This window comes from Streptomyces roseirectus (assembly GCF_014489635.1).
Lineage (GTDB): Bacteria > Actinomycetota > Actinomycetes > Streptomycetales > Streptomycetaceae > Streptomyces > Streptomyces roseirectus.
Map to the genome: position 1 here is coordinate 9,800,886 of NZ_CP060828.1, position 56,052 is coordinate 9,856,937.

A 56,052-nucleotide genomic window follows, 5' to 3' on the forward strand; every position below is an offset into this window, starting at 1 on the left:
CGGCGCCGTCCTGCTCCTGCTGTCGCTCGGCACCCTCGGCTACAAGGCGACCTTCGACCTGGCGTCCGGCTCCATGCCGAAGACGAAGGAGTCGATGGTCGTCCAGGACGAGCTGGGCAAGGCGTACTCGGCGGGCGCCGCCGCCCCCACCGACGTCTACCTCTCCAGCACCACCGGCCGCCCGCTCGACACCTCGGCCTTCGCGTCGTACGCGCGGAAACTGGGGGCCGTCGACGGGGTCGCCAGCGCCAAGATGACACAGACGAACGCGGACGGCACCACCGCCGACTTCACCGTCACCCTCAAGTACGAGGCGTCCACCGAGCAGGCGATCAAGGCCGTCGGCACGGTCAGGTCCGTCGCCCACGACGAGGCGCCGGACGGCACCGAGGCCCTGGTCGGCGGGATGTCGTCGATCTACAAGGACATCCAGGCGGCCGTCAACCACGACTACCGGACGGTGTTCCCGGTGGCCGCCGCGCTGATCATGGTCATCCTCGGGCTCCTGCTGCGCAGCGTGGTCGCCCCCTGGTACCTGATCGCCTCGGTGGGCCTCGGCTTCGGCGCGACCCTCGGCGCCACGGTCTGGATCTTCCAGGACATGCAGGGCCACCCCGGGCTGATGTTCATGCTCCCGGTGATCATGTACCTGTTCGTCGTCGCCATCGGCACCGACTACAACATCCTCATGATCGCCCGGCTCCGCGAGGAGGCCCGCGAAGGCCGCGAACCCCGTGAGGCCGCCGGGATGGCCCTGCGCCACGCCGGGCCGACCGTCGCCGCCGCCGGGTTCATCCTCGCCGCGACCTTCGCGACGATGATGCTCGCGGGCAACTCCCTGCTCACCGAGATGGGCTTCGCGGTCTCCTTCGGCATCGCGATCGCCGCGTTCGTCATGGCGATGTTCTTCACCCCCAGCCTCACCGCCCTCATCGGACACGCGGCCTGGTGGCCGGGCCACGCCGACCGCGCCACCGCACCGCCGCCCGGCGCCGGACACACCGGCGGCACCCCGGTCCGCGATCCGGCGGGACGCAGGAAGTAGCCGCACGCATCGGGCCCCGGGCACTGGGTACCCGGGGCCGATGAACCAGTCACTCGATGCGACGACCGTGCTCGGCACGGCGGCCGTCGTCCTGTGCGGCCTGCTGCTGACGGCCGCCCTGGTGTGGGCCGTCCGCTTCGGCACCCGCGTCAGGCGACGCGAACAGGCCCCGGGCCGCCTCCCGCCCCAGGCACCGGCCCGGGAACCCGCCGACGACACCGGACACCGGCAGCGGCGCGAACCGAACGAGGTACCGCGCACCGAGGGGCGCCGGCCGAACCCGCACGAACTCGGCGACGCCCCGGACCGGCCGAGCGGCGACCAGGGCCGGCCCCGCTGGTGAGCGCGCTGGGGGCAGTGCGGGTCAGTCGCCGTCGAGGTCCGTGCGCTGGCGCAGGACGCGCAGCTCGTGCCCGTCGAGCGCCATCTCGTACAGCTTCCCGCGCGCGTTCTCGAACGGGCGGTGCAGGATCATCATCAGCTCGCCGCCGAACGCCCGGAACAGCATGCCGTGACCGCTGTCCCCGCGGACCAGGGGCTGCCGCTGGGTCCACGGCCCGGTGAGACGGCCGGACTCGGAGACCGCGTACGTCTGCACGTAGTCCCCGGTGAGGGAACCGTCCTCGCCGGGGACGTTCTTCTCGTACGTCGACCACAGCATCAGCAGCGCGCCGTCCGGGGCGCGCAGCAGCTGGGGGCCGTCGGTGACGTACGGCGGGAGACGGTGGGGGAGACCGGGCGGGATCTGCTCGTTCAGCCAGAAGGCGTCCGAACCCCGGAAGAGGTGGACCGGGTCGCCGACCGCGCCCGACAGGTCCCCGGTGAGCCGCACCGCCTCCATGGTGCCGTCGACGGTCTGGAGCCATTCGTGCGCGTACACCATCCACGGCTGCCCGTCCCGGTCGACGTACAGCGTGCCGTCCAGCGTCATCAGATGCGCGGGCGGCACCGGCCGGGACGGGTCGAGGAGGGTGAACGGGCCGAGCGGCGAGTCGGACACGGCGGTGACCGTGCCCCGCATGTACGTGCCCTCCCCGAGCCGCCGCTCCTCGTTGTGCAACGTCGTGAACAGGTAGTACCGTCCCGCCCGTTCGTGCACCTCGGGCGCCCACGCCCCCTCGGTCGCCCAGCCGCCCTCCTGCTCCGAGGCGAGGAACACGACGACCGGCGCCTCCCACTCCCTCAGATCGGCGCTGCGGTACACCATCGTCCCCGCGCCCTCGACCCCCGTCAGCGACGGCACGTTGGACGTGTAGAGGTAGTAGGTACGGGACGCGGCGTCGGCGACGACATACGGATCGTGCAGCGGCATGCCGGGCAGCCGCATCAAGTCGGTGGCAGTCACGGGCCGGAGGATACGTTCACCGACTCCCGCTCAGCGCGCCAGGTCCAGGATCCGGCCCGTCAGGTCGAGCGCCTGCTCCGTGCTCTGGTCGACCAGGTACAGCAGGTCCACGAAGGCGTGCTCGACGTCCGTGGCGTCCCGGGTGCGGAGGATGACGTCGGCGATCTCCTGCGGTGTCGCCCCCTGCGCCGGGTTGACGCGCAGGATGGCGCGGACGGCGGACGGGTCGCGGCCCTCGGTCTCCGCGAGGCGGCGGACCTGGTCGAGGGGCGCTGCGACGACCTCCGCCGGGTCGTATGCGCCGCCCGGCGTCACGACCGCGACCGGCAGGATGCCGTCCGCCCGGCGGGCCGCCCTGCGCCGCGAGGCGGGGGCGAACGCCGAGAGGTACACCGGCGGGCGGGGGCGCTGGGCGGGCTTCGGGCCGATGCGGGCCTCGGGGAAGGAGGTGTGCGGGCCGTCGTGCCGGGCGACCGGGTCGGAGGTCCACACCGACTCCAGCACGTCGAGGCATTCGTCGAGCCGCGCGCCCCGCTCCTTCCAGGGGACGCCGACGCCCTCGTACTCGTCCGGCGACCAGCCCGTCCCGAACCCCGCCACCAGGCGGCCCCGGCTCACCACGTCGATGCCGGTGAGGGAGCGGGCCAGCAGCAGGGGCGGGTACCAGGGGACGATCAGCGTGTTCGTGCCCAGCAGGGCCCGTTCGGTGACGGCGGCGGCCACGGAGAGGGCGACGAACGGGTCCAGCGCGGCGTTCATCTGCCAGGGGATGGTGTCGCCGCTGCCGCCGTAGCCGACGGCGGGTTGCACCGCGGCGAGGACGCGGTCGCCGACCCACAGGCTCGCGGCGCCCAGCTTCTCGGCCTCGCGCGCGTAGTGGGCCACCTGGTCCAACTGCTGCTCCATCGAACCGAATTGGGGGAGTGAGAAACCTAAACGCACGTGATCCTCCAGAGCGGGGTCGGCGGTTGAGGCCCACCCTACGCCGGTGCGGACGGGAAGTGGAGGACGTATCAAGTAATAAATGGGGGACGTATCAAGTAATGCCCGCCGGGCTGGCCGTGAGGTGCCTTGCCGACTCCGTCAGTCCAGTGCGAGGAGCCCCGCCGCCGTCTCCCGGAACCCGCACGCGTCCAGGTAGAACCGGCGCAGAGGTTCCTCGAAGTCGACGTGCAGCCAGGCGCACCCGGCGTCCCGCGCCCCCTCGGCGGCGCGGGCGACGAGGCCCGCCCCGACACCCCGCCCCTGCCGGCCGGGCGCCACGGCCGTGTCGAGCAGAAAGGCGTGACTCCCGCCGTCCCAGGCCACGTTGACGAACCCGACCAGCACGCCCGCCTCCCGTGCGCACACCCACCCGAGGCTGTGCCGCCTGAGCCTCCCCGCCCAGTCGGTGTCCCCGACGGGGTACCCGAAGGCGTCGGCGTGCAGCGAGTTGAGGGCGGCGTTGTCGACCTCGCCTCGCCAGGCGTATGTGATCGTCATGCCGGCGAGCCTAGCCGGGGACCAGGTGGCCCTGGAGGTCACCTGGTCCGCGACGCTCGCGGTGCCCTTCCCTGAAGGGTTCTTGGCGGGCTAGTTCTGTTCGGCCATGTCCACGTCGGCCGTGCGGAGCTTCACGGTGGCCGGCTTCTTGCCGCAGAACGCCGCCTCCAGCGTCCCGCCGAGCGCCGTGTTGGCCGACCCCTTGTTGGAGGTGTTGGCCATCGCGGACAGCGCCCGCTTCCCGTCACGGGTGGCGAACGTGTACGTGTAGAAGCCCTGGACCGTGCCGGTGTGGCCGAAGACCTGGGTCCCGCAGGACAGGTTGTAGCGGCGCAGGCCGAGCCCGTAGAAGCGGGTGTTGGTGGTGTCGGTCGGCGTGACCGTCGTCATCGCGTCGAGCAGTTCGGGCGAGAGCAGCTTGCCCCGCATCAGCGCGCTGGTGAACGTGTTGAGGTCGGCCGGCGAGGAGATGACCGCGCCCGCCGACTGCGCCCAGGACACCGTCTGCTCCGTCGAGTCGACCAGCGGCGCGCCCGCCTCGTCGGGGTGGAGGTAACCGCGCACGTGGAAGCCGGGGATCTTGGTGTCGGGGTGCACGTAGAAGGTGTCCTTCAGGTGCAGCGGCCCGAAGATCCGGCGCTGGTACTGCTCGGCGACCGGCGTCCCGGTCAGCTTCTCGATCAGCATGCCCACGACGACGAAGTTGGTGTTGGAGTAGCTGTACGCCGCGCCCGGCTGCGTCGTGCGGGGCTCGGCCAGCGACAGGTCGACCAGCTCCTGGTAGCCGAACACCCGGTTGCGGACGGCCTCGAAGCCCGGCACGGTGTGCTCGAACATCGCGTTGGTGTAGTCCGCGAGCCCGCTGCGGTGCGTCAGCAGGTGCCGCACGGTGATCCGGTCGTCCGGCAGCAGCCCCGGCAGGTACTGGTTCACCGGCGCGTCCAGCGTCAGCTTCCCCTCCTGGACGAGCTGGAGCAGGACCACGCTGGAGAACGTCTTGCTGACGCTGCCGACCCGGAACCGCGCCCGGACGTCCATGGCCGCGCCCGACTCCCGGTCCAGGACACCGGCGGTGCGCACCTGGGCGCCGTAGGGGCCGACGAAACGGGCCATCGCGCCGGGCGCGCCCTGGGTCATGGCGGCCTTGAGGGCGTTCTCGACACCGTCCATGTCGGCGGCCGGCACGGTCGGCGCCGGGGCGGCGTACGCGGTGGTGGCGGGCAGGACGGCGGCGGCGAGCGCGGCGATCAGGGTGGCGCCTGTGACCAGGCGTCGAGTGTGCGACAACGTGAGTTCCTTGTCTCATCGGTGGGGAAGACACCCCACAAGAGGCACAAGATCCACGCATCGGTTCCCTCGACACACAGCTTTCTCACAGCGTCACCCTGACGCCCCCTCAACTCAGCCCGTCGCGCACGCGGTCCCGTTCAGGCTGAACCCCGAGGGTGCCGCGAAGGAGCCGCTGTAGGTCCCCTGGAACCCGAACGACTGGCTGCCGCCGGGCGCGATGCTCGCGTTGTGTGTGACCGGTGTCGCCGTCACGGACCCCGAGGACGGCGACACGGACGCGTTCCAGGCGCTGGTGATCCGCTGCCCCGACGGCAGCGCGAACGCCAGCCGCCAGTCGCTCACCGGCGCCGAACCGGTGTTGGCGACGGTCACGTTCGCGGTGAACCCGCCCTGCCACACGTTCGTCGCGTACGACACCCGGCAGGCCGTGCCGCCCCCGGGCGTACTGGGGCCCGTGTTCACGGTCGACGAGAAGGAGTTGACGGCGAGCCCGGTGCCGTTCTGCCACGGCTCGAACCCGGCCTGGACGCTCGTCAGGTACCAGCTGTCCTGCGCGAGACCGCGCGCGATCGCCTGCCGCACGAAGTCCATGACGTCGAAGCTCCAGCTGTCGATGGCCGACGGCGCGACGAACGACAGCACGTCGTTGGTCCCGTTGCCGCCCTGCCACACCTGCCAGCTCCGCCCGCCGACCGTCGCGGTGGCGACCGGCGAGCCGATCGGCTGGATGGATCCGACCCGGTTGAACCAGATCATGATCTCGGTCCGGTTCACCCCGTCCGTGCGGGGCGTCGGGTCCAGCCAGATATCGTACGACGCGTTGTAGACCGCGTCCGAGACGTACCCGTACGCGATGCTGCTCGGCGCGCTGGAGATCCCGGACACCCGCGCGGGCAGGCTGGTCCCGGGCGAACAGTTCGTGTAGTGGCAGCCGTTGAAGACGGACGGGTACGACTTCGGCGCCCCGTTCGTCGGCACGGAACCGTCGGCCCGGGTCACCCGGAACCCGGTGTCGGTGGCGGTGACGCACTGCGTCTGGGACGTGCCCCACCGGTTGTTCTGGACGACGTAGCGCCCCTGGATCGTGGTGCTCGCGTACTGGTCGCACAGCACGGTGTCGGCCTGGGCCGGGGAGACACCGGTGAACAGCGCCGCGACGGTGGCGAACACCGTCAGCAGCGCGCCGAACAGGGAGTGGGGGAGGTGCGGTGACGATCGCATGCGGAGCCCCTTTCGAAGGTGTGGGAGCGCTCCCATAGCGGGGTGTGCACGGGACTATAGGGGCCCCCGGGGGTCCCGACAACACTTCTGTCACCACGTCGAACGAACTTCGACACCGGCCCCGCGCGGCCCCCGTGGCGGCGCGGAGAAATGCGGGCGGCCATTAACCGGGACCCCGCGACGGAAAAGCACCACCCTTGACACGGCTATTTCCCCCCGGTTGTACTGAATGACGGATCCATTACCCAGAGCGACAGGAGGCTGTTCATGCAAGCTGTCGAAGAAAAGAGCCGGATCGGGTCGGAAGAGCGGGCGGACGACGTATTCGACCTGGTGATCGGCGATCTGGAGCAGGATATTCCGCCGCTCGCCTCACCGATGAACTCGGGCAGCGGCACCGCGTGCGGCACGTGTTCGAGGATCTACTGCTGTTGACGCGCGCCGGGTGGTGCCGCCCCGCGCGGTGCCACCCGGCAGGCCCGAGCCGGGAGGACAGCTTTGCCGGATGCGCGAGCGAACACCGCGCCGCTGTGGACGATGGACACCCCGCCCGACGGCGCCGGGCACGAGCCGGAACTGCCGCCCGCGGCACGGTGCGTGATCGCCGCCGTCCGGGACGGCACGGCCGGGGCGATGTTCCCGCCCGTCATCACCGACGGCCCCGACGGCACCGTCACCACCGACCGCCACCTCGCAGGCGAGCGGGACGCGCGCATGCTCGCGCAGGCCCTGACCGACCCCCGCTTCACCCCGTTCCTCGCCCTCCTGGACCGGCTGGACACCTGGTGCGCCGACGCCGCACGGCGTTATTCGGACGTCATTTCCGAGGGCGTTCTGAAAATCACCGACGGCGATATCTTCGGCCCCGTCGCCTGTGAGGCATTCGTCGCCTGCGCCACCGGCGGACCGCACTACACCCGGGAACGGGTCGCGGAGTGGGCGGCGCGCTGCGAGGCGTTTCTCACGCTGTTCCTGGATCGATTGCAGCGGGACGTCAAATCGAACTGGCCGAGGAATCCGGCATTCCGCGGGCCCGTCGTCGGCCTGTGGACCCACGGCGAGGAGACCCACAACGGACGCCAGCGCGTCCTGCGCCTCGACTGCGCCGGCGGCGGCCGGATCGCCTACAAACCCCGCCCCGCCGACGGCGAACTCCTCTTCACCGCACAGCCCGAGACCGGCCCGCCCACCTCCGTGTTCGGCCTCCTGAACCAGGCACCGCCGGCCTCCGGCGAGATCCGCCTGCCCACCCTCGCCTGCTGGCCCGGCAGCGCGCCCGGCTACCTCTGGCAGGAGTGGATCGAACCCCCCGCCCAGTGGGCCCCGATCCGCGCCGACGGCCCCTGGCGGCTCACCGGCACCCGCCTCACCCCGGCCGAGGCCGCCCGCTTCTGGCACCGCGCCGGCTCCCTCACCGCCGCCGCCTTCGCCTTCGGCATCACCGACCTGATCGGCGGCAACGTCGTCACCGGCACCCGTCCCGGCGACCCCGAACCCCTCCTGCACCCCATCGACCTGGAGATCTACCTCTGCCAGGTCAACCGCCTCCACGACACCGGCCTCCTGTACGACCCCGGCGCCGACACCCCCCAGCACCACGTCGGCCTGGAGACCACCGCCCGCTGGTGCAGCGCCGAAGGCCCCCCGGTCTGCTGGCGCGCCGAACCCGGCGGCGCCCTCGCCCTGCACCGCCGCCACGCCGCGCACGCCAGGACCGAGACCAGGACCGTCGTCGCCGACACCGAGGGCCGCGCCGGCTACGGCCCCTACCTCCCCGCGATGCTGCGCGGCATGTTCGACGCCTGGACCCTGATGTGCCGCCGGCGCCCCGAGATCCGTGACTTCCTCACGGCCCACGCCCCCGGCCGTCACGTCCGCGTCCTGCGCCGGCCCACGTTCCAGTACTACGACGCCCTCGTGCCCCGCTGGCTCTCCGGCGGCGGCGCCGCCCCCCACCCCGCCACCCCCGACGTCCGCTTCGACCGCGCCGAACTCGCCCAGTTGCGCCGCATGGACGTCCCCTACTTCGTCCGCTCCCTCGGCGGCGGCCCCGTCCTCGCCGTCGCCCCGCCCCCGCAGCCCTTCACCACGATCCCCGTCGCCGCCCGCCCCGCGCCCGAGGCAGGCTGGCCCCCGCTCCCCGGCCTCCTCGACGGCGCGAACCTCACCCTCGCCGGCCTCGGCGTGGCCCTGCGCGACGCCGCCGAGCACGTCTTCGACGACGTCCCCGACCTCGACGTCACCGACGAGGCGCACGGCGTACGCCTGCGCCTGCACAGCCCCGGTGAGGGACACGTCAGCTTCGACTGGCCGCAGACCGGACGACGTGTCACCTACCTGTGGAACCGGCACACCATCCGCCTGCGCATCGACACCGCCGACGCCCCCGAGGTCCCGCCCGACCCCGCGCCCGCCGGCGAGATCCGTAGCAGGCTCCTGCGCCTCGACCGGCTCGACGGCGCCCTGCGCGTCCCGTGGGCGGACGGCGGCATGACCGACACCGCCCTCGAGGACCGCCTGCGCACCCTCACCGACGCCGGCCTCGACTGGCTCGCGAGCGTCGTCGCCGCGCACGGCTGGCCCGGCCGGGCCCTCGTCGGCGCCGCCGCGTCCGGCGCCGCGAGCCGCCTCGTCCAGCACGCCGAGGGCCACCGGGACCTGCGCCACCACTGCCTCGACCTGATGCGGCAGGCCGCCGAGAAAGGCGACGTCCCCCTGCGTGACGTCGCCTACCTCACCGACGCCCTGCGCATCGACGACGGCCGGCCCCAGGTCTACGGCACCAAGTTCGAACCCGTCGCGGGCCGGCTCGAACCGTGCCCCGTCGAGGACCCCGACCACGTCGACCACCGCCGCGCCGCGATGGGCCTCGACACCCTGGCCGACCACACGGCCCGCATCCGGCAGCGGTTCCCCCACCCGGGCAGGAAGACACCATGACCGTCGACTGGAAAGAGTTCGCCCAGGACCACTGGGACCGAGGCCCGGCCGTCCTGACCGCCCCGCCCCCGGCCGGCCTGGACCGGCTGCACGACCTGACCGTCCGCTCCAGCGCCCCCTTCCGCGCCGGCACCCGCTTCTGGGTGATGCCCGACGTCCGTCTCGTCGCCGGCGACGGCTGGCTGCGCGCGCCCGGCGCCCTCCTGCCGGACGCCGCCGACCCGACGCTCGCCGCCTACCTCGACCGCCTCGCCGCCGACGCCCCCGGACCAGGCCACCTGCTGACCGTCCGCCAGCCCCTGCTGCTCGACTTCACGCTCTGGGCCGCCGTCCGCGCCGCGATCGCGGGGCTGTGGCGGGAGGTCGGCTGGCCCAACCTGCCGCTGACCGCCGAGATCCTGGCCGGGGACCGCTTCACGCAGCACGCCGGGGCCGCCGAGCCGCCCACCCACGCGGCGCTCACCTGGATCCTGCGCGGGCGGATGGACGTCCGCCTGTGGGACGAACGGCAAGGGGCCCCGCCCGCCGAGATCGCCGACCCGGAAAGGGAGTCGGCCGGGGTGGAGGCCCTGAGCGGGGGAGCGGGGGACCTCCTGTACTGGCCCGGGGACCGGCGGCACGTCGACACCTACCGGGACCGCTGCGTGGCCCTGCGGCTGCGGATCCCCGTCGACCGGCGGCTGCCGTTCACCGCCCTGCGCGACCTCCTCGCCGAACAGGTGCACGCAGCGCGCGGCGGCGACGAGACCGTCCCCTACTTCCCCCTCGGCGCACCGGACGCCGCCCTGGACCACCTCACCGCCCTCGGCGACGACCTGCGCGACCTCGTCGGCGGCGAACGCCTGCGCCGGACCCTGCGCGTGCGCTGGGCCGCCCTGCGCTCGGCGGCCGGCCTCGAACCCATCCCGGCGCCCCGCGACGCCGTCCCCCTCACCGGGGCGACCCGCGTCCGCCGCACCGCCGAGATCGTCCGCATGCCCGACGGCCCCCGGCACGAGGTGTGGGCCGTCAACGGCAACGTCTTCACCCTCCCGGCCGCCGCCGCGGACCGCGTGTACGACGCCCTCCCCGACGGCGAGGAACGGGAGGTGGCCGAGGTGTGCCGGGAACTCGGCGACGACAAGAACGTGACCGCGCTGCTGGAGCGGCTGTACCGGCTGCGCGGCGTCGACCTGAGCGAAGGGCCCGCGCGATGACCCTGGCGATCGAGAAGACCTTCGACTGGGACACCTTCACCGACCGGTACTGGGACCGCGCCCCCGTCCTCTACAAGGCCGTCGACGACGGGCCGTTCACCGAGGCCGAGGTGTTTTGCGCCGCTGTCCACGGCAGCCGCCCGCCGCACCCCCTCGCCGTCCCGGCCAACGTCCAGTTCCTCGTGGACCGGGGCCAGCAGACCCGGCTGCGCGACTACGCGCCCGACCTCGCCGACGGCTCCTTCGACGGCTACGAACAGCGCCTCGCCGCACGCCTGGACGGCCGCCGGTACGCGCTCGTCGTCCACCACCTCCACACCTTCTCCCACCCCGTGGCCACCCGCGCCCAGCGGTTCTACGCCGGCCTGTGGGAACGCGTCGGGCGCCCCACCCACACCGCGGGCTCGACCGTGTTCCACGGCTCCTACGAACACAGCCCCGTCGGCGTCCACCAGGACCGGTTCGCGACGTTCATGTACTGCGTACGCGGCACCAAACGCATGCGCTTCTGGGCCGAACGCCCCTGGAGCGACCCGGTCCACACCGTCCTCGACTACCAGCCCTACCTGGACTCGTCCTTCGTCGCCGACGCCGAACCCGGCGACCTCCTGTACTGGCCCGCCCGCTACCACCACGTCGGCGAGAGCACCGGCGACACCCCCGCGACCAGCGTCAACGTGGGCGTACCGCGCCGCGAGCACCGCCCCTACTTCGAGATCAAGGACCTCTTCCGCGACACCCGCCCGGCCGCGACCGCGCCCCTGTTCACCCCCGACGCCGGTCCGGACGGCCGCCTCGACGCCCGACTGCCCGCCGCCCTCGACGACGCCGTGGACGCCTTCGCCGCCCTCCTCGACGAGGACCGCTTCACCGACCGCGCCACCGCGCTCGCGCTGAGCGTCACCACGGCGGCCGGCTTCTGGCCCGCCGGACCGCCCGCCGCAGACCTGCCCGCGCCCGAACGCGCCGAAGGGCGGCGCCTGTCGCAGGAACTGGAGAGCTCCCGTGCCGTCACCCGCGCCGACCCCCACTGACCGCGCCCCCGCCCACCGCGAGGCCGCCGCCCGTGTCGTCGACGAGATCGCCGCCCGCCTGCGCGACCCGGCCCGCGTCGCCGCGACCGCCGCCGCCCCCGACAACGTCATGCGCTACCCCGGCGACCCCCAGCCCGTCTGGAACCCCCTCAGCCTCTCCGACGGCCACCCCGGAGTCGCCCTGCTCTTCGCGGAACTCGCCGACGCCGGGCCGGCCCATGCCCACCTCTCCGCCGCCCTCGCCGCCGGCCTGCGCCTGCACCCCCAGTCCCTGTTCACCGGCATGACCGCCCTCGCCTACGCCGGACACACCGCCGCCCAGGCATACGGCGGCTACGCCGCGATGCTCACCGGCCTCGACCGCCACATCACCGACCAGGCCCACCGCCGCGCCCGCGCCGACCGCGACCGCGTCCGCGCCGGACAGCCCGTGGACGCCTGGGCCGCGTACGACGTCCTCACCGGCACCACCGGCATCGGCCGCTACCTCCTGGCCCGGCACGAGAGCGCCCCCGAGACGGAACCCGCGCTGCGGGCCGTCCTGGAATCCCTGGTGGCCACGGCGACGGCGGACGACGTGACCCGCGACGGCGTCCGCGTCCCCGCCTGGTGGATCACCGACGGCCTCGACCACGGCCTCGCCGAACACGTCAACCTCGGCTGCGCCCACGGCGTCAGCGGCCCCCTCGCGCTCCTCGCGCTCGCCTGGAGCGCGGGGGTGCGCGTGGACCGGCACGACGAGGCCATCGAACGGATCATGGCCCTGCTGACCCGCTGGCGCACCATCGACGCCTTCGGCCCGCGCTGGCCCCACCTCGTCACCCGCGCCGACCTTCAGGGCGGTGAACTCCCCGAACGCGGCCGGGACTCCTGGTGCTACGGCACGGCGGGCACGGCCCGCGCCGTCCACCTCGCGGGCACCGCCCTGGACCGCGCGGAGTGGCGCGCCGACGCCGAGACCGCCCTGCGCGGCGCCCTGGACGCGGCCGACGACGCGCTGATCACCGACTCCGCGCTGTGCCACGGCTGGGCGGGACTGCTCCACATCACCCTGCGGACGGTCCCCGCCCTCGCCGACAGCCTGGCGGCCAAGGTGATCGACGGCTTCACCCCCGAGGCGCCCTTCGGCTACCGCTACCACCACGCCCTCGCCGCCCGCCCCCTCGACCGGCCCGGCCTGATGGAGGGCGCCTCGGGCATCGCCCTAGCCCTGCACGCCTACGCGACGGGGACGGCTCCGGCGACGCCGTGGGACGGTGCCCTGCTGCTGGCCTGAGCCGACGGGGTCACTTGATGCAGACCAGGCCCAGGAGGCAGAGACCGGCGGGGTCGGTGGCGTCGGAGGCGGAGCCCGAACCCGCGCTGCCGCCGGTGCCGGTGCCGGTGCCGGGCGTCGACGGGGCGGGCGAGGGGGTCGGCTGGGTCGCCGTGCCACCGGTGCCGCCGGGGGAGGGCTTGGGAGCGTCCTGCGAACCGGGCGCGGGGGCCGGTGCGGGCGACGCCGGGGAGGCGGGGGCGGGCGCGGGCCGCTGGGCGACGGGCCCGGCCGCCGGGGCGGGCCGGTTCTGGGCCTGAGCCGGTGCGGCCTGCGGCTGCGCGGCGGACTGCCCGCGAGAGGCGCCGGAGACGTCCGGGGTGTGCGGGGTGCCTGCCCTGGGCGCGGAGCGGGAGGCGCCCGAGGAACGGTCCTGCGGGGCGCCGGGCACGGACCGGTGCGTGTCGGACGCGGCCGAACCCGGACCAGACCCCGGCGTCGGCTCGGTGACCTCCTCCTCGGCTATCCCCATCGTCTCCCGGTCCGGCGCGGACGCGGCCTGCGTGCGGTCCGGGGTCTGACGGTTCATCGAGGCGACCGTCAGCCCGCCGCCGACCAGCGCGACGGCGGTGGCGACCAGGGCCCGGCGCTGGGTCTTCTTCCACCGCTCCCGCTGACGGCGGCGCGCGGCCCGGCCCGTGGCGGCGGCCTCGTACGCGCCATCGGAAACGTCGTCGGCGGAGGCGTCGTCGAGGTGCGGGGCGGGCTCGTCATGGACCACCGGTGCCGCGGTGGCCGCCGCGATCGGTGCGGGCGCTCCGCCGGGGAGCGGGGCGATGTCCGGGGCGTAGGCGCCGCAGCCGGGGCACACGAGGGCACCGTTGAGATGACGACGGCACGTGGAGCAGTAGTCCATCGTGGCCTTCCTGACTCGACTGTGCCATCGGCTGGTCATGCCGTGGCCTGGATCCGTTCGCCCGCGCGGTCGAACGGCCAGAACGCTAGCGATCCTTTGGACAGGCCGTGTGCAGCCTGTGTGAGGCCCTTGCGCAGATGCCGTCGGCATGGGCCACACACATGAGGCGCACTCCGGCCCTTCCCGGACAGAACAGCTAGCGCAGTGCCGCGACGATGTCGTGGGCGCTGTGGTAGACGCCGCCCTCAGGGAGATCCCGCGCCGCCTCCAGCAGGGGAGCCGGGGCGTTGCGGCGGCGCAGGGCGCGCAGCAGGGAGGTGCGGTCGGCCGGGAAGACCGTGCGGTCCAAGTGGCGGGCCAGCTCCTGGTGCAGCTCGCGTTCGGCGGCCTCCCGCCCGGCCCGCTCCCGCTCCGGTCCTGGCGGTGGCACCGGGCCGGAGCCCGTCGTCCGGATGTCGTCGTCGGCCTCCGGCTCGGGGTCCACGGCCTCCTCGGAATGCGTGTGCTGACCGGACCTCAGATAGCCCTTCAGCTCGTGTTTCATCTCGTCGTCCTTGCGACGGCTCAGCGGGTTGCTGCCTCGTTTCACCGCTCCTCCTCGTACGTCCAGCGCAGCAGGGCGCCCAGCCCGCCGGTGGGCAGGCTCTCGTGCGCCACGACCAGGACGTCGGCGTCCGTCGCGGCGGCCGAGCGCAGCAGCGCGTCGTCGGCGCGCGCACAGGCGGGGTCGCTCTCGCCGAGCGCCCGCGCGTCGGTGCGGCGCACCGCGAGCTGGTCGGGGTGGGCGCCCACCCAGGTCTCGCGGGCCAGGGCGGGCCCGTCGGGGCGGACCAGCAGCGTGTCGATCCGGTGCTCGCGGGCCGCCTCCACCAGCGCCGGGACACCCTCGGTCGGCGTCGCCCGGAACCGGTCGAGGGCTTCCTCGGCGCGGGCCCGCTCGAACTGCCGGCGCACCGTGCGGACGTCCTCCTCCAGCGCGGCCGACTCGGAGCCCGCCGCGCGCCCTCCGTGCCGCGTCTGCGCGGTCACCGCCCGCACCGGGCCCGGCAGCCGCTCCCGCACGGCGACCCGCTCGCGGGGATCGCCCGCCAGCAGCACGACGTCGGCGCCGCACTCCTCGTACGCCGAGGCCAGCGCGGCGGCGATCTCGGCGGCGTTGTGCTCCCAGGTGTTCTCGACCTTGAACTGGAAGTGCCGCTCGTTCCACTGGGCGGTGCCCGTGCGGTGCATCGGGTACTGCCGCCCCTCGACCCGGCCGGCGTCCGACGGCCGTGCCGCGCCCCGCAGTTCGAAGTCGGCGCCCGCCTTGTCGACGTACGCGACCAGGCAGCGCGGGTCCTCGTCGGCGAGGTCCAGCAGGGGTGTGAGCCGGGGGAGCGGGGCCCAGCAGGCGAACGGGCTTCGCGGCGGGCGGACCAGCGAGCGGGTCAGGGCGACCTCGCCGCCGCTGGCGAAGACCGCGCGCCCGGCGGGCTCCTCGCCGGGGACGACGCCCGCGAGCTGCGCGCGCACCGCCTCGACGGTCGCCGGGTCGGCGCCCTCGCGCTCCAGCGTCCGGCACGTCTCCCGCAGGTTCAGCTCACGCCGTTTCGCGCCCGACTCGTCGTGCTGCGCGGTGTCGGCGTACACGGTGGCCCAGGGGCCGGGGCGGTCCAGGAGCGGTTGCAGGAACGACAGGCGCATACGTCCTCCCCAAGTGATGCTGCGCGGGCGCGGGTTCGGGCGTCGGTTCGGGTTCCGGCTCCGGGACCGGCGGGTGCGGGCGGGGGAGCGGAACGGGCTCCGGCGGCAGCGGGTCCGGGCGGGTCGGATCGGGCTGTCCCGGCGGTCGGGGAATGATCATGGTCCTTGCTCCAGAGGTGCATGCGTACCCGTCCGGGGTTTCCCGCGGCACGCCGCCCAAACCGGATCCGCCGCCACCGGATCGGACCGGGCGTGCGGGCATGGGCGGCGGCGGACCGGGCACCCGGGGACGACGCGCGAACCGCCCGAACACCCGAGGAACGCCATGGACCACGACACCTTCATGGGCCAGGTACAGGCCCGCGCCCGCCTCGACAGCCGGGGCGCCGCCGAGGCCGCCACCCGCGCCACGCTGGAAACCCTCGCCGAACGCGTCCCCGCCCCGCTGGCCGCCAAGCTCGCGGCGCAACTGCCGCGCGAGATCGGCGAACACCTGCGCCGGGTCGCCACCGCCCCCGACCAGCCGGCCGGCGGCCTGCGCATGAGCCGCCGGGACTTCCTCGACCGCCTCGCCCAGCGCGCCGGGGCCGACGTCGCCAAGGCGGCGTACGAGGCCCGGGGCGTCGTCGAGGTCGTCGGCGAGGCCACCGAGGGCGCCGTGCTGGAGCGGATCCGCCAGGCGATGGACGACGACCTCGCCGAGCTGCTGTTCGCGGGCAGCACGGGGCCCGCCTGAACCGCCCGCCGACACTCACCGGCCCCCGCAGATCCCCCACAGATACGGAGTGCCAGCCATGACCGACCAGTTCCCCAACGGTGCCGACTCCGCCGTCCGCCTCGCCCTGCGCGCGCTGATCACCGGCGACGCCGACCAGGCCGAGCTGCGGACCCTCGCGGCCGGCGAGATCCTGATCCCCGTCGGCGACGTGCCCGAGGAGCAGCCGCCCGTGACGGTCAGCGTCCCCGTGTACGAACAGCCCGACGGCACCGAACTCGTCCCGGTGTTCACCTCGCAGGACCGCCTGCGCCAGGCGTTCCCGCAGGTCACCCGCCACCGCCAGATCCTCCTCGGCGCCCTCGCGCACGAGTGGCCCGCCGAGGGCCCGATGCTGGTCATCGACGCGGGCACGGTGGACGAGGTGACGCTGACGGCGCACGGGGTGCGCGAACTGCTCGACCAGACACCCTGAACGGGCTCAGCCGTCCGGCTCGCTCCTCTCGGCTTCCCGCACTTCCCTCTCGGCTTCCCGCCCCACCACCGACACGACCGACACGTCCAGGGTCCGGTTGACCAGCGCCTGGGCCGTGTCGGTGAGCCGTACCCGGTGGCGGGCGGCATAGGCGCCGAGCAGCCGGGCCGCCGCCGGGATGCTCGTGCGCGCGTACTCGGCGACCATCCCCTTCGCGATCTCCAGCGTCGCCTTCGAGGCGATGACGCTCTGGACGCGGGTGACGATGTCGCCGGCGGGCGCCGGTTCGGCCGTCCAGTGCATGAGGGCCAGCGCCGAGAGGTCGGCGAGGGACTGCGCGAGGTGCGCGTCGTCGTCGCCGACCCGCTCGGCGTCCTCGCGCAGGAGCGTGAGGACGCCGAGGGAGTGGTCGTGCAGCCGCATCGGCAGCGACAGCAGGGCGCGGTACCCGGCGTCGGCCATGGCCTCGGCGTGCTGCGGCCAGCGCGCCGACGCGGCCCCGTCGTCGGGGAGGGCGACCGGTTCGCCGGTGCGGTAGCAGTCGACGCAGGGGCCGCAGCCGGTCTGGAGGTACAGCAGCTCGGTGAAGGCGGCGGCGTCGTCGGTCGCCGCCATCGTCCTGAGCACACCGCGCGCGTCGGCGATCATCACCGACGCCGCGTCGATGCCCAGCAGGTCACGGCAGGTGTGGACGAGGTGGTGGAAGAGGTGCAGCGGATCGAACTCGGTGGCGTAGGTGTCCGAGAGCGTCACGAACGCCTCCGCCAGCTGTCGCTCGCGGTTCATGGTGCCTCCCGGCGGTCGTGGTCAGTCATCGCGGAGGTCCAGGGTGCCGTCGATGATGCCCCGGGCGACCTCCGTGGAGGTACGCCCGTCGGCGAACGCGCGGGCCCGCAGCCGCAGCAGCGCCTCCTCGGCGCTCACCCCCAGCCGGACCATCATCATCCCGGTCGCCTGGTGCACCTCCTCCCGGTCCGCCTCCGCTCCCGCGAGCCAGGTCACGACCCCCTCCGGGTCGGCGGACGCCTGGTCCAGGGCGACGACGGCGAGCGCGACGGCGTCGGCGACCAGCATCGCGGTGCGGACGTGGGCGTCGCTGAGGGAACCGGACGTCTCGCGGTACAGGTCGAGGGTGCCGAGCGCGCCCGCGCCGCCCGCCAGCGGCAGGGAGAACGCGGCCTCCGCGCCCGCCTTGGCGGCCTGCACGGAGAACAGCGGCCAGCGCCGGGTGGCCGGGGGACTCGTCAGGTCCGTCGCGAACACCGGGGCCCGCAGCCGGATCGCCTCCATCCCGGGCCCCTCTCCGAGCGTGTACTGGATCTCCGCGAGCCGTGCCGCGACCGCGTCGCTCGCGCACAGCACGACCCCGAGGTCCGCGCTGTCCCCGAGCACCGACACCGACAGGCCCGACGCCGCCGGCAGCAGCGACACACAGGCCCGGCACAGCGCCTCGGGCACCTCGGCGGCGGGCAGCCCCCGCACCCCGGCGATGAGTTCGTGCGCGACACGGGCACGCTCGGCGTCCAGCGCCTCCTCGGCGTCGTGGTCGTCCTCGGCCATGTCCTCATCACCTCCTGGAGTGTCAGACGGACGTTTCGGTCCGAATCTTGACACAGGGTGGGCAGGTGGCCCGAGCGCCGGGTTTCCCGTCCGCGCCCCCGGAAACGCCGTGTGGCCCCGCATGTCAGGGGTACGCGAACGCCCCTGACCTCAGGAGGAACCATGGACCACTCACGAGCCCCCGTCCTGGACGCGCTGCGGGAATTCCGCCGCCGGGGTGACGTCGTCTACGGGCCGCCCGGACACAAACAGGGCCGGGGCGCCGATCCCCGGGTCCTGGACGTCGTCGGGGCCGGCGTTTTCCGCTCGGACGTCCTGATGCTCAACGGACTCGACGACCGGCGCCAGTCGCAGGGGGTCCTCGCGCAGGCGCAGGAGCTGATGGCGGACGCCGTCGGCGCGGACCGGGCGTTCTTCTCCACCTGCGGCAGCTCCCTGTCGGTGCGCACGGCGATGCTCGCGGCCGCGGGCCCCGGCGAGAAGCTGCTGCTGTCGCGCAACGCGCACAAGTCGGTGATCGCGGCCGTCGTCGTGAACGGCGTCCAGCCGGTGTGGGTGCACCCGAAGTTCGACACCGCCCGCCACCTCGCCCACCCGCCCGAGGCCGACGACGTGCGCCGCCGGCTGCGCGAACACCCGGACGCCAAGGGCATGCTGCTCATCACCCCGACCGACTGGGGGACCTGCGCGGACATCCGCGCGGTGGCCCGCGTGTGCCACGAGCGGGACGTCCCGCTGATCGTCGACGAGGCGTGGGGAGCCACCCTGCCGTTCCACCCGGCGCTGCCGCCGTGGGGCATGGACGCCGAGGCCGACCTCGTGGTGACCAGCGTCCACAAGACGGGCAGCGCGATCGAGCAGAGCTCCGTCTTCCACCTCCAGTACGACCGGATCGCCCCGGAGGTCCTGAAGCAGCGCGAGGACCTGCTCGGCACCACCAGCGCCTCCTCCCTCGTGTACGCGACCCTCGACGGCTGGCGCCGCCAGATGGTCGAGCAGGGGCACGGCCTCCTGGAGACGGCCCTGGAACGCGCGCGGCGCGTCCGCGCGGCGCTCGACGCGCTGCCGGGACCGCGCCCGCTGGGCCAGGAGGTCGTCGACGAGGGCCTGGCCGCCTCCTACGACCCCCTGAAGATCACGATCGACGTCCGCGACCTCGGCGTCAGCGGCATGCAGGCCGCCGAATGGCTGCGTGCCGAACGCCACATCGACGTCGGCAGCTCCGACACCTGCCGCATCTCCGCCTCGCTGACCTGCGCGGACGACGACGAGACCGAGAAACTCCTGCTCGACGCCCTGCACGCGCTCACCGAACACGCAGGTGCGATCGAACCCCGGCCGCCGGTCCACCTGCCCGACCCCGCCGACCTGGAACTCGAACAGGCCATGCTGCCCCGCGACGCGTTCTTCGCCGACGCCGAACACGTCCCCGCCGAACGCGCGGCCGGCCGGATCGCCGCCGAGATGATCAGCCCCTACCCGCCCGGCGTCCCCGTCGTCGCCCCCGGCGAGGTCGTCACCGGCGCCGTCCTCGATCACCTGCGCTCCGCCGCCGCCCACGGCGCGCTGCTCCCGGACGCGGCCGACCCGACGGTGGGGACCCTGCGCGTCGTCCGGAGGGGATGAGGAGGCGGCGCGTCGTGGACGGGCGGATCGCGGACGGCGTCGACGCCGCGTGACCGGACCGGTGGGCGCGGGCTGTGGGATCCCGCGCCCCTCCACGGCCACCGGGACACCCCGGACGCCTTCGTACCCGGCACCGTGGCGCCCCGCGGACGGGACGATCACCGACGGGGACGCCGTCCCCTCTCCGGTCAGCCCGTCGCTTTGCGGATCGCGTCCCGGACGCGGTCGACGAGGGCCGTGACCGGGCCGAGGGCGAGGTTCGCGGGGGCCGACTCCGTGCCGGGGTGCGGGCGGGTGGGGGCCGTGGCCTCCGCCGCGCGGACCGCGGTGGCCATCGACGCCAGGCGGTCCGGTCCGGCGTGCCGCCGGACGTGCGGGAACTCGTACCGTTCCTCGGCGCGCGCGTGGGCCGCCACGTCCAGTCGCAGGACGTGCAACTCGGCGAGGAACTTGGGGTCGTCGGTGTCCATCCCGTCGAGCCGCGCCAGCACCTCCTTCGCCTGCCGCTCCTCCGCCAGCCGGTCCGCGACGACATGTTCGCCGTCCGGGACCGAGCGGCGCGTGAAGGGGTGCACGACCTCCTCCTCGGCCGTCTCGTGCACGGCGAGCAGCCGCACCAGCCGGTGGAACGCCGACCGCCGCTCCTCCCCCTCGGACCGCTCGACCTCGTCGAACAGGTTGCGGATGTCGCCGTGCTGACACATCAGCAGGGCCACGACATCGGTGCCGGCCATGTCAGTTCCTCTCCCGCGAGGCGACGTCGGGGTGCGGGCCCTCGCTCTCCAGCCGGTACTCGCCGCCGAACTGTTCCCGGTGACGGGCCATGACCCGTTCGCTGGGCGGCTCCTCACCGCCGTGGATCAGCTCCTGGAACCGTTGGAACCGCTCGTGCGCGTCGCGGACGTACCCGGTGCCCAGGGTGGTGAGGTCGATCTGCGTGTCCAGCAGGCCCCGCACGAACCGTTTGTTCTCCTCGAAGGTGAGGACGTTCGGCAGCTCCGGCGCCAGCAGTTCGCCCGGCTCGCGGCCGTCGTGGCGGCGCAGCAGGTCACAGGCGATCCGCAGGTGTTCGAGCTCCATGTTCAGATGCAGCTCCCACACGGCCCGCACCTTCGCGTCGGGCTCCTGCTCCAGGAACGAGTGGTACAGGTAGCACTCGTTGTACTCGTGGGTGACGAGCTGCTCCCACCACGTCTCGCCCGGGTCGACCAGCGACTCGTAGTGCGTGACGTGCTCCTCCTCGATCAGCGCGATCTCCTGGTAGAGCTGGCGGGCGATCGGCTCCATGTACTGGGGGCCGACGTTCATGTAGAAGTTCATGGTCTGCTGCTCGGCCGACATGATCGTCAGGGCGTGCAGCCTCGACAGCGGGTCCGCTGCCGTCCGGTCGTAGGGCTCGCGGACGTTGTCGACCGGGTCGCGGTGGTGGAACTTGGTGGGACGGCCCGGCATGACCTCGGTGAGCTGGCCGACGACCGACTCGGCCTTGCGGTGCTCGATCATCTCGTACAGGTTGGCGTACCGGTACAGGTGGTCGAAGTCCTCCAGGACCCCGAACTCGTACGCCTGGCGCAGATACGGGTCGGGCTCGTGCCGGGCGACCCAGCCGGTGAGGTCCACGGCCACCTGCTCGTAGGCGATGGTGGTCTCCAGGACCGACGCGAGGCCGGGCAGCAGCCAGTTGACGGCCTTCTGCTGCTGAGCCTCCACGTAGCGGACCCGGGCCAGCTCCTGCCTGACGTCCGGGTCGGGACAGTGGCGGGCGAACTGGCGGTTGAAGAGGATCGCCTCGGCCTCGATGCCGTTCATCGTGATGATCCGGCAGCGGGTGTACGGGTCGCCGCGGTCGGGGTCGACCGGTTCGACGTCCAGCTCGCGCCAGTTGCGTAACTGGCGGTCCAGGGGGATGCCCTGGTGTTCCAGCGGGTTGAAGCCCATGACCGGGTCTCCTCGGCTGACGGGGGTAGGGGCGAGCCGCCGGGTACCCGGCGCGCGGTCCCCGTAACGGCGCCCGCGCGGGATCGGCCGGCGGGGGAGTGGGGTGCGCGCCGGCGGGTACCCGGGGTGCCCAGTCCCGGTCCCCGAGAGGAGACGAAGGTGAGCTCAGAGACCAGCAGGGTCGTGGTGACCGGCGCTACCGGGAACGTGGGGACGAGCGTGGTGCGCGGGCTGTGCGAGGACCCGCGGGTCGAGTGGGTGCGCGGGCTCGCCCGGCGGCGGCCGGGGTGGACGCACGAGAAGGCCGAGTGGCACACCGCCGACCTGGCCTCCGAGCGGACCGACCTCGCCGCCCTGCTGAAGGGCGCCACCGCCGTCGTCCACCTCGCGTGGGCGTTCCAGCCGACGCACGACCCGGCGCGGACCTGGCGGACCAACGTACTGGGTTCGATCCGGGTGTTCGAGGCGGTCGCCGCCGCCCAGGTGCCGGTGCTGGTGCACGCCTCCTCGGTCGGCGCCTACTCGCCGGGCCCGAAGGAGGACACGGTGGACGAGTCCTGGCCGACCCACGGCTGGCCGGACGCCGCCTACTGCCGCGAGAAGGCGTACCTGGAACGGACGCTGGACACCTTCACCCGCGACCAGCCCGGCATCAGGGTGGTCAGGATGCGCCCGGCGTTCCTGTTCAAGCGGGAGTCGGCGAGCCAGCAGCGGCGCATCTTCGGCGGCCGGTACCTGCCGGGCCCGCTGCTGCGCCCCGGCGCCCTGCCGCTCCTGCCGGACGTCCCGGGCCTGCGCGTGCAGGTCCTGCACACCGAGGACGCGGCCCGCGCCTACCAGTTGGCTTTGCACGCCGACACCGCGCACGGCGCCTTCAACCTCACCGCCGAACCGACCGTCGACACCGCGCTTCTGGCCGAGCTGTTCCACGCCCGCCCGGTGCGCCTGCCGCGCACGGCGGCCCGCTCCGCGATCTCCGCGGCCTGGGGCCTGCACCTGCTGCCGGCCTCCCCGCACCTGTTCGACGCCGTCCTGCGGCTGCCGCTGATGGACTGCTCCCGCGCCCGCGCGGAGCTGGGCTGGCGGCCCGAGCGGGACGCCGTGGAGGTGGTGCGCGAGTCGCTGGCCGGCCTGCGGGAGGGCGCGGGGGACGAGACCGAGCCGCTGCGCGGGCGCAAGGCCGGCTGACCGAGCACACCGACCGAGAGATCGAGAGAACGAGAGAGGACGACTTCCATGACCCAGCACGTCCGTGACGTGATGACCGCCCGCCCGGTGACCGTCGAACCGGTCGCCTCGGTGGCCTCGGTGGCCCGCGTCATGCGGGACGAGAACATCGGCGCCGTCCTGGTCGCCGAACAGGAGCGGCTGCGGGGGCTGGTCAGCGACCGTGACCTGGTGGTGCGGGTGCTGGCCGAGGGCGGCGACCCGGAGCGCACCACCGTGGGCGACGCGTGCAGCGGCGACCTCGTCACCGTCGGCCCCGACGACGAACTGCGCCAGGCCGTCGCGGCGATGCGCGAGCACGCGGTGCGCCGGGTGCCCGTCGTCGACGGCGAGCGCAACGTGGTGGGGGTGGTTTCCCTCGCCGACCTCGCGATCGAGCGCGACCCCGACTCCGCGCTGGGCGACATCAGCGCGGCGAAGCCCAACCGCTGACGGGGCGAAGCCCAGCCGTCGAGGGGCGTCTTCCGGCCATTCGCCGGTCTGTGTCGATTCTGGTTGATGCGGTCCCTACATCCGCAATGATCATATGAACATCGGTCTGCTGCTCATGGCATGCCCATGTCCATAAGGTCTGTACGGTCATAAAGGGGACACCCGCATGAACGGACGCGCGATCGACATCAGCCGGAGGGGTTTCATCGGGGCCGGAGCGGGGGTCGCCGGAGTGGCGCTGCTCCCGGCGGCCCCCGCGGGCGCGGCCGGACAACGCGGCAGAACGCTGTCCTACACCGCCGGCACCAACGCGGCCGTGACCGCCGCCCCCGACGGCCGGCTCCTCATCGAGGTCCAGGGCGTGCTGTGGACGCTGCCGAAGGACGGCGGCACCGCGACCGCCCTCACCGACACCGCCCTCGAACCCACCCGCCCCACCTGGTCCCCGGACGGCACGACGATCGCGTTCTGCGCCTACCAGGGCGGCGGCTTCCACCTGTGGACCATGGCCCCGGACGGCTCCCGCCTCAGGCAACTCACCTCGGGCCCCTGGGACGACCGGGGCGTGAGCTGGTCCCCCGACGGCACCCGGCTCGCCTTCGCCTCCGAACGCGGCGGCAACGACGTCACCGGCTCCTCCTACGACATCTGGACGGTCGAGGTCGCCACCGGCCGCCTCACCCGCCTCACCGACACTCCCGACGCCGAGGACCACGACCCCGCCTGGCACCCCGACGGCGACCGGATCCTCTTCGTCCGCGCCGAGAAGGGCCTCGCCCGCACCATCGCCTCCGTCCCGGCCACGGGCGGCGAGGTGAGCGTCGTGCGCACCGTCGACACCGGCACCGTCCTCGCCCCCGCGCTCTCCCGCGACGGCCGCCTCGCCCACGTCTGGCTCGGCCCCGCCACCGTCGGCACCTACAACGAGACCGCGTCCCTGGTGGTCGACGGCACCGTCGTCTCCGGCACCGAGGACGTCTCCCCGCAGCCTCCCGCCTGGACGGCGGACGGCGCGCTCCTCTACTTCGCCGACGGCCGCATCACCCGCCGCGCCCCCGCGATGGACACGGCGACCACCGTCCCGTTCACCGCCTGCACCCCGGTCACCCGCACCCCGCGCCCCGACAAGCCCCGCGACTTCGACTCCACCGCCGAAAAACCCGTACGCGGCGTCCACTTCCCCGTCCTCGCGCCCGACGGCCGCTCCGTCGCCTACTGCGCGCTGGGCGCCCTGTGGCACCAGCCCCTGGGCGGCCGGCCCCGCAAACTCGTCGAAGCGCGGCCCGAGCACTACGTCCAGATGCCCGCGTGGAGCAGGGACGGCCGCAGCCTCGTCTACGTCCACGACAGCGACGGCCTCGCCGCCGTCCACCGCGTCGACCTCGCCGACGGCACCGACACCGTCCTCGCCTCCGGCGGCCGCGTCAACCCCGCGCTCGCCCCCGACGGTTCGCGCCTGGCCTGCCACGACATCACCGGCAACCTCCTCGTCGTCGACCTCGCCGACGGCACGGAGACCCGGCTCGCCGCACCGCTGGGCGCCAACGGCCTGCCCGGACGCCCCAGTTGGTCCCCCGACGGCCGCTACCTCGCCCTGTGCGACCGTAACCGCCTCAACCAGCGCTTCCGCGAGGGCTACAACGTCATCCGGATCGTCGACACCCGCGACGGCACCTCCCGCACCCACCTCCCCAGCCCCCACACCTCCCTCGCCGACCGCTACGACAGCGGCCCCGTCTGGTCCCCCGACGGACGCCACCTCGCCTACGTCAGCGAGTCCGCGCTGTGGCTGCTGCCCGTCCGCCCCGACGGCACCCCCGACGGCGAACCCCGCCGCCTCACCGACGCCGCCGCCGACCACCCCTCCTGGTCCGGCGACTCCGCCCGCCTCCTCCACCTCTCCGGCACGAAACTCCGCCTCACCGCCGCGAACGGCACCGGCAGCCGCACGATCCCCGTCCCGCTGACCACCGCCCGCAGCCTCCCGCCCCGCACCGACACCGTCCGCGTCCACGCCGGCCGCCTCTGGGACGGCACCGGGGACAGCGTCCGCGAGAACGTCGACGTCGTCATCGAGGGCAACCGGATCACCGCCGTCGAACCCCACCGCGCCGCCCGCGCCGGTGAACGGACCCTCGACGCGTCCCGCCAGACCGTCCTGCCGGGCCTGTGGGACGCCCACACCCACCCCTACCAGAACATCTACGGCGGCCGGCAGACCCGTCTCAACCTCGCCTACGGCGTCACCAGCACCGCCTCCCTCGGCGGATTCGCCTACGAACAGGCGAGGCTGCGCGAGGCCACCGACGCCGGAGCGCTCCAGGGGCCCCGCCTGTTCACCACCGGCGAGCTGATCGACGGCAGCCGCGTCGCCTACAGCATGGGCCGCGCCCACGCCACGCGGGACGGCGTGCGCCGCAGCCTGGAGCGGGCGCGGGCCCTCGACTACGACTTCGTCAAGACCTACGTCCGCGCCCCCGCCGCGACGATGGCCCAGGCCGCCCGCACCGCGCGCGAGCTGGGCGTCCCGGCCGGCAGCCACCTCGTCACCCCCGGCCGGCAGAGCGGCCAGACCCTCACCACCCACCTCCTCGCCACCCAGCGCCAGGAGTACAGCCGCGCCGTCTCCCCGACCGGCCGCTCCTACCAGGACGTCCACGAGATGTACCGGGGCGGCGACTTCGCGCTGATCATCACCCCGTTCAGCGCGCTCGCCCTCCTCGGCGTCGACCCCGAACTCGCCGAGGACCCCCGGGTGACGGCCCTGATGCCGCCGTGGGACACCGCGACCGTCCGCAACAGCGCCGCGACCCCGCCCACCGCGGGCCAGCTGAAGGGCCTCGGCATCGAGATGGGCATCTACCGCGCGGTCGTCGACGAGGGAGGCGCCGTCGCCCTCGGCACGGACGCCCCCCTCACCCCCGTCGGCCTCCACGTCCACCTCGCGCTGCGCGCCCTGCACCGCCACGGCGGCTTCACCCCCGCCGAGGCCCTGACCAGCGCGACCCTGGAACCCGCCCGCGTCTTCGGCGTAGCCGACGACCTCGGCACCGTCGAACCCGGCAAGCTCGCCGACCTCACCGCCGTCGACGGCGACCCCTTCACCGACTTCGACGACCTCGTCCGCACGGCGTGGACGATGCGCGACGGCACCGTCCACCGGACGGCCGACCTCGTCGGCGCGCAGCCGCACGCGCTGCACACCGGCCAGAGCGCGCACACGGACTGGCTCGCCGTGGGGGAGATCCTGCACCGGGACGGCTGCTGCGCGTCCTAACTCCCGGTCGCCGCCTTCCAGTTCTCCACGTAGGAGGGCAGGCGCGCGGCCACGTCGGTCCAGTCCGGCGTGAAGATCTCGACGCCGTCCATCAGCTTCGCCAGCGCGACGGCGTCGGGGTCGGTCGCCTTCACGTCACGCCGGGCGCTGAAACCGCCGCCGACCGAACCGACCTCCTGCTGGGCCTCGCGGCTCAGCAGGAAGTCGAGCAGCGCGCGGCCGTTCGCGGAGTGCGGGGCCCCGGTGACGAGCCCGGCGGCGTAGGGCAGCGCGAAGGTGGTGGGCCTGCCGCCCCGCGGCGCCGGGAACCAGATCCCCAGGTTCGGCATCGTCTTGGCCTGCGCGTAGTTCATCTGGACGTCGCCGTTCGCGACGAGGAGTTCCCCCTTGTCGACCTTCGGCGCGAGCTTGCCGGTCGAGGCGGAAGGGCCCACGTTGTTGACCTGGAGCCTGCCGAGGTAGTCCAGAGCCGGTTTCTCGCCGCCGAAGTCGTGGATCGCCTTGATCAGCACGGCCGTTCCGTCGCCGGCGACACCGGGCGTCGAGTACTGGAGCTTGTTCTTGTACCTGCCGTCGAGCAGTTCCTGCCAGGTGCGCGGGGGCTGCTTCAGATGCTTCTTGTCGTAGACGAAGCCGAAGTAGTTGTCGACGACGCTGGTCCAGGTGCCGTTTGCCGCCCTGGTGGCCGTTTCGGAGCCCCGCGGGGTGTACTTCCGCAACAGGCCCTTGCCGTCGGCCTGCTGGATGAACGGCGGGAGCGTGACGAGGACGTCGGCCTGCGGGTTGCTCCGCTCGCGGACGACGCGCTGCACCATCTCGCCGGAGCCGCCCTCCACGTACTCGACCTTGATCCCGGTCCGCTTCGTGAAGTCGGCGAAGACCTTGTCGTACCAGCCGTCGCCGCTCTCGCCCTTGAGACCGTCGGCGCTGTAGACGGTGACGGTCTTCGCGTCGGAGGCGGCCGTCGAGGTGCCGCAGGCGGCGGACAGGACGAGGAGGCTGACGGCGAGGGTGAGCCTGAGGGGGTGTGTGGGCATGACGATCGGACTCCAGAGTTCAGCGGTACGACGCCCTGGTACGGACCCGGGACACGACGGACAGGGCGAGCAGAGTGGCTGCCATCAGCACCACCGCGAGCGCGGACCCCGTGAACAGGGCGCCCCGGTCGGTGGCGGAGTGGACCAGGACCGGCAGCGGGGTCCAGTCCGGCGGGTACAGCATCACGGTGGCGCTCAACTCGCCCATGGACAGGGCGAAGCACAGCCCCGCGGCGGCGGTCAGCGACGGCAGCAGCAGCGGCAGCCGCACCCGCCACAGCACGTACGACGGGCGCGCGCCCAGCGACGCCGCCGCCTGCTCGTAGACCGGGTCGAGCCGGGTGAGCGCCGCCGCCACCGACTGGTACGCGAACGCCGTCACCAGCACCGTGTGCGCGAGGATCACGATCCACCGGGTGCCGTTCAGCGGCAGCGGCGGCTTCGAGAACGCGACCAGCACCGACAGGCCCACCACGACGGACGGGACCGCGACGGGCAGCACGAACAGCGCGTCCATGAGGCGCCGTCTCCTGAGCGCTCCCGCGGCGAGCGCGGCCCAGGTGCCCACGGCCAGCGCGAGCAGGCTCGCGGCCGTCGCCGTGGCCAGGCTCGTGGTGAGCGCCTGAAGGGCCTCGCCGTGCGTCGCGGCCCGGTAGTTGGCCGTCGTCGGGCCCGACGGCAGGACGCCGGACCAGTGCGTGGCGAACGACGCGCCGACGATGACCAGCAGCGGGAGGGCGAACAGGGGCAGGAACAGGGCGAGGAACACCGCCCACACCGCCCACCGGGCCCGGCGGCTATGCACCAGCACGCCGGCTCACCCCCCGGTACAGCGCGTAGAGCCCCACGGACAGCACGACGTTGACGACCGCCACCACGCACGCGCCCGCGTAGTCCGACTCCAGGATCGCCTTGCCGTAGATCAGCAGCGGCAGCGTCGTCACCCCCTTCGCCCCCGTGAACAGCACGATCCCGAACTCGTTGAGACACAGCACCAGCACGAGACTCCCGCCCGCCGCCAGAGCGGGCAGCGCCTCCGGCAGGATCACCCGCCGCACGATCGCCGGCGCCCGTGCCCCGAGGCTCGACGCCGCCTCGATCTGCGCGGGGTCGAGCTGCGAGAACGCGGCGAGCAGCGGGCGCATCACGAACGGCGTGAAGTAGGTGACCTCGGCCAGCAGCACGCCCCAGGGCGTCGTCAGGAACTGGGAGGAGCCGACGACGCCGGTCGAGCCGTACACGAACAGCAGGGCCAGCGTGATCAGGAACGACGGGAAGGAGAGGAAGACGTCCACGAACCGGGCGACCGCCCGCGCGCCGGGGAACGGGACGAACGCGATGACCAGCGCGAGGAAGAACCCCAGGACCAGACAGCCGGCGGTGGCGGCGAGCGCCAGCCACACCGTCGTCCACAGCGCCTGCCGGAACGCCTCCGAGGCGAAGACGTCGGCGTAGGGCCGCAGCGAGGTGCCGCCGGAGTCGGGCCGCAGGGACTGCTGGACGACCAGGGTGAGGGGATAGAGGAAGAAGACGCCCAGGAGGGCGACGGGAGGCAGGGTCCACAGGAGGCGTCTGGTCATGGCAGCAGCACCGCGTCCCGCGGGGCGAAGTGCAGGACGACCTGCTCGCCGTGCGCCGGGGGCTGTCCGAGTTCGCGCACGTCGGCCGTCACCGTGTGCCCGCCGACCTCCACCAGCAGCCGGTGCGTGGCCCCGCGCCACTGGATCTCCCGCACGACACCGGAGAGCTGGTTCGGCCCCGGGCCCAGGCCCACGAGATGCGGCCGGACGCACAGGGTGGCCCGCGTTCCCGCGCCCGCCGTGTCGACCGTCAGCCGCGCCCCCGCGAACTCGACCTCCCCGCTGCCCACGCTCACCGGCAGCAGGTTCGCCCCGCCCACGAACGACGCCGTGAACTCGTCCCCCGGCGCCCGGTACAGCTCCCTCGGCGTCCCGCACGCCCGCAGGCGCGCCCGGTCGAGGACCGCGATCCGGTCGGCCAGCGTCAGCGCCTCGACCTGGTCGTGGGTGACGTACAGGATCGTCACATCCGGCAACTCCCGGTGCAGCCGTGCGAGTTCGGCCAGCATCTCGGAGCGCAGCCGCGCGTCCAGCGCCGACAGCGGCTCGTCGAGCAGCAGCACCTCGGGCCGGATCGCGAGCGCCCGCGCGATCGCGACGCGCTGCTGCTGGCCCCCGGACAACTCCCGTGGCCTGCGCCGCGCGTACGCGCCCATCCCGGTCATCTCCAGCGCCTCACCGACCCGTTGCCGGATCTCCCCCTTGGGCAGCCGGCGCGCCTTCAGCCCGAACGCCACGTTGTCCTCGACCCGCAGGTGCGGGAAGAGCGCGTACTGCTGGACGACCATCCCGATGCCCCGCCGGTGGGGCGGTACGTCGGTCACGTCCCGCTCGCCGAGGAACACCCGCCCCGACGACGGCTGCACGAACCCGGCGACGGCCCGCAGCGCGGTCGTCTTCCCGGACACCGACGGCCCGAGCAGCGCCATCACCTCACCCGGCCCGACGGCGAGATCGAGGGCGTCCAGGACGGTGTTCCCGTCGTAGGCGACGCTCACGGAGTCGAAGCGGATCACGTCAGCACCCCGGGCAGCTCGGCGACGGAACCGAGGACGTGCGTGGCCCCGGCGGCGCGCAGCGCCCGCGCGTCGTGCGCCCCGGTCAGCACCCCCGCGACGAGTCCGGCCCCGGCTCGCACCCCGCTCAGCACGTCGTACGACGTGTCCCCGACGACCGCGACCTGCGAGACGTCCTCGGCGGCCTTCGTCCGCACGAACGCCTCCAGGACCATGTCCGGGTACGGGCGTCCGCGCCCGCCCGCGTCCGCCGGGCACAGAGTGAGCGCGGCGAGACCGCGCCAGCCGAGGGCGTCGAGGAGCGCGTCCTGGGTGACGCGGGCGAAACCGGTGGTGAGGACGACGGTGCGGCCCTGCTCGGTGATGCGCTCGATGGCTTCGCGGGCGCCGGGGAGCGGGGTGACGAGGCCGTCGGCGACGAGGTTGCCGTACGCCTGCTCGAAGGCGGCGTTGGCGCGCTGGGCGGCGATCTCGTCGCCGTAGAGGTGGCGGAAGACGGAGATCTTGGACTCGCCCATCGTGGCCCGCACATGGGCGAGGTGATCGGGGTCCGAACCGAGGGCCGTCGTGAAGGCGCGCTCGACGAGTCCGCCGTCGGCGACGGTCGTGCCGGCCATGTCGAGGACGACGAGGCGGATGTCGTGGTTCGTGTCGTGGTTCATGTCGTTCACCAGCCCAGCCGGTCCGCGGTGGTCTCGGCGATCGACGGCGCACAGGTCATGCCGCGCCCGCCGGGGCCGGTGACCAGCCAGACGCCCTCGCGGACCTGCTGGCGGTGCACGACACGGCTCGTGTCGAGGCACTGCGCGTACACGCCGGCCCAGCGGCGGCGCACCGGGGGGAGGGGACGGCCGAGGAGGGACGCGGCGACGCCCGCGAGATGGTCGTAGGGGTCCTCGACGGTGTCGAAGGAGAAGGGGTGCGCGTACTCGTGGGTGTCGCCGACGGTGAGGGAGCCGTCCGCGCGCTGGACCATGAGGAGCTGCATCCGGTGCTCGGCCGCCGTGTCCGGCTGCGGCTGACGGGCGTTGAGCGCGTCCAGGGCGGGGGAGGCGTACGCCGGGTAGTAGCGGAAGCTGTCGGCGTCCGCGACCGAGGTGGTCAGCACCTCGCCGAGCGGGGCCGTCTGCATCATCTGCAACCGCACGCGCCGCACGGGGAGTCCGGGTCCGGCCAGCTCGCGGACCAGGCCGCCCAGCCAGGCGCCGGTGCACAGGACGACGACGTCGCCCGTGTGGACGTCCCCGTGGTCGTCGCGGACCGCGCGCTCGCCGATGACCTCGCGGACCTCGCGGCCCGGCAGGAACGTGTAGCGGGGGTCGGCCAGCAGCTCGGCGCGCAGGGCGCGCTGGGCGGTGCGGGGTTCGACGGCCGCGTCCCGCTCGCAGTACAGGGCCGCGTCGAACGCGCCGCGCAGCGCCGGGTTCAGGGCCCGTGCCTCGCGCGGCGCGAGCAGTTCGCAGCCCCGCTCCTTCGCGTCCTCGCGGGCCGCCGCGGACTCGGCGACGGCGTGCTCCAGGGCGCCGCGCACGACGGTCAGGGAGCCGTTCGCGCGGAAGCCGAGCGCCGGGACGCGCTCGCCGAGCCGCTGCCACAGCTCCCTCGCCCGCAGGGCGGCCGTCAGCTCCTCGCCGCCCGCGCGTCCGCTGACCCAGACGAGTCCGAAGTTGCGCAGCGACGCCCCTCGGGCCTCCGCCTCGCGCTCGATGTGTACGACCTCGTGGCCGCGTTCCCGTGCTTGCCAGGCGTGCAGGGTGCCCACCACGCCGGCTCCGACGACTATCACTCTCACGACCGCCACGCTCCTCGCCGTGCGGGAACCGGAAAGGTCCGGCTGACAACGGGAGCATGAACCGCTCATCACGTTTGGGCTAGACCCGTTATCTTGTTGTGATGATGAGGGGGTGGTCGAATCGGTCCTCGTCAGCTCTTGAGGTGCGTCGAGAACGAGAACCGGTCCCCCCGGTACAGGCTCCGCACCCGCTCCAGCGGACGGCCCTCGGCGTCCCGCGACACGCGGTGGATCAGCAGCATCGGGAGCGCCGGGGACGTCCCGATGAGCAGCGCCTCGCGCGGGGTGGCGAGGACCGTCTCGATGCGTTCGTCGGCCTGGCCGAGCCGGATGCCCTGCCCGCCCATGTAGGCGTAGAACGAGGAATCGGGATCGAACTCGGCGTCCAGGCGCGGGAGCCGGGCGACGGAGACGTACGTGGACTCCAGGCCCACCCGCTCGTCGTCGGCCAGCAGCACCCGCTCCAGGTGCCACACCGGCTCACCGCGCGTCAGCCCCGTCTCGTCGGCCAGCGGCGCCGGGCACGGGAACCGGTCGAGGGCGACGAGGGAGCGGCCCGGCGTGCGGCCCTGCCTGCGCACGCCCTCGGTGTAACTCGCCAGCGCCAGCGGCTGCTCCAGCTTCGGCCCCGCCACCACCGTCCCACGCCCCTGCCGGCGCAGCTTGCCTTCGAGGAGCAGCTCCCGCAGCGCCTGGCGCACCGTCTCGCGCGCCACGTCGTAACGCTCGGCGAGGTCGCGCTCGGTGGGGATGACGGCGCCCTCACCGAGCCCGCCCACCAGAGCGTCGATACGGGCCTTCACCGCGTAGTACTTCGGGACACGGCCGTGCTCGGGGACACCGGAGCGGACGGGGGCGCCGGGATGCTGGTCATGGGGGTAGTCCACGCGGTGATCGTCGCAGACGCCGTACCCGGCGGGTGCCGCGACCCCGCCGCGCAACGGCCGAACCCGCTCCTTGCCGCCCTCCGCGCACCTGCGTAGCGTCGACAGCGCCCCTGTCGGAGGTGGTGTGCGGTGTCCGAGACGCTACGGCTCCCCCTGCCCGCCGAAGGCCCCCTGGAACCGCCCCGCGCCTGGGCGGAGTTGCGCCGCGAGTGCCCGGTCGCGACGGTCCGGCTGCCCAGCGGCGACGAGGCGGCCCTCCTCACCCGCTACGACGACGTCCGCACCCTGCTCTCCGACCCCCGCTTCGCCCGCCCCACCAGCCAGGACGGCGCGGGCGGCCCCGTGGCCGACGGCGAACTCCAGGACGCCGTCCCCGACCGGGGCGAGGGACACCAGCAGTGGCGGCGGCAGGTCGGCAAGTACTTCACCGCCAAACGCATGACCGCCCTGCGCCCCGCGATCGCCGTACGGGCCGGCGAACTCGTCGACGCCATGGCCGAACAGGGCCCGCCCGCGGCGTCCCCGCCGAGGACGGCGACCGCTTCGCGCACTGGTCCGACGCCTTCCTCAACGTCAGCCGCTGGACGCGCGAGGAGAGCGCCGCCGTCTGCGCGGAGTTCGACGCCTACCTGCCCCGGCACATCGCCGGTGTCCGCGCCCGCCCCGGTGACGACCTGCTCAGCATGCTCATCGCCGACCAGGACGACGCCAGTGACGCCTGGCTCCTGCGCACCGGCATGGGCCTGCTCGTCGCCGGCCACGAGACGACCGCCAACGCGATCGGCAAGACCGTCGCGATGCTGCTGGCCGACCGCGCCCGGTGGGAACGCCTGCTGGCCGCGCCCGAGTTGGTGCGCACGGCCGTCGACGAGGCCCTGCGCCTCGACGTCAACCTCGGCTTCGGGCTGCGCCGTTATCTCACCGAGGACGCCGAGATCGGCGGCGCCCACCTGCCGCGCGGCGCCACCGTCGTCTGCGCCCTGCCCGCCGCCAACCGCGACGCGGCCGTCTTCGAGGCCCCGGACGACATGCTGCTCGCCCGCAGCCCGGGCCTGCACCTCGCCTTCGGCGTGGGCCCGCACGCCTGCCTGGGCCAGAGCCTCGCCCGCACCGAACTCCAGATCGCCCTGGAGGTACTGCTGCGCCGCCTCCCCACCCTCAGGCTCGCCGTCCCCGTCGGCGAACTCCGGCGCGCCGAGGGCTTGTTGGTGGGCGGACTGAGCGAAGTGCCCGTCACATGGTGAGACTCGCCGTCGACCGCGCCCGGTGCTGCTGCGCCGGGAACTGCGTCCTGCTCGCCCCCGAGGCGGCGGCCGTCTGCCCCGTCTCGACCATCACTGTGCGTGAGGACATGGCCGGGATGCGTGACCAGTGAGCCGACTTTAGGGTGAGGCCGCGAGGGGGCCCTCCCGAAAGGTCAACGATGAGAAAGCTTCCGTCGGCACTGGCTCTGGCCGCCGTCGCGGCGCTCGTCTGCTCCTGCGGCAGCGACGACGGGGCGTCCACCGGCTCCGAGCAGCGCGCCGCCGTGAACCTGGCCGCCACGACCGGCGTCAAGGTCGTCACGACCGGCCTCGGCGACCCCTACGAGATGATCCAGGGCCCCGACGGGCACCTGTGGGTCACCGAGAAGTCCGGCCTCAAGGTCACCCGCGTCGACCCCAGGACCGGCGCCAAGACGACCGCCCTCGACCTGACCCGGCAGGCCGTCCACACCAAGGGAGGCAAGGACGGCGTCCTCGGCCTCGCCCTGCACCCCGACTTCGGCAGGAACAAGGGCACCGACCACGTCTACCTGTCCTACAGCCACCGGCAGGGCACGAAAGAGGTCACCAGACTCGCCCGCTACACGGCGCACAACGGCAAACTCTCCGCCGAGCAGACCGTCCTCGACGGGCTCCCCGCCGGCGACGACCACCAGGCCGCCCGCCTGCGCTACGGCCCCGACGGCAAGCTCTACTACTCGATCGGCGACCAGGGCGCGAACTACCTCGCCCACTACTGCGTCCCCAACCAGGCCCAGAACCTGCCCACCGCCGGCCAGATCGCGAAGAAGGACTGGTCCGCCTACCCCGGCAAGGTCCTGCGCCTCAACCCCGACGGCTCGATCCCCGCCGACAACCCCACCCTCGACGGCGTCCGCAGCCACGTCTACGCCTACGGCATGCGCAATCCCAACGGCATGGACTTCCGGGGCGAGGAACTGTTCACCGCAGAGAACGGCCCCCTCACCGACGACGAACTCAACCGCGTCGAGAAGGGCGCCAACTACGGCTGGCCGAACGTCGCCGGGTACAAGGACGACAAGGCGTACGTCTACTCGGACTGGGCCAAGGCCAAGGGCGGCTGCCAGAAGGTCACCTTCACCCCGAACCCCGGCGAGGCCCCCGCCCAGGTGCCCACCACCAGGGAACGGGACTTCACGAAGGACATGAAGGCCCCGCTCAGCACCTACGGCACCACCGTCAAGTCCGGCCACGACTTCGGCGTCACCAAGGTCTGCACCGACCCGAACACCTCCTACATGTGCTGGCCGACCATGGCCCCCGGAGCCCTCAAGGTCGCGGGCGACGAATTCCTCGTCACCTCCCTCAAGAACGGCACCGTCTACCGGATCGGCAAGGAGGGCACGTCCTTCAAGCAGCTCCACCAGAGCGTCAACCGCTACCGCGACGTCGCCCTGAGCCCCGACGGCAAGACCCTCTACATCGCCACCGACAGCGCCGGTCTCGTCCACGGCCCCGGCGGCGCCCCGACCGGCAAGCTCGCCAACCCCGGCGCGATCCTCGCCGTCCCCCACGGAAAGTGAGACAGAGATGACCCAGCACGAGGAACGGGACGACAAGCCCGCCCACCGCACCGCCGAGCCGGCCGCCGAACCGGGCTGGCAGCGGCCCAGCTACCAGATCGTCGAAGCCTCCATGGAGATGTCGGCGTACTTCCTCACCGACCGCTTCGACCGCTAGGGGCCGCGCCGTGCGCCTGCACGTCCTCGGTACGGCGGCCGGAGGCGGCGTCCCCCAATGGAACTGCGCGTGTCCCGGCTGTACCGGGGCGCGCGCCGTCCCGTCCCGCCGCAGACTCCACGCCTGCCTCGCCGTCGAACTCGCACCCGGCCGCGTCTACCTAGTCAACGCGACCCCCGACATCGGCGAACAGATCGAACGCTGCCCCTGGCTGCGCCCCGACGGCCGCCGCACCCCCCTCGCCGGGGTGATCCTCACCGACGCCGAACTCGACCACACCCTCGGCCTCGCACGGCTCCGCGAGGCCGACGAACTGGAGATCATGGCCACCGACGCCGTCCGCAAGGCGGTCGGCGAAGGGCTGCGCCTCGACGAGACCCTCGCCCCGTACGTCCGGCTGCGCTGGCGCGACGTCGAAGGCGCCGAACTGCTGCCGGTCTCCGGCAAACGCCCGCGCTACGCACGGGACTTCGGCGACGGGCAGTGGGTCAGCGCCCTGCGGATCGGCGGGCTGGTGTACGCCCCGGCGATGGGGGTGTGGCCCACCGGGTTCGGGGACGGCGCGGACGTCGTCTTCGCCGACGGGACGTTCTGGGACGACGACGAGCCCCGCACGGCCGGGTTCTCGTCACGGACCGCGATCGAGATGGGGCACCTGCCGGTGACCGCGACCCGGGAACGGCTCGCCGCGCTGCCTGCGCGGTGTCTGTACACGCACCTCAACAACACGAATCCGCTGGTCGATCCGGGGGCACCGCAGCATGCGGAGCTGAAGGGGGTCGAGGTGGCTTCGGAAGGGACGGTCGTCGAATGGTGAGCGGGCTGGAGAGTGGGCTGGAGAGCGTCGAGGCGGGCGCAGGCGTAGGCGCGGGGGCCGGAGTCGGGGGCGGGGCGGGAGCCGAGGGCGCGGGTGTGGCGGGCTCCGGTGGTGGGGCGCGGGGCGTCGGCGCGGTGGACCTCGGGGGTGTGGCGCGGGGCGCCAGGGCGCTGGGCTCGGCGGACGCCGTCGGCCGCGTTGCCGCTTCCGATCGTGCCGCCCTCGATCGTGCCGCCCTCGACCGTGTCGCCTTCGAGCGGGAGCTGCGGGCCGTGCCCGAGCGTCGCTACCATCACCGGCATCCCTTCAACCTCCGTATGCACCAAGGGGAGTTGAGCCCGGTCGAGCTGCGTGTCTGGATCCTCAACCGGTTCCACTACCAGCGGCACATCCCCGTCAAGGACGCCCTGATCCTCGCCAAACTCGACGACCCCGCGCTGCGCCGCATGTGGGTGCGCCGGATCACCGACCACGACGGCACGGCGGACGACGAGGGCGGCATCGAACGCTGGCTGCGCCTCGGCGAGGCCGCCGGGCTCGACCGCGCCGACCTCCTCTCCGGCGAGGGCGTCCTGCCCGGCGTCCGGCTCGCCGTCGACGGCTACGTCAACCTGTGCCGGAGTGCCACCCCGCTCGAAGCCGTCGCCGCCTCGCTCACCGAGCTGTTCGCGCCCGACATCATGACGACCCGCATCGCCGCCTTCCAGGCCCACTACACCTGGATCCGCCCCGAGGGCCTTGCCTACTTCAAGTCCCGTGTCCCACAAGGCCGCAGGGACTCCGGCGAGGCCCTGTCGCTCGTCCTGGAGTGGGCCCGCACCCGCGAGCAGCAGAAGGCGGCCGTCGCCGCGCTCGCCTACAAATGCGAGGTGCTGTGGACCCTTCTGGACGCCGTCGACCGGTCCGGCGCATGACCTGGCGCCCCGCCCTCAGCCCGTACGCCCGCGTGCGTGACTGCCCCGTGCGGAAACGGACGCTGCTGATCGTCCCGGAGCGGATCGTCGTCCTCAGCGCCGAGGCCGCCGCCGTCGTCGCCCTGTGCGACGGCTCCCGGACCGTGCCCGAGATCACCGCCGCGTTCGGCGGGGCCGACGGCATCACCGAGTTCCTGGACGACGTGAAGGAGCGCGGATGGCTGCGCTGAACCCGCCCTGGGCGATGCTCGCCGAACTCACCCACGGCTGCCCGCTGCGCTGCCCCTACTGCTCCAACCCCACCGAACTCGTCCGCGCTGCCGACGAGTTGACCACCGAGGACTGGCTGCGCGTGTTCACCGAGGCAGCCCGCCTCGGCGTCGCCCACGCCCACCTCTCCGGCGGCGAACCCCTGCTGCGCCGCGACCTCACCGAGCTGGTCGCGGGCGCCGCCGACGCCGGGATCTACGCCCAACTCGTCACCAGCGGACTGGGGTTGACGAAGGGCCGGCTCGCCGAACTGACGGCGGCCGGGCTGCCCAGCGTCCAGCTGTCCGTGCAGGGCGCGGACGCCGTGACCTCCGAACGCATCGCCGGGCGGCGGTCGTTCGCCGCGAAGGAGCGGGCCGCCGCGCTGATCCGGGACGCGGGACTGCCGCTCGGCCTCAACGTCGTCCTGCACCGGCACAACCTCGACGGCCTCGACGCGATCCTCCAACTCGCCGTCGACTGGGGCGCCGTACGCGTCGAACTCGCCAACACCCAGTTCTACGGCTGGGGGTTGCGCAACCGGGCCGCGCTCATGCCGAGCCGGGAGCAACTGGCCCGCGCGCAAAGGGTGGTGGAGGCGTGGCGGGGGCGGACCGGCATGGAGCTGATCTGGGTCGTGCCGGACTACTTCGACGGGGTGGCGAAACCCTGCATGGGCGGCTGGGGCGCGATCTCCCTGACCGTCGCCCCCGACGGACGGGTCCTGCCCTGCCCCGCCGCCTACGACCTCCCCCTCGACGCGCCCAGCGTCCACGAGCACTCCCTTGACTGGATCTGGTCGCACTCACCCGCGTTCAACGCCTACCGGGGCACCGGCTGGATGCCCGACCCCTGCCGCACCTGCGCCCGCAAGGACGCCGACTTCGGCGGCTGCCGGTGCCAGGCGTTCGCACTCACCGGGGACGCGGCACGCACCGACCCGGCGTGCGCCCTGTCGCCGGACCACGGCCTCGTCACCTCCCTCACGGGGGCGCGGGGCGGGGAGTTCGTCTACCGGGGCTACGGAAATCGTCCAAACGCGCGGGACAGGGCTAGGGTCGGTGCGGTGGACCCAGCGGTACGCGACTGACGGCGCCCTGACCAGCGCCGGGGGGCAAGCGCGTACGCGGCGCAGAGACGGAGAGACACGCAATGACCCGGGGGAGACCCGAGCGCAAGCAACGTGCCAACGGCGTCGAGTCGCGGCGGCGGATCCTCGACGCCGCCGTGGAGATCGCGGGGGAGCGGGGGTACGAGGGGACGTCGATCGCGGCGGTCAGCGCCAAGTGCGGGCTGCCCGCCAGCTCGATCTACTGGCACTTCAAGGACAAGGACGACCTGATCGCGGCCGTCATCGAGCGCAGCTTCGAGACCTGGCTCGCCGCCGTCCGGCTGCCCGGCGAGGACGAGGGGACACCGCTGGAGCGGGTGACCCTCATGGCCGCGAACGTCGCCCGCTCCCTCGTCGAGGCGCCCGACTTCCTCCGGCTCGGCCTCATGCTCGCCCTGGAGCACCGACCCGTCCAGCCCAGCGGACGCACGGTCTTCCTCCACGCCCGCGAGATCGCCCACCAACGGGTCGCCGATGTCGTCCGCACCTTCTTCCCCACGCTGGACGAGACGGCCGTACGGACCGTGACGACGTACGCCGTCGCCGGGTCCGACGGGCTGTTCGTGCAGCGGGAGATCGGCGGGGAGAGCGTGGACCTGGTCGCGCTGCTGGAGCTGCACGCGCGGACGGTGTACGGGCTGGCGGAGGGGATGTCGGGAGGGGGCGAGGGGGGAGCGTAGCGGGGGTGCGTGGTGTTGAGCCCGTGTCCGGGACTGGTGCGCGTGCGGTTCCTGGCCGACTCGAGCCGACTCGGGGGCGGCACGGGCTTGCGCCTCCGTCCCCGCGCCTCGCCGCCGCGCGTCGCGGGCCCTGTCGTCCCGGCCCGGACGGTGTGAGGCGGGCCCGCTGCACGATCCGGCCCGCCCTCGGCGCCGGCCTGTCGTCAGCGTCGGCTCGCCCTCAGCGCCGGTTCGCCCCAGCCCCGCCCCGTCCATGCTCCGTCTCGGTCAGTCCCGCTGCTCGATCACCGCGAACACGCCGCGTACCCGGTGGCCGGTCAGGTCGGTCCAGGCGCCGGTGATGTGGCCGAGGGCGTGTGGGGGAGGGGTGGTGGGGGCGGTGGTGAGGAGGCGGTGGAAGTGGACGGCGGGGCCGTCGGGGGTGGTGAGGGTGGTGCCGTCGGGGGTGTCGGTGACGGTGACCGCGCCGGTCAGGAGGGGGGCTTCGGCGGTGCAGGCGTGGGCGATCTCCTCGTCCACGGTGTCGTTGGTGCTCTGCGCCTGCGCCTCGACGCGGCCCGCGAGGAACGCGGTGAGCGTACTGGTGAGGACCGGGTCGTGGACGCCGTCGTAGACCCAGCGGCGGCCCAGGACGCCGTGCTCCAGCGTGCCGACGAGAGCGTGGTCCGCGCCGGGGAGTTCGGCGCCGCGGTAGGTGAGGGGGAACAGGTAGGCGTGCGGCCCCTGCGCGTCGGCCGGCCCCTGCGCGTCGGTCGCGTCCTGCCCGTCGGTCGGGCTCTGTGCGTCGGTCGCGACGAAGAACTCGATGCCGACCTCGCCCCGCGGGTCGTCGAGCCGGAACCCGCCCGCCTTGGCGAGCTGTGGCGCGCCGCCGCCCCGGTACCAGGGGCGGGTGGGGAGCCAGGGGGTCAGCAGCTCCGGCTTGGTCGGCTTGAGCGTGGTGCGGTGGATGATCGACATGACCCAGGATTCTCCACCAATGCGCGTGTGATCGAAACTGATCGACTCCCGGTCGCGTCTTGAACGACTGAGCCAAGATCAACGACCGTAAGGACGGACGACCATGGCACGACCGAACACGAACAGCCTGAAACGTCGCACCCTGCTGACGTCGGCAGCCGCGGCGGCCCTGACGGCGGGCGTGGCGTCCTCGGCCCACGCCGCCGGCACGCCGGGCGCGTCCGGCGCCTTCCGCGCCCTGGAGGACGAGTACGCCGCCCGGCTCGGCGTCTTCGCCCACGACACCGCCACCGGACGGACGCTGACGTACCGCGCCGACGAACTCTTCCCGATCTGCTCGGTGTTCAAGACGCTCGCGGCGGGCGCGGTCCTCCGCGAGGGCGTGGACCTGGACCGCCGGATCCACTACACCCTGGACGACGTCACCGCGTCCGGCTACGGCCCGGTCACCGCCGAGCACGTCGCCACCGGCATGACCGTCTCGGAACTCTGCGCGGCTACCGTCTCCCACAGCGACAACGCCGCCGGCAACCTCCTCCTGCGCGAACTTGGCGGCCCCACCTCGATCACCCGTTTCGCCCGCACCCTCGGCGACCCGGTGACCCGCCTGGACCGCTGGGAGCCCGACCTCAACTCGGCGGAACCCTGGCGCGAGACGGACACGACGTCGCCCCGGGCGATCGCCCGCACGTACGCGCGCCTGATCCTCGGCACCGCCCTCCCGTCCGGCGCCCGCACCCTCCTGACCTCCTGGCTCGTCGCCAACACCACCAACACCGCCCGCTTCCGCGCCGGCCTGCCCGCCGACTGGACCCTCGCCGACAAGACGGGCGGCGGCACCGCCTACGGCGTCGCCAACGACGTGGGCGTGGTCTGGCCGCCCGGCCGCCCGCCCCTGGTGATCGCGGTCCTGTCGACGAAGCACGCGGCGGAGGGCCCGAGGGAGGACGCGGTGGTCGCGCGGGCGGCGAAGGCCGTGGCGGACGAGCTGGGCTGAAGGGGCGATTGACGGGGCCGCGAGCCGTGTCGCCGAGGGGGCGCGGCCCGCTTGCTGTGAAGCAGGGGCCGCGCTCGCGCGGTGGGCGCGAGGCGGACCCGGTCCGCGCCGCGCAGGTCGGCACCGGTCCGTTCCCCGTCGCCTCTCGCTCCCCGCGCGGACAGCCATAGCTGTCACCACCGATCAGCGAGCGAAAGTTTCCGTAACCGCGAGGGAGCGGGACGGCCTTGACGGTCCCGGCGGCCACGTGTGAGCGTTTTTATCGCTACAAACGATCGGCGTATCACCCTACAAGTCACCGCAAATCCCTGGGAGTAGCTGTGCCCAACGCCACCGTGGTCGTCAACCTCGACATCGAGGGCCCGGCGATCAGCCGTCACCTCTACGGTCACTTCGCCGAGCACCTGGGCCGGTGCGTCTACGGCGGGTTCTGGGTGGGAGAGGACTCGGAGATCCCGAACGAGGGCGGGATCCGGCTCGACGTCGTGGAGGCGCTGCGCGCGCTGAACATCCCCAACCTGCGCTGGCCCGGCGGCTGCTTCGCGGACGAGTACCACTGGCGGGACGGCGTGGGGCCGCGCGAGGAGCGGCCCCGGATGGTCAACACGCACTGGGGGAACGTCGAGGAGAACAACCACTTCGGCACCCACGAGTTCATGGCGCTGTGCGAACTGCTGGGCGCGGAACCGTACATCAGCGGCAACGTGGGCAGCGGCACCGTACGGGAGATGAGCGAGTGGGTCGAGTACCTGACCCGCGACGGCGACAGCCCGATGGTGCGGCTGCGCAAGGCCAACGGCCGCGAGGAACCCTGGAAGGTGACGTACTGGGGCATCGGCAACGAGACCTGGGGCTGCGGCGGCAACATGCGCGCCGAGTACTCCGCCGACCTGGCCCGCCAGTACGCCACCTACTGCCGCGACCACGGCGAGAACAAGCTGTACCGGATCGCCTCCGGCGCCTCGGACGCCGACTACAAGTGGACCGAGACGCTGATGCGGCAGATCAGCTGTTTCGGATGTGACGCGACACCCAGGAACTTCTTCCAGGGCGTGTCCGTTCACTACTACACACTCGCCGGACCCTGGGAGGCGAAAGGCAGCTCGACCGACTTCGACACCGACACCTACTACCGCACGATGCTCGCGGCCCGCCGCATCGACGACATCCTCACCGGACACTCCACCGTCATGGACATCTACGACCGTGGCCGCACGGTCGGCCTGATCCTCGACGAATGGGGCACCTGGTGGGACGTCGAACCCGGCACCAACCCGGGCTTCCTCTTCCAGCAGAACACCATGCGCGACGCGCTCGTTGCCAGCACGCACTTTGACATCTTCCACAAGCACGCGGCCCGCCTCCACATGGCGAACATCGCCCAGACGGTCAACGTCCTCCAGGCGATGATCCTCACCGACGGCGACCAGCTGGTCCTCACCCCCACGTACCACGTGTTCGAGATGAACAAGGACCACCAGGACGCCGCCTCACTCGCAGTCCACCTCAAGGCCGACGAGGCCCGGCGCACGGTCGGCGACGCGGAACTCATCACCGTCTCCGCCTCCGCCAGCGTCAAGAACGGCAAGGTCCTCGTCTCCCTCTCCAACCTCGACGCCGACGAACCGGCCGAGGTCACCCTCGACCTGCGGGGAGGCACCCTCGGAGACCCGGTCGCCCGGCTCCTGACGGCGGGCCGGGTCCAGGACCACAACGCCCCCGAGGCACCCGAGACCGTCACACCGCGCCCGTTCGACGGGGTGAAGCCGGTGGACGGCGGCCTGACCCTCACGCTGCCCCCGCACTCCTTCCTCACCCTCCAGGCCCCGCTGCGCTGACCGGTGACGACCATCCAGGACGTGGCGAAGGCGGCCGGGGTCTCGGCGATGACCGTCTCCAACGTCATCAACGGCCACCCCAACGTGCGGCGGACGACACGGGAGAAGGTCCTGGAGGCGATGGCCCGGCTCGACTACCGGGTCAACGTCGCCGCCCGCAACCTCCGCAAGGGCCGCACCGGCACCATCGGCCTCGCCGTGCCCGAGGTGAACAGCCCCTACTACAGCCGCCTCGCCGCCGGCGTCATCGCCGCGGCGGCCCGGCGCGGCCTGCGCGTCGGCATCGAACAGACCGGAGCCACCCGGGAGAGCGAACTCGACGCCCTCTCCCTGTCCCGCAACCGGCTCTACGACGGCCTCCTGCTCAGCGCCGTCGGCCTCGGCCAGACCGACGCCGAACGCCTCGCCCCGGACCAGCCGGTGGTGGTCCTCGGCGACCGCATCACCGGCGGCCCCGTCGACCACGTCGGGATGCCCAACCTGGAGGCGTCCCGGGCCGCCGTGACCCATCTGGTGGAACGCGGCTGCCGGCGCATCGCGCTGGTGTGCGGCGCGGTCGACGAGGTCGACACCTCCAGCCTGCGCCTCGCCGGCTACCGGCAGGCCCTCACCGACGCGGGCCTGCCGCACGACCCCGAACTCGTCCGCGAGGTCAGCCGGTTCACGCTCGCCGAGGGCGCCCGGTGCGCGCGCGACATGGTCACGTCCGGCCTCGACCCCGACGGAGTGTTCTGCGTGACCGACACCCTCGCCACGGGCGTCCTGCGCGGCCTCGCCGACACCGGCGTCCCCGTGCCCGGCCGGGTCAAGGTCATCGGGTTCGACAACATCGCCGAGAGCGCCTACCTCGTCCCGTCCCTGTCCAGCGTCGACCCCGACCACGACGCGATGGCAGAACACGCCGTCGCCCTCCTGGCCGCCCGCATCGACCAGGACGAACCACCGCCCCGGTACGAGGAGTTCGTGAGCGGCTTCACGCTCGTGATCCGCGAGTCGACCGGAGGTCCGTGAGAAGACCCCCGATGGACGCGGTGTCCCGAGCACACCCCGGCCGGGCCTGACCTCACGTCAGCGCCCGCATCCACCCGGTGCCGGCCGGGAGCCTGGGGTGGCTGAGGGGGCGGATGCGCGGTGACACGCGCGCCGAGCGCCTGGCGAGCGCGGACGTACGCCGGCGTCTCGACGGACATGCCTGGTGACGAGGGGTTGGTCGGGTACACGTCACACGGTAGTGTCGCCCCGACAACGACGACGGCAGGACGGAAACCGGTGAGAACCCGGCACGGTCGCGCCACTGTGTGTCCCTCTCCCGAGGGGCGAGTCAGACCCGTAGCCGTCGTACGGAGCACCACCGAGACGGGACGCGAACTCCCGAAGGAGGCCCTGCCATGGCGCAGCACGTCGCCCAGCCGACCACCGCCACCGCCCCCCTCAAGCTGCCGTTGAAGGCGATCGCCCCTTGGGCGGTCTTCTTCGGCGTCCTCATGCTGGTTCTGCTGTACTTCGTCGGCGCCGAACAGGGCGCCACCTCGCTGCTGTCCGGCGAGGAAGTCCACGAGTGGGTGCACGACGCCCGCCACCTGCTCGGCTTCCCCTGCCACTGAACAGGGGCGCCGACACCTCCATGGATTCCACGACCGTACGGAACCTCCTCGTGCGGGGCATGCTCGCCGGTCTCGCGGCCGGCGTGCTCGCCCTGATCGTCGCCTACGTCCTCGGCGAACCGTCCGTCGACAAGGCGATCGGCTTCGAGGAGGCCCAGGCCCAAGCGCACGCCCAGGCCCATGCCCACGAGCACGGACACGAGGTCGAACTCGTCTCCCGCTCCCTCCAGTCCACCGCCGGCCTCGCCACCGGCATCCTCGTCTACGGCGTCGCCTTCGGCGGCATCGCGGCCCTCGCCTACTGCTTCGCGCTCGGCAGGGTGGGCCGCTTCAGCCCTCGGGCGACCGCGCTGCTGCTGTCCGGGTGCGCGCTGCTCGCCGTCTACGTCGTCCCGTTCCTCAAGTACCCCGCCAACCCGCCCGCCGTCGGCGACGGCGACACCATCGGCAAGCGCACCACCCTGTACTTCCTGATGCTGGTGCTGAGCGTCCTGCTCGCGGTCGGAGCCACGATCCTCGGCCGGCGGCTCGCGCCGGGGCTGGGCACCTGGTGGGCGAGCGTGGCCGCCGTCGGCGCGTTCATCGCCGTGACCGGGCTGGCGTTCGCGTTCCTGCCGTCCGTCAACGAGGTGCCCGCCGACTTCCCGGCCGACGTGCTGTGGCGGTTCCGGGTCTCCGCGCTCGCCATCCAGGCGACGCTGTGGGCCGGATTCGGGCTCGTCTTCGGGGAGTTGGCGCACCGGCTCCTGGAACCGAGGCCGGCGGCACGGCGGACCGCCGTCACCGTCTGACCCGAGGGGCCCCGGAGACGGGGCCCTCCGAGTCCCCAGCAACGAAGGAGCCGATCGGCCAGCAGCCCCCAGCCGCGCCGCATCACCCCCGACGGACGCGAAAGCGGCCACGGACCCCGGAGCCGCCTCCCCATGACGACCACCGCGACGAAGCCCCCCACCGCCGACACCGCCCAACGCCGCATCCTGCGCGTCCTGGTCGCCTCCCAGATCCTCAGCGGCCTGGGCCTGGCCGCCGGCGTCACCGTCGGCGCCCTCCTCGCCCAGGACATGCTCGGCTCCACCACCCTCGCCGGCCTGCCCAGCACCCTCCTCACCGGGGGTGCCGCGCTCACCGCCGTCACCGTCGGCCGCGTCTCCCAGCGCCGGGGCCGCCGTCCCGGTCTCGTCCTCGGCTACCTCGCGGGCGTGCTCGGCGCGGCGGGCGTCATCGCCGCCGCCGTCCTGGACAGCCCCGCCCTGCTGTTCACCGCGATGTTCGTGTACGGGGCGGGCTCGGCGACCAACCTCCAGGCGCGGTACGCCGGAGCGGACCTCGCGGCGCCGGGGCAGCGGGCCCGCGCGGTGTCCACCGTCCTCGTCGCCACCACCCTCGGCGGCGTGGCCGGCCCCAACCTGACCGCGCCCACAGGGGAGTTCGCCGAACGCCTCGGCATCCCGAACCTCGCCGGGCCCTTCCTCCTGTCGGGCGCCGCCTACGCGCTCGCGGCGGCCGTCCTCGCCGTCAGTCTGCGCCCCGACCCGCTGCTGCTGGCCCGCGAACGGGTCACGCACCCACCGGACGGCGCCACGCCCGCGCCCCGCGAGAGAGGCGAAGGCAGCGTCGTCCTCGGCGCGTTGGTCATGGTCGTCACGCAGCTCGTCATGGTCGCCGTCATGACGATGACACCGGTCCACATGCACGACCACGGGCACGGCACGACCGCCTCCGGGCTGGTCATCGCCCTGCACATCGCCGCCATGTACCTCCCCTCGATCCTGACCGGCCGTCTCACCGACCGCCACGGACCCCTGCGCACGGCCGGCGCCTCCGCGCTCACCCTGCTGGCCGCCGCCGTCCTCGCCGCCACCGCCCCCGCGTCGTCGGTCCCCCTCCTCGCGCTCGCCCTGGCGCTCCTCGGCCTGGGCTGGAACCTGGGCCTCGTCTCCGGCACCGCCGTCATCACCGACGCGATCCCCCTGGCGACCCGCGCGAAGACGCAGGGCCTCGTGGACGTCTCCATCTCGCTGGCCGGCGCCACCGGCGGCCTGACCTCCGGCCTTGTGGTGAGCGCGGCGGGCTACCCCGAACTGGCCCTGACGTCAGGGGTGCTGGCCCTGGGCCTGCTTCCGGTGATCGCGGCGACGGCGTACTCGGCCCACCGGGCTAGGCGCTCAACCAGTGGTCGGGAGTGAAGAGTTCGTAGTGCACCGCGTCCGCCGCGACACCCCGGCCGAGGAGCCCTGCGCGGACAGTGCGCAGGAACGGGAGCGGGCCGCACAGGAGCGCGGTGACGTCCGGGGAGACCTCGACGGCGTCGAGGTCCACCGGGCGGTCGTAGCGGAGATGGAGCATCGCGTGCGGCAACTCCTCCACCAGGCGCAGGAGTTCGGCGCGATGGGCGTGCGCCGACGGGGCGCGGTCGGCGTGGACGACGGTGACCCGGCGCGGGGAGCGCGTCGCGGCGAGATGGTCGAGCATCGAGAGCAGCGGCGTCGTGCCGATGCCGGCCGAGACGAGCAGCAGCGGGCCGTCGCCGTCCGGGAGCGTCAGGGTGCCGTACGGGGCGGAGACGGCGAGGGTGTCGCCCGGACGGGCGTGCGCGTGCAGCCAGTTGGAGACCTCGCCGTCGGGACGGCGCGTGCCGTGGACACGCTTCACGGTGATGCGCCAGCCGGGCCGGGCCGGACCACGGGAGAGGCTGTACTGGCGTATCTGCCGGGCCCCGTCGGGCAGTTGGACCCGCACGCTCACGAACTGGCCCGGCACGAAGGTGCCGTGAGGGTCACGGAGGGTCAGGGAGATGACGTCGGGTGTCTCCTGGACGCGCTCGGCGATCGTCAGCTCCTGCCAACCGCCCTTCTCCCGACCGAGGTTCGCCTCGGCGGCGATCAGCGTGTCCGCCATCGACCAGTACACCTCGTCCCAGGCGGCGGCCACCTCCGGCGTGACGGCGTCGCCCAGGACCTCCGCTATCGCCGCGAACAGATGTGTGTGGACGACCTTGTACTGCTCCGGGGTCACGCCGAGCGACGCGTGCTTGTGCGCGATGCGGGCCGGCATCGCGTCCGTGCGGGCGTCCGGCCGCTCCAGGAGCATGCCGGCGTAGGCCACGATCGAGCCCGCGAGCGCGGTGCGCTGCTCACCGCTCGCCTGGTTGCCCCGGTTGAACAGGTCGCGCAGGAGGCCGGGGTGGGCGGCGAACAGGCGCGCGTAGAACAGGCCCGCGATCTTGTCGAGGGACGCGCCGACCATGGGCAGGGTCTGACGGATGACGGGGACCGACCGCTCGGAGAGCATCGGACCTCCTTAATTAGAGTATGGAATACCAATTAAAAGGTGTGCGGAAGCGGTTTGAGGGGTGCGCGGAAGACGGCCGTCACGCGGCCGCGAGGCCCCTCACTCGGGCCCGCGCACCCCCAGCCCCACGAGCACGGGCCCCGTGGGCGAGGCCACCAGATCACCCACCACCAGCGGATCCAGCGCCTCGAAGAACGCCTCCTGTGCGTCCCGCAACGCCCCCCGCAGCCGGCACGCCGCACGCAGTGGACACGGCGGATCGCCCTCACAGGCGACGACCTCCGTGTCCCCCTCCAGCTCGCGCACCAGCCAGCCCACCGAGGCGCGCCGCCCCAGCCCGGTCAGCGCCAGCCCTCCGCTGCGACCCCGCCTGGCCTCCACCACGCCGAGGTGCTGGAGCCGGCTGATCACCTTCGCCATGTGGCTGTACGGCACGTCCATCGCCGCCGCGACCTCCCGCGAGGTGAGCGACGTGCCCTCTTCCGCGACCGCGAGCCGCATCACGGCACGCAGGGCCAGGTCGGTGAACTTGGTCAACCGCATGCCGCGACGCTATCAAATACGCATCCTGGATACCTATTTGCGGGTGAGGTGAGACGGGCCATACAACGGACGCATGCATCCTCGCCCCGACGGCTCGCCGGACCAACCCGCCGTCCACGAAGGCCAGTTCCACCGCGTCGTGATCGGCGCCGACCGGGTCGTCCGCCACGCCCGCACCGAGGCCGCCGCCCGCCGCCTCCCCGCCAAGACCGCCGTCCTGCGCGTCCTCGCCGGCCTGGACCTCGGCTTCCGCACACCCCGACCGCTCGCCGAGGGAGACGGTCACGTGGTCCTGACGCGGATCCCGGGAGCGCCGCTCCAGGGCGACGCCGGCCCCGAGGTGGCCCGCCAGTACGTGGCCCTGCTGAACGCCCTCGCGGACGCGGGAGCCGACGCACGCGTGCGCGCCGCCGTGCCGGTGGGGGAGTGGACCGGGTTCGCGGCGGGCGTGCGGGCGGAACTGTTCCCCCTGATGTCCGACCCCGGCCGCGCCCGCGCCGCACGCGAACTCGCCGCGCTCACCGCCCTTCCCCGCCTCGACTCCGCCCTCGTGCACGGCGACCTCGGCCGCGAGAACGTCCTCTGGGAGACCGTCGACGGCGCACCCCGCCTGAGCGGCGTCGTCGACTGGGACGACGTCTGCCTCGGCGACCCGGCGGAGGACCTGGCCGCGATCGGCGCGAGCCACGGCGCGCGACTGCTGGGGCAGGTCCTCGCGCTCGGCGGCTGGGACACCCCGGACGTCGCCCGGCGCATCGAGGCGATCCAGGGCACCTTCGCCCTCCAGCAGGCGCTGTACGCGAGCCGGGACGGAGACGCGGAGGAACTGGCGGACGGGCTGAGGGGGTACCGGGACTCTTCCGGACCGGCCAGTTGAAGCCGCCCCCGAGACACCCCTGCCCCCGAGACGCCCCTGCCCCCGAGACGCCCCCGCGCCCGCTGCTCGGGGCACCTGGCTGGGGCGGGCACCCCCGTCGACGTACCCCGGCAGAGGACGGGGCGTCCTGAAGCACCGGCTCCACGCGTCGCGCGCGGAGGACCGACCAGGTCTCGGCTGCCCGCGCCGAACTGCGCCTTCCGTGCCGGAACTTGACCGATCCCGGTGAGCCCGGCGTGATCAAGGGCGATAGTCTCGTCCGGCCCGCAGCCCGACGCCCCGGAGGACGCCCCCATGACGCGGATCATCGACACCGGCGGCGGAAAGATCCGCGGGGTGGAGAGCGGCGACGGCGTCCTGTCCTGGCGCGGCATCCCCTACGCCGCCCCGCCCGTGGGCGACCTGCGCTGGCGCCTGCCCAGGCCCGCCGAGCCCTGGACCGGCGTCCGGGACGGCTCGCGCCCGGGGAACCCCGCGATGCAGCCGCCGCCGCTGATGCCCGCCGAACCGGGGCCCTTCGAGATTCCGCCGTGCGCGGAGGACTGCCTGTACCTCAACGTCACCGCGCCCGCCGACGCCGAACGCGCCCCCGTCCTCGTCTGGCTGCACGGCGGCGGCTACCACGTCGGCAACGGCCACGACATGGTGGGCGACGGCGCCGGCTTCGCACGCGACCACGGCGTCGTCGTGGTCAGCCTCAACTACCGCCTCGGCGCGCTCGGTCACCTCTCCCTGCCGGACGAGGAACACACCGGCGCGTACGGCACGCACGACCAGATCGCCGCCCTGCGCTGGATCCACGACACCATCGAGGCGTTCGGCGGCGACCCCGGCCGCGTCACCGTGTACGGCGTCTCCGCCGGCGCCAAGTCCATCTCCAACCTGATCGCCTCCCCGCTCACCCGGGGCCTGATCCACGCCGCCGCGACCAGCAGCGGCGGCGACCACGTCGCGACGCCCGCCCAGAGCCGCGCCCTCGCCGCCCGCTTCCGCAAGGAACTCGGCACGGACGCCCTGCGGGACGCGCCCGCCGAGGACGTCCTCGACGCGCAGAACGCGATCGCCCGGGGCATCGAGGCGACCTGGGTGTGGCGCCCCGCCGTCGACGGGCTCGCCATCCCCCGCCGGCCCACCGACGCCATCGCCGACGGCGCCGCCGCGGGCATCCCGCTGCTGGCCCAGCACTGCGTCAGCGAATGCCTCCTCTACGAGATGATCCAGCCCGGCTCCGCCGCCCGCGCCGCACACGTCCTGGAGGACGCCTTCGGCCCCACGGGCCGCGACGCCATCCTCGCCGCCCACGCCCCCGGCGACCGAGGCGCCGAGATCATGACCGCCGAGCGCTACGCCGTCCCCACCGACCGCCTCGCCGACGCCCAGAGCGCCCACGCCCCCGTCTGGCGCTCCCGCTACGACGGCCCCCTGCCACCCGCCTACGGCGGACTCCCCGCCTTCCACGGCTCCGACGCCCCCGCGATCTGGACCGGCGGCGACGGCGTCGCAGGCGAACTCCACGCCGCCTGGGGTCAGTTCGCCACCACCGGCACGCCCGGCTGGACCCCCTACACCCTCCCCGACCGGGCGACGATGCTCTTCACCGCCGACGGCCCCCGCCTGGAACACGACCCCGACGCGGCCCGCCGCACCCTCTGGGAGGGCCGGGAGTGGCAGTCGGGGACCTGGTACGCGGTCGGAGAGGGGTTCTGAGCCGCAGTGACGGGGTGGTGAGCGAGGGAGCTCGGGGTGTGCTGGCCTGGGGGTTCGGCCGGTGGATGATTCAGCAGGCCATCGAGCCGACGAGGACGGCCTCCGCGTCATGCTCTGGCCTGGCTGCCTGGTTACTCCAGGTCCCCGTCCGTGAGTGCCGCGGCGGTGGCGCTCACGAAGGCTTCCGGGTTGTCCAGCATGATGTTGTGTCCGCAGTCCGGGATCGCGACGACAGAGACCCCGGCCTCGCTGAGGGCGTCGGCCTCCTGTCGGGCGGCGTGGACAGCTCGCTCGTGACGGCCCTCGCGGCGAAGCTGCACGACAGACCTGTCCGCACCTACTCGATCGGCTTCGGCGCCGAACTCCCGGGCGAACTCGGCCACTCGGGCCTCGCCGCCGCCCACTGCCGGACGCGGCACCGCGTGCTGACGGTCTCCGCGACGGCCGTCGCCGGCGACGGGCTCGGCGTCGTCCTCAACGGGGAGGGCGCCGACCCGGTGTTCGGCGGGCCGAAGAACCTGCCGATGCTGGTCCAGGAGATGCACGCACGCGATCCTTGGTCGGAGGACCGGGCCACCGCCTACCTGCGGTCGTACCGCAAATGCTGGACCGACCTGCCGGACCTCCTCACCGCCGACACCCTGGCCGCCCTCGCCACCGTCCCGCCGCCCCAGCGGTTCGTCGAGCCCCACCTCACCGGCCCGCACCGCATGCCCCACCTCCTCAACCAGCTCCTGCACTGCAACCTGCGCACCAAGGGCGCCCACCACATCCTCACCAAGGTCGAACGCCTCACCGCCTCCCAGGGACTTGAGGGCCGCGCCCCGCTGTTCGATCGCCGGGTCGTGGACCACGCCTTCACCGTCCCTCCCACGCTCAAACTCCGGGGCACGGCCGAGAAATGGGTCCTCAAGGAGGCCGTGCGGGACCTGCTGCTCGGCCGCGAAGCCCGCCGGCGCGGACTCTGGCGCCCCGACACCGTCCGCACCTGGCTGCGCGGCGACGGCACGCTCCTGCCCAGGCAGGGCGGCAAGCTGTGGCTCGTGCTCACCCTGGAGCTGTGGCTGAGGGCCTACGACCTGTGAACCGCACGGAAGGGAACCACCCCGTGAACACCACCCTGCCGGACCCCCGCACCGGCCGCCCCCGGGGCACCTCACCCCTTAGCCGCGCCCCCGAGATCCGCAAGGTCGTCACCGACGCCCGCGGCGCGGCGGCCGGCTGGCGGGCGCTCACCCCCAGGGACCGCTCACGCCGCCTGGAGCGGCTTGCCGCCCTCGTGGAGGAGCCCGCCGCCGCGTACATGGCCCACGAGACCGCCGGCACCGGCAAACCCGACACCGAGACCGCCGGGGAGGTGGAACAGGCCGCCGACCTCCTCCGCTTCTACGCCTCCGCCGTCCGCGCCCAGACCGCCCCCGCCGCAGGACGGCTGATCGACGGCCACGAGAGCTGGGTGCGCTGGGAACCCCTCGGGGTCGTCGGGGTCGTCGTCCCCTGGAACTACCCCCTGACGATGGCCGCTTGGCGCTGCGCGCCCGCCCTCGCCGCCGGCAACACCGTCGTCGCCAAGCCCGCCGAGACCACCCCCGACACCCTGGGCCTCGGCGTCCTGACGGCGGTCCCCGGCGACCGCGAGACCGGGCGGCTGCTCGTCGAGGCGGACGTCGACATGGTCGCCTTCACCGGCAGCGCGGCGGCGCCCGCCGACACCTGGACCCAGCTCCTGAAAGCGTGCACCTGCAACGCCGGACAGAGCTGCGCCGCCCCCGCCCGCGTCATCACCCTGCGCGAGAACCACGAGCAGACCGTCGCTGCTGACCGTCCAGCAGGCCGACACCCCGGACGCGGCCGTCGCCCTGGCCGACGGCGTCCCCCAGGCCCTCGCCGCCAGCGTCTGGACCCAGGACCTGACGACCGGACTCGACCTCGCCGCCCGCCTGGACGCGGGCGAGACCTGGCTGAACTGCCACCTCGCCCAGACCGCCGAACTCCCGCACGGCGGCCGGGGCGCCTCCGGCCACGGAACCGACCTGAGCACACTGGCCCTGCACGAGTACCAGCGCCCGAAGACGGTCACGGCGAGGCTGGTGCGAGGATGAGGAAACCACTGATCGCCTGGGCACAACTCGTGTCGGGCCTGACCCTCACGGCGCTTTCCTTCTTCCAGGTGATCACGGAGATTCCGTACTCGACCTTCGCGGTGCTGGGCGGCGGTTTCCTCACCGTCGACGGCTACCGGAATCTCCGTGCCTTGCGGGGCCCCCACGAACCCTGACCGTCCGGCCGATCGGCCCGCGTCCCTGGCCGATCGGCAGCAGCGCCCCACCCCCGCCGCCCCCTAGCGTTCCGGGTGGACGAGGACGCGTGGAACGGGAGACGCAGATGGAGCAGCGGGGCGACGGGATGACGACGGAGTTCGGCGTGGACGTCGTGCGGTCGTTGGCGCGGGCGCTGAAGGTGGCGGTCAGGGTCGACCTGGCGGCCGTCGGGACGGACACGGTGCTCGAGGACCTGGTGGGGGAGACGGAGACCGGGGACGCGGTCGCCCCGGGCATGCGGAAGGCCGGTTCGCTCGGCGGGCACATCAGGGCGCTGGCCACCGGCGGGAGGTGGGTGAGCGCCGACGACGCGGAGGCCGTCGAGGACGCGGAGGTGGACGCCGTCTGGCGCGAGGCGCGTTCGCTGTACCGGTCCCAGAAGCCCGGCCCGGCCGAACTGCCCGGCATGACCGGGGCGTTGCGGGCCTGCCTGCTCCACGCCCTGGACGCGGCCCGCGCCGAGGGCGCGCTCGCGGTGCGCGAGCGGCATGTGGCCCGCGCCCTGGTGGAACGGCCCGGCACCCGGGCGCGGGAGGCGATGACGCTGGAGCGGATCGACCCGGCCGCCGCGCTGGAACGGATCGCCGCCCTCGGCCCGGACGAGGCCCTGAAGTCCGTCGGCGTGGGCATGCTGCGGATGGGCGGGGCGTTCGGCAGAAGGCGCAACCCGATCACGCGCGTGATCGGTTCCCTGGCCTCGGGCAGCGGCGTGAACGGCTCACCCGTGCTGGGCGCGGTCGTCTCCGAGGCCCTGCGGCAGGCGACCCGGCAAGGCAGGGAGGCCGCGGGCACGGCGGACCTGCTCCTGGGCATCCTCGCCCTCGACCGGGGCCTGCGCCTCTACGGCCGCGCACTCCCCGACGACCTCACGACCGCCAACTCCGCCGCGGACCTCCTGCGCGGACTCGGCGTACGCGAGGACACCCTGCTCGCGGCGGCCACCGCCCTGCCCTCCAACCCCGGGAACACCGACGCCGCGAAGCTCACCCCCGCCGCCATCCGCGTCACTGACGTCGCCCGCCTCCGCGCCGCCGAGCACGGCGCCCCCACCACCGGCACGGTCCACCTGCTGGCCGCCCTCCTCGACGACAAGACCGCCGTCGGCCTCCTCGACCTCGACGTCGACGCCCTGCGGGCCGACCTGACACCCCTGCTCGGCGCGTGACACCCGACGGCTACCGTTCCTCCTGCGAGAACGGCGCTGGAAGGGAGAACATGCGTCATCTGCTCACAGAGATAAGGGTGTTGAGGGTGCGCGAGGAGGCCACGGCGATCAGATCCGCCGTACGCGGCGCCGACCCCCGCACGGCCCGCCGCGAGATCATCCTGTGCGCGAGCGCGGCGGCCTTCTCCCTGATGCCGCTGTTCCTCGCACCCCCGGTCCGCCCGGTGACGGCCGTCCTCGAAGCGCTGTGGGCGACGCTGCTCGTCCCCGCCCGCAGACTGCGGCCCGCCGCCGCGATGCTGGGGGCATCAGCCCTGGTCGTGGGGGCGAACGTGTGGACGATGGCCGTCGTCCCGCTCGTCGTGCTCGCCGCCGCGCGCCGGGTCGAACGTCCGTGGCGGGCCATCGGACGGTCCTGCGCCCTGTTCGCCGTGCTGGCCCTCGCCAAGGTGCTGATCGTGTCCGACGACGTGCTGGTCACCCTCGGCGGCGGAGCGCTCTCGGGGGTGATCGTCCTGGTGCTGCCCGCTCTCGCGGGGCTGATGCTCGGCAGACGCCGCCCCCTGGTCAGGCTGCTCAAGGAGCGCAACGCCTACCTCGAACAGGCTCGCGTGCTCACCGACGAGGCGGCCCGCATGCAGGAACGCAACCGGATAGCGGGGGAGATGCACGACCTCCTGGGCCACCGCCTCAGCCTCATCTCCGTGCACGCCGGAGCCCTCGAACTCGCCGCCGACCGCCAGGCACCCGCCCTCGCCGGCCAGGCCGAACTCCTGCGCACGACCGCCGGAACGGCCCTGCAGGAGCTGCGCGAGATCCTCGGCGTCCTGCGCCACACGGACCTGGCGGGCGAGGAGCGCGGCACCCGCGAGGACATTACCGCACTGGTCACCGAGTCCCGAAAGGCGGGCAGCGCCGTCGAACTGGACTGGGCCGTCCCCGAAACCACAGAGGTGGGGTTCCGGACGCGGCAGGCGATCCACCGGCTGGTGCGGGAAGGGCTCACCAACGCGCTGAAGCACGCGGCCGGGGCGCCCACACGG

General features: G+C 73.4%; 54 protein-coding genes and 2 pseudogenes (2 of these 56 running past the window's edge). 34 read left to right on the forward strand and 22 right to left on the reverse strand.

What is annotated here, in order from left to right; all coding sequences use genetic code 11:
- Both IAG44_RS42235 and IAG44_RS42240 read left to right on the forward strand, forming a co-directional pair.
- Positions 1–1,045: the 3' end of an MMPL family transporter gene (locus IAG44_RS42235; protein ID WP_187752298.1), read on the forward strand. 1,115 nt of this gene lie to the left of the window's left edge; the window shows 1,045 of its 2,160 coding nt (coding positions 1,116–2,160); its start codon lies off the left edge, out of view; its stop codon occupies positions 1,043–1,045.
- Between the two features lie 40 nt (positions 1,046–1,085).
- Entirely contained in the window at positions 1,086–1,388 is a 303-nt protein-coding gene (locus tag IAG44_RS42240) for a DUF6479 family protein (RefSeq protein WP_187752299.1), read from the forward strand.
- A gap of 21 nt (positions 1,389–1,409) precedes the next feature.
- Here the strand turns inward: IAG44_RS42240 and IAG44_RS42245 are convergent, their stop codons facing one another.
- The 5 genes from IAG44_RS42245 to IAG44_RS42265 all read right to left on the reverse strand — a co-directional run bounded on the left by IAG44_RS42245 (position 1,410) and on the right by IAG44_RS42265 (position 6,383).
- A complete protein-coding gene (locus IAG44_RS42245) occupies positions 1,410–2,372 on the reverse strand; it encodes a glycoside hydrolase family 43 protein (RefSeq protein WP_187753124.1) in 963 nt (320 codons plus the stop codon).
- A gap of 48 nt (positions 2,373–2,420) precedes the next feature.
- Positions 2,421–3,296: a TIGR03619 family F420-dependent LLM class oxidoreductase gene (locus IAG44_RS42250; protein ID WP_343075763.1), complete on the reverse strand. Its 876-nt coding sequence runs from the start codon at positions 3,294–3,296 to the stop codon at positions 2,421–2,423.
- Between the two features lie 177 nt (positions 3,297–3,473).
- Positions 3,474–3,872, reverse strand: a complete 399-nt coding sequence (locus IAG44_RS42255; protein WP_187752301.1) for a GNAT family N-acetyltransferase — start codon at positions 3,870–3,872, stop codon at positions 3,474–3,476.
- A 90-nt stretch (positions 3,873–3,962) separates the two neighbouring features.
- Positions 3,963–5,159, reverse strand: a complete 1,197-nt coding sequence (locus IAG44_RS42260) for a serine hydrolase domain-containing protein (RefSeq protein ID WP_187752302.1) — start codon at positions 5,157–5,159, stop codon at positions 3,963–3,965.
- A gap of 114 nt (positions 5,160–5,273) precedes the next feature.
- On the reverse strand, positions 5,274–6,383 hold the full coding sequence (locus IAG44_RS42265) for a glycoside hydrolase family 12 protein (protein WP_187752303.1): 1,110 nt from the start codon (positions 6,381–6,383) through the stop codon (positions 5,274–5,276).
- A gap of 267 nt (positions 6,384–6,650) precedes the next feature.
- Here IAG44_RS42265 and IAG44_RS42270 point away from each other — a divergent pair, with 267 nt between their 5' ends.
- The 5 genes from IAG44_RS42270 to IAG44_RS42290 all read left to right on the forward strand — a co-directional run bounded on the left by IAG44_RS42270 (position 6,651) and on the right by IAG44_RS42290 (position 12,829).
- Positions 6,651–6,818: a hypothetical protein gene (locus tag IAG44_RS42270; protein ID WP_187752304.1), complete on the forward strand. Its 168-nt coding sequence runs from the start codon at positions 6,651–6,653 to the stop codon at positions 6,816–6,818.
- A 102-nt stretch (positions 6,819–6,920) separates the two neighbouring features.
- On the forward strand, positions 6,921–9,323 hold the full coding sequence (locus IAG44_RS42275) for a DUF4135 domain-containing protein (RefSeq protein WP_187753125.1): 2,403 nt from the start codon (positions 6,921–6,923) through the stop codon (positions 9,321–9,323).
- Positions 9,320–10,519, forward strand: a complete 1,200-nt coding sequence (locus IAG44_RS42280; protein WP_187752305.1) for a hypothetical protein — start codon at positions 9,320–9,322, stop codon at positions 10,517–10,519. Before IAG44_RS42275 ends, IAG44_RS42280 begins: the two co-directional genes overlap by 4 nt.
- The gene (locus IAG44_RS42285; protein ID WP_187752306.1) at positions 10,516–11,553 is read left to right on the forward strand and encodes a JmjC domain-containing protein; all 1,038 of its coding nucleotides are present in this window, start codon (positions 10,516–10,518) and stop codon (positions 11,551–11,553) included. Before IAG44_RS42280 ends, IAG44_RS42285 begins: the two co-directional genes overlap by 4 nt.
- Positions 11,525–12,829 carry a lanthionine synthetase C family protein gene (locus tag IAG44_RS42290; protein WP_187752307.1) on the forward strand — a complete coding sequence of 435 codons (1,305 nt, stop codon included), beginning with the start codon at positions 11,525–11,527 and terminating at the stop codon, positions 12,827–12,829. Before IAG44_RS42285 ends, IAG44_RS42290 begins: the two co-directional genes overlap by 29 nt.
- A 10-nt stretch (positions 12,830–12,839) precedes the next feature.
- Here the strand turns inward: IAG44_RS42290 and IAG44_RS42295 are convergent, their stop codons facing one another.
- From IAG44_RS42295 to IAG44_RS42305, 3 genes are all read right to left on the reverse strand, one after another.
- Entirely contained in the window at positions 12,840–13,724 is an 885-nt protein-coding gene (locus tag IAG44_RS42295; RefSeq protein ID WP_187752308.1) for an SCO2400 family protein, read from the reverse strand.
- Between the two features lie 196 nt (positions 13,725–13,920).
- Positions 13,921–14,313, reverse strand: coding sequence for a DUF2795 domain-containing protein (locus tag IAG44_RS42300; RefSeq protein ID WP_246563180.1), 393 nt, complete (start codon positions 14,311–14,313; stop codon positions 13,921–13,923).
- Positions 14,310–15,407: a baeRF2 domain-containing protein gene (locus IAG44_RS42305; RefSeq protein WP_187752309.1), complete on the reverse strand. Its 1,098-nt coding sequence runs from the start codon at positions 15,405–15,407 to the stop codon at positions 14,310–14,312. The genes IAG44_RS42300 and IAG44_RS42305 overlap by 4 nt, the downstream gene beginning before the upstream one ends.
- 325 nt (positions 15,408–15,732) lie before the next feature.
- Here IAG44_RS42305 and IAG44_RS42310 point away from each other — a divergent pair, with 325 nt between their 5' ends.
- Entirely contained in the window at positions 15,733–16,143 is a 411-nt protein-coding gene (locus tag IAG44_RS42310; protein WP_187752310.1) for a DUF2267 domain-containing protein, read from the forward strand.
- A 58-nt stretch (positions 16,144–16,201) separates the two neighbouring features.
- Positions 16,202–16,597: an SseB family protein gene (locus tag IAG44_RS42315; RefSeq protein ID WP_187752311.1), complete on the forward strand. Its 396-nt coding sequence runs from the start codon at positions 16,202–16,204 to the stop codon at positions 16,595–16,597.
- Between the two features lie 6 nt (positions 16,598–16,603).
- On the opposite strand, the gene IAG44_RS42320 is transcribed toward IAG44_RS42315, so the two are convergent.
- Both IAG44_RS42320 and IAG44_RS42325 read right to left on the reverse strand, forming a co-directional pair.
- Complete coding sequence (locus tag IAG44_RS42320; RefSeq protein WP_187752312.1) at positions 16,604–17,383, reverse strand: GAF domain-containing protein; 780 nt, start codon at positions 17,381–17,383, stop codon at positions 16,604–16,606.
- A gap of 21 nt (positions 17,384–17,404) precedes the next feature.
- Positions 17,405–18,157, reverse strand: coding sequence for a GAF and ANTAR domain-containing protein (locus tag IAG44_RS42325; RefSeq protein ID WP_187752313.1), 753 nt, complete (start codon positions 18,155–18,157; stop codon positions 17,405–17,407).
- A gap of 162 nt (positions 18,158–18,319) precedes the next feature.
- On the opposite strand from IAG44_RS42325, the gene IAG44_RS42330 reads away from it, so the two are divergent.
- Positions 18,320–19,783 carry an aminotransferase class I/II-fold pyridoxal phosphate-dependent enzyme gene (locus tag IAG44_RS42330; protein ID WP_187752314.1) on the forward strand — a complete coding sequence of 488 codons (1,464 nt, stop codon included), beginning with the start codon at positions 18,320–18,322 and terminating at the stop codon, positions 19,781–19,783.
- A 188-nt stretch (positions 19,784–19,971) separates the two neighbouring features.
- Here IAG44_RS42330 and IAG44_RS42335 read toward each other — a convergent pair whose 3' ends face one another.
- Together IAG44_RS42335 and IAG44_RS42340 are read right to left on the reverse strand one after the other, a co-directional pair.
- On the reverse strand, positions 19,972–20,517 hold the full coding sequence (locus IAG44_RS42335) for a hemerythrin domain-containing protein (RefSeq protein WP_187752315.1): 546 nt from the start codon (positions 20,515–20,517) through the stop codon (positions 19,972–19,974).
- Position 20,518: 1 nt separating this feature from the next.
- Positions 20,519–21,721 carry a ferritin family protein gene (locus IAG44_RS42340; RefSeq protein WP_187752316.1) on the reverse strand — a complete coding sequence of 401 codons (1,203 nt, stop codon included), beginning with the start codon at positions 21,719–21,721 and terminating at the stop codon, positions 20,519–20,521.
- A 159-nt stretch (positions 21,722–21,880) separates the two neighbouring features.
- On the opposite strand from IAG44_RS42340, the gene IAG44_RS42345 reads away from it, so the two are divergent.
- The 3 genes from IAG44_RS42345 (at position 21,881) to IAG44_RS42355 (ending at position 26,657) form a co-directional block, all read left to right on the forward strand.
- A complete protein-coding gene (locus IAG44_RS42345; RefSeq protein WP_187752317.1) occupies positions 21,881–22,909 on the forward strand; it encodes an SDR family oxidoreductase in 1,029 nt (342 codons plus the stop codon).
- Between the two features lie 48 nt (positions 22,910–22,957).
- Positions 22,958–23,380, forward strand: a complete 423-nt coding sequence (locus IAG44_RS42350; protein ID WP_187752318.1) for a CBS domain-containing protein — start codon at positions 22,958–22,960, stop codon at positions 23,378–23,380.
- A gap of 166 nt (positions 23,381–23,546) precedes the next feature.
- Positions 23,547–26,657 carry an amidohydrolase family protein gene (locus IAG44_RS42355; RefSeq protein ID WP_187752319.1) on the forward strand — a complete coding sequence of 1,037 codons (3,111 nt, stop codon included), beginning with the start codon at positions 23,547–23,549 and terminating at the stop codon, positions 26,655–26,657.
- On the opposite strand, the gene IAG44_RS42360 is transcribed toward IAG44_RS42355, so the two are convergent.
- The 7 genes from IAG44_RS42360 to IAG44_RS42390 form a co-directional block, all read right to left on the reverse strand.
- Positions 26,654–27,694 (reverse strand): 2-aminoethylphosphonate ABC transporter substrate-binding protein, encoded by a 1,041-nt coding sequence (locus IAG44_RS42360; RefSeq protein WP_187752320.1) that lies wholly within the window; start codon positions 27,692–27,694, stop codon positions 26,654–26,656. The genes IAG44_RS42355 and IAG44_RS42360 overlap by 4 nt on opposite strands.
- A gap of 19 nt (positions 27,695–27,713) precedes the next feature.
- Positions 27,714–28,505, reverse strand: a complete 792-nt coding sequence (locus IAG44_RS42365) for an ABC transporter permease (RefSeq protein WP_187752321.1) — start codon at positions 28,503–28,505, stop codon at positions 27,714–27,716.
- Entirely contained in the window at positions 28,492–29,274 is a 783-nt protein-coding gene (locus IAG44_RS42370; RefSeq protein WP_187752322.1) for a 2-aminoethylphosphonate ABC transporter permease subunit, read from the reverse strand. Before IAG44_RS42370 ends, IAG44_RS42365 begins: the two co-directional genes overlap by 14 nt.
- Positions 29,271–30,290 (reverse strand): ABC transporter ATP-binding protein, encoded by a 1,020-nt coding sequence (locus IAG44_RS42375; RefSeq protein WP_187752323.1) that lies wholly within the window; start codon positions 30,288–30,290, stop codon positions 29,271–29,273. The genes IAG44_RS42370 and IAG44_RS42375 overlap by 4 nt, the downstream gene beginning before the upstream one ends.
- Entirely contained in the window at positions 30,287–30,952 is a 666-nt protein-coding gene (locus IAG44_RS42380) for an HAD family hydrolase (protein ID WP_187752324.1), read from the reverse strand. Before IAG44_RS42380 ends, IAG44_RS42375 begins: the two co-directional genes overlap by 4 nt.
- A gap of 5 nt (positions 30,953–30,957) precedes the next feature.
- Positions 30,958–32,082, reverse strand: a complete 1,125-nt coding sequence (locus IAG44_RS42385; RefSeq protein WP_187752325.1) for a TIGR03364 family FAD-dependent oxidoreductase — start codon at positions 32,080–32,082, stop codon at positions 30,958–30,960.
- A gap of 131 nt (positions 32,083–32,213) precedes the next feature.
- Positions 32,214–32,969: a GntR family transcriptional regulator gene (locus IAG44_RS42390; protein ID WP_187752326.1), complete on the reverse strand. Its 756-nt coding sequence runs from the start codon at positions 32,967–32,969 to the stop codon at positions 32,214–32,216.
- 129 nt (positions 32,970–33,098) lie between these two features.
- Between IAG44_RS42390 and IAG44_RS42395 the strand changes: the two are divergent.
- The 9 genes and pseudogenes from IAG44_RS42395 (at position 33,099) to IAG44_RS42435 (ending at position 39,706) form a co-directional block, all read left to right on the forward strand.
- Positions 33,099–34,213: pseudogene (locus tag IAG44_RS42395) on the forward strand (cytochrome P450).
- Positions 34,207–34,344, forward strand: coding sequence for a hypothetical protein (locus IAG44_RS42400; protein WP_187752327.1), 138 nt, complete (start codon positions 34,207–34,209; stop codon positions 34,342–34,344). The pseudogene IAG44_RS42395 and the gene IAG44_RS42400 overlap by 7 nt, the downstream one beginning before the upstream one ends.
- 48 nt (positions 34,345–34,392) lie before the next feature.
- Positions 34,393–35,778, forward strand: a complete 1,386-nt coding sequence (locus IAG44_RS42405) for a glucose/sorbosone family PQQ-dependent dehydrogenase (protein ID WP_187752328.1) — start codon at positions 34,393–34,395, stop codon at positions 35,776–35,778.
- Positions 35,779–35,785: 7 nt separating this feature from the next.
- Complete coding sequence (locus IAG44_RS42410) at positions 35,786–35,935, forward strand: hypothetical protein (RefSeq protein ID WP_187752329.1); 150 nt, start codon at positions 35,786–35,788, stop codon at positions 35,933–35,935.
- A gap of 10 nt (positions 35,936–35,945) precedes the next feature.
- Positions 35,946–36,752 (forward strand): pyrroloquinoline quinone biosynthesis protein PqqB, encoded by an 807-nt coding sequence (gene pqqB / locus IAG44_RS42415; RefSeq protein WP_187752330.1) that lies wholly within the window; start codon positions 35,946–35,948, stop codon positions 36,750–36,752.
- Positions 36,753–37,003: 251 nt separating this feature from the next.
- Positions 37,004–37,666, forward strand: a pseudogene (pqqC, locus tag IAG44_RS42420) (pyrroloquinoline-quinone synthase PqqC); the annotation flags it as partial.
- On the forward strand, positions 37,663–37,896 hold the full coding sequence (locus tag IAG44_RS42425; RefSeq protein WP_187752331.1) for a pyrroloquinoline quinone biosynthesis peptide chaperone PqqD: 234 nt from the start codon (positions 37,663–37,665) through the stop codon (positions 37,894–37,896). The pseudogene pqqC and the gene IAG44_RS42425, both read left to right, overlap by 4 nt.
- Positions 37,884–39,005 carry a pyrroloquinoline quinone biosynthesis protein PqqE gene (gene pqqE, locus IAG44_RS42430; protein ID WP_187752332.1) on the forward strand — a complete coding sequence of 374 codons (1,122 nt, stop codon included), beginning with the start codon at positions 37,884–37,886 and terminating at the stop codon, positions 39,003–39,005. Before IAG44_RS42425 ends, pqqE begins: the two co-directional genes overlap by 13 nt.
- 62 nt (positions 39,006–39,067) lie before the next feature.
- Complete coding sequence (locus IAG44_RS42435) at positions 39,068–39,706, forward strand: TetR/AcrR family transcriptional regulator (protein ID WP_187752333.1); 639 nt, start codon at positions 39,068–39,070, stop codon at positions 39,704–39,706.
- 267 nt (positions 39,707–39,973) lie between these two features.
- On the opposite strand, the gene IAG44_RS42440 is transcribed toward IAG44_RS42435, so the two are convergent.
- Positions 39,974–40,666, reverse strand: a complete 693-nt coding sequence (locus IAG44_RS42440) for a maltokinase N-terminal cap-like domain-containing protein (protein ID WP_187752334.1) — start codon at positions 40,664–40,666, stop codon at positions 39,974–39,976.
- Between the two features lie 103 nt (positions 40,667–40,769).
- On the opposite strand from IAG44_RS42440, the gene bla reads away from it, so the two are divergent.
- The 6 genes from bla (at position 40,770) to IAG44_RS42470 (ending at position 47,291) form a co-directional block, all read left to right on the forward strand.
- The gene (gene bla, locus IAG44_RS42445; RefSeq protein ID WP_187752335.1) at positions 40,770–41,663 is read left to right on the forward strand and encodes a class A beta-lactamase; all 894 of its coding nucleotides are present in this window, start codon (positions 40,770–40,772) and stop codon (positions 41,661–41,663) included.
- Between the two features lie 320 nt (positions 41,664–41,983).
- On the forward strand, positions 41,984–43,501 hold the full coding sequence (locus IAG44_RS42450) for an alpha-N-arabinofuranosidase (RefSeq protein WP_187752336.1): 1,518 nt from the start codon (positions 41,984–41,986) through the stop codon (positions 43,499–43,501).
- Between the two features lie 21 nt (positions 43,502–43,522).
- The gene (locus IAG44_RS42455) at positions 43,523–44,512 is read left to right on the forward strand and encodes a LacI family DNA-binding transcriptional regulator (RefSeq protein ID WP_246563196.1); all 990 of its coding nucleotides are present in this window, start codon (positions 43,523–43,525) and stop codon (positions 44,510–44,512) included.
- Between the two features lie 377 nt (positions 44,513–44,889).
- Positions 44,890–45,105, forward strand: coding sequence for a CbtB domain-containing protein (locus tag IAG44_RS42460; RefSeq protein ID WP_187752338.1), 216 nt, complete (start codon positions 44,890–44,892; stop codon positions 45,103–45,105).
- Positions 45,106–45,125: 20 nt separating this feature from the next.
- Entirely contained in the window at positions 45,126–45,896 is a 771-nt protein-coding gene (locus tag IAG44_RS42465) for a CbtA family protein (RefSeq protein WP_187752339.1), read from the forward strand.
- 132 nt (positions 45,897–46,028) lie between these two features.
- Positions 46,029–47,291, forward strand: coding sequence for an MFS transporter (locus IAG44_RS42470; protein ID WP_187752340.1), 1,263 nt, complete (start codon positions 46,029–46,031; stop codon positions 47,289–47,291).
- Here IAG44_RS42470 and IAG44_RS42475 read toward each other — a convergent pair.
- On the reverse strand, positions 47,263–48,396 hold the full coding sequence (locus tag IAG44_RS42475; protein ID WP_187752341.1) for a globin domain-containing protein: 1,134 nt from the start codon (positions 48,394–48,396) through the stop codon (positions 47,263–47,265). The two genes, IAG44_RS42470 and IAG44_RS42475, sit on opposite strands and share 29 nt — an antisense overlap.
- A gap of 99 nt (positions 48,397–48,495) precedes the next feature.
- Positions 48,496–48,939, reverse strand: a complete 444-nt coding sequence (locus IAG44_RS42480) for an RrF2 family transcriptional regulator (protein WP_187752342.1) — start codon at positions 48,937–48,939, stop codon at positions 48,496–48,498.
- 73 nt (positions 48,940–49,012) lie between these two features.
- Between IAG44_RS42480 and IAG44_RS42485 the strand changes: the two genes are divergently transcribed.
- The 6 genes from IAG44_RS42485 to IAG44_RS42515 all read left to right on the forward strand — a co-directional run.
- The gene (locus tag IAG44_RS42485; RefSeq protein WP_187752343.1) at positions 49,013–49,816 is read left to right on the forward strand and encodes an aminoglycoside phosphotransferase family protein; all 804 of its coding nucleotides are present in this window, start codon (positions 49,013–49,015) and stop codon (positions 49,814–49,816) included.
- Positions 49,817–50,110: 294 nt separating this feature from the next.
- A complete protein-coding gene (locus tag IAG44_RS42490) occupies positions 50,111–51,523 on the forward strand; it encodes a carboxylesterase/lipase family protein (protein ID WP_187752344.1) in 1,413 nt (470 codons plus the stop codon).
- A 206-nt stretch (positions 51,524–51,729) separates the two neighbouring features.
- Positions 51,730–52,608 (forward strand): asparagine synthase-related protein, encoded by an 879-nt coding sequence (locus IAG44_RS42495; RefSeq protein ID WP_425508507.1) that lies wholly within the window; start codon positions 51,730–51,732, stop codon positions 52,606–52,608.
- 23 nt (positions 52,609–52,631) lie between these two features.
- Positions 52,632–53,801: an aldehyde dehydrogenase family protein gene (locus tag IAG44_RS44920; RefSeq protein ID WP_425508508.1), complete on the forward strand. Its 1,170-nt coding sequence runs from the start codon at positions 52,632–52,634 to the stop codon at positions 53,799–53,801.
- 89 nt (positions 53,802–53,890) lie between these two features.
- Entirely contained in the window at positions 53,891–55,009 is a 1,119-nt protein-coding gene (locus IAG44_RS42510) for a hypothetical protein (protein WP_187752346.1), read from the forward strand.
- A 50-nt stretch (positions 55,010–55,059) separates the two neighbouring features.
- Positions 55,060–56,052: the 5' portion of a sensor histidine kinase gene (locus tag IAG44_RS42515; protein WP_187752347.1), read on the forward strand. 369 nt of this gene lie beyond the right edge of the window; 993 of the gene's 1,362 nt are visible here — the first part of the coding sequence; its start codon is at positions 55,060–55,062; its stop codon lies beyond the right edge, outside the window.

Excerpts from the sequence above, each read along its gene's own strand:
- IAG44_RS42355 (WP_187752319.1), top strand. The coding sequence starts at position 23,547 with ATGAACGGACGCGCGATCGACATCAGCCGGAGGGGTTTCATCGGGGCC.
- IAG44_RS42485 (WP_187752343.1), top strand. The coding sequence starts at position 49,013 with ATGCATCCTCGCCCCGACGGCTCGCCGGACCAACCCGCCGTCCACGAA.
- IAG44_RS42470 (WP_187752340.1), top strand. The coding sequence starts at position 46,029 with ATGACGACCACCGCGACGAAGCCCCCCACCGCCGACACCGCCCAACGC.
- IAG44_RS42435 (WP_187752333.1), top strand. The coding sequence starts at position 39,068 with ATGACCCGGGGGAGACCCGAGCGCAAGCAACGTGCCAACGGCGTCGAG.
- IAG44_RS42255 (WP_187752301.1), bottom strand. The coding sequence starts at position 3,872 with ATGACGATCACATACGCCTGGCGAGGCGAGGTCGACAACGCCGCCCTC.
- IAG44_RS42270 (WP_187752304.1), top strand. The coding sequence starts at position 6,651 with ATGCAAGCTGTCGAAGAAAAGAGCCGGATCGGGTCGGAAGAGCGGGCG.
- IAG44_RS42325 (WP_187752313.1), bottom strand. The coding sequence starts at position 18,157 with ATGGCCGAGGACGACCACGACGCCGAGGAGGCGCTGGACGCCGAGCGT.
- IAG44_RS42400 (WP_187752327.1), top strand. The coding sequence starts at position 34,207 with ATGGTGAGACTCGCCGTCGACCGCGCCCGGTGCTGCTGCGCCGGGAAC.
- IAG44_RS42380 (WP_187752324.1), bottom strand. The coding sequence starts at position 30,952 with ATGAACCACGACACGAACCACGACATCCGCCTCGTCGTCCTCGACATG.
- IAG44_RS42275 (WP_187753125.1), top strand. The coding sequence starts at position 6,921 with ATGGACACCCCGCCCGACGGCGCCGGGCACGAGCCGGAACTGCCGCCC.
- IAG44_RS42315 (WP_187752311.1), top strand. The coding sequence starts at position 16,202 with ATGACCGACCAGTTCCCCAACGGTGCCGACTCCGCCGTCCGCCTCGCC.
- IAG44_RS42490 (WP_187752344.1), top strand. The coding sequence starts at position 50,111 with ATGACGCGGATCATCGACACCGGCGGCGGAAAGATCCGCGGGGTGGAG.
- IAG44_RS42410 (WP_187752329.1), top strand. The coding sequence starts at position 35,786 with ATGACCCAGCACGAGGAACGGGACGACAAGCCCGCCCACCGCACCGCC.
- bla (WP_187752335.1), top strand. The coding sequence starts at position 40,770 with ATGGCACGACCGAACACGAACAGCCTGAAACGTCGCACCCTGCTGACG.
- IAG44_RS42310 (WP_187752310.1), top strand. The coding sequence starts at position 15,733 with ATGGACCACGACACCTTCATGGGCCAGGTACAGGCCCGCGCCCGCCTC.
- IAG44_RS42335 (WP_187752315.1), bottom strand. The coding sequence starts at position 20,517 with ATGGCCGGCACCGATGTCGTGGCCCTGCTGATGTGTCAGCACGGCGAC.
- IAG44_RS42350 (WP_187752318.1), top strand. The coding sequence starts at position 22,958 with ATGACCCAGCACGTCCGTGACGTGATGACCGCCCGCCCGGTGACCGTC.
- IAG44_RS42475 (WP_187752341.1), bottom strand. The coding sequence starts at position 48,396 with ATGCTCTCCGAGCGGTCGGTCCCCGTCATCCGTCAGACCCTGCCCATG.
- IAG44_RS42265 (WP_187752303.1), bottom strand. The coding sequence starts at position 6,383 with ATGCGATCGTCACCGCACCTCCCCCACTCCCTGTTCGGCGCGCTGCTG.
- IAG44_RS42425 (WP_187752331.1), top strand. The coding sequence starts at position 37,663 with ATGACCTGGCGCCCCGCCCTCAGCCCGTACGCCCGCGTGCGTGACTGC.
- IAG44_RS42245 (WP_187753124.1), bottom strand. The coding sequence starts at position 2,372 with ATGCGGCTGCCCGGCATGCCGCTGCACGATCCGTATGTCGTCGCCGAC.
- IAG44_RS42440 (WP_187752334.1), bottom strand. The coding sequence starts at position 40,666 with ATGTCGATCATCCACCGCACCACGCTCAAGCCGACCAAGCCGGAGCTG.
- pqqE (WP_187752332.1), top strand. The coding sequence starts at position 37,884 with ATGGCTGCGCTGAACCCGCCCTGGGCGATGCTCGCCGAACTCACCCAC.
- IAG44_RS42280 (WP_187752305.1), top strand. The coding sequence starts at position 9,320 with ATGACCGTCGACTGGAAAGAGTTCGCCCAGGACCACTGGGACCGAGGC.
- IAG44_RS42240 (WP_187752299.1), top strand. The coding sequence starts at position 1,086 with ATGAACCAGTCACTCGATGCGACGACCGTGCTCGGCACGGCGGCCGTC.
- IAG44_RS42460 (WP_187752338.1), top strand. The coding sequence starts at position 44,890 with ATGGCGCAGCACGTCGCCCAGCCGACCACCGCCACCGCCCCCCTCAAG.
- IAG44_RS42480 (WP_187752342.1), bottom strand. The coding sequence starts at position 48,939 with ATGCGGTTGACCAAGTTCACCGACCTGGCCCTGCGTGCCGTGATGCGG.
- IAG44_RS42285 (WP_187752306.1), top strand. The coding sequence starts at position 10,516 with ATGACCCTGGCGATCGAGAAGACCTTCGACTGGGACACCTTCACCGAC.
- IAG44_RS42370 (WP_187752322.1), bottom strand. The coding sequence starts at position 29,274 with ATGACCAGACGCCTCCTGTGGACCCTGCCTCCCGTCGCCCTCCTGGGC.
- IAG44_RS42320 (WP_187752312.1), bottom strand. The coding sequence starts at position 17,383 with ATGAACCGCGAGCGACAGCTGGCGGAGGCGTTCGTGACGCTCTCGGAC.
- IAG44_RS42305 (WP_187752309.1), bottom strand. The coding sequence starts at position 15,407 with ATGCGCCTGTCGTTCCTGCAACCGCTCCTGGACCGCCCCGGCCCCTGG.
- IAG44_RS42465 (WP_187752339.1), top strand. The coding sequence starts at position 45,126 with ATGGATTCCACGACCGTACGGAACCTCCTCGTGCGGGGCATGCTCGCC.
- IAG44_RS42360 (WP_187752320.1), bottom strand. The coding sequence starts at position 27,694 with ATGCCCACACACCCCCTCAGGCTCACCCTCGCCGTCAGCCTCCTCGTC.
- IAG44_RS42295 (WP_187752308.1), bottom strand. The coding sequence starts at position 13,724 with ATGGACTACTGCTCCACGTGCCGTCGTCATCTCAACGGTGCCCTCGTG.
- IAG44_RS42330 (WP_187752314.1), top strand. The coding sequence starts at position 18,320 with ATGGACCACTCACGAGCCCCCGTCCTGGACGCGCTGCGGGAATTCCGC.
- IAG44_RS42340 (WP_187752316.1), bottom strand. The coding sequence starts at position 21,721 with ATGGGCTTCAACCCGCTGGAACACCAGGGCATCCCCCTGGACCGCCAG.
- IAG44_RS42250 (WP_343075763.1), bottom strand. The coding sequence starts at position 3,296 with ATGGAGCAGCAGTTGGACCAGGTGGCCCACTACGCGCGCGAGGCCGAG.
- IAG44_RS42405 (WP_187752328.1), top strand. The coding sequence starts at position 34,393 with ATGAGAAAGCTTCCGTCGGCACTGGCTCTGGCCGCCGTCGCGGCGCTC.